Source organism: Stenotrophomonas sp. SMYL41 (assembly GCF_036319965.1).
Classification (GTDB): Bacteria; Pseudomonadota; Gammaproteobacteria; order Xanthomonadales; family Xanthomonadaceae; genus Stenotrophomonas; species Stenotrophomonas maltophilia_R.
Map to the genome: position 1 here is coordinate 1 of NZ_JAWIRX010000021.1, position 57,671 is coordinate 57,671.

A 57,671-nucleotide genomic window follows, 5' to 3' on the forward strand; every position below is an offset into this window, starting at 1 on the left:
AGAAGGGGCGCAGCAGCAAATGCCGTCTGCACGCAAGCGCCTGCATTTCGGCCAATCAGAGCCTCCCAGGGGATCTGGACGACCCGCTCAACCGGGTGCGGGCGGCGGGGGGGGGGGGGGGGGCCCCCCCCCCCCCCCCCCGGGGGCGGGGGGGCCCCCCCCTCTGGTGGTAACCCGCCGGGGGGGGGCCCCCCCGGGGGGGGGGGGGGGGCCCCGGGGGGGCGCCCCCCCCCGGCCCCCCCCCACCGGTGGCATGGGGTCGGCACCCACCGGTAGTGCCGGCCGCTGGCCGGCAATCCCCATTACAGGGTCACCGTCTCCACCACTTCCAGGCCGTACCCGGCCAGGCCGATCTGGCGGCGCGGGGTGCCCAGCACGCGCAGCTTGCCCAGGCCCAGGTCGGACAGGATCTGAGCGCCGGCACCGTTGCGGCGCCACTGGCCCACGTCCTTGTCCTTGCCCGGCACCACCGGCGCCGGCTGCTGGCGCAGGCGGGCCAGCAGGGCTTCGCCATCGCGCGGGGCCGACAGCACCACCATCACGCCCGCGCCCTCGGCATCGATCGCGCGCAGGGCATCGGTGGCGGCCACGCCGAAATCATCGCGGCGCCAGTGCAGCAGGTCGGCCAGCGGGTTTTCCACCTGCACGCGCACCAGGGTCGGCGTTTCGGCACCCGGGTTGCCACGGACCAGCGCGAAGTGCAGGTCGTGGGCGATGCGGTCGCGGTAGGTCACCAGCTTGAACGGGCCGAACTCGGTCTCGATCTCGCGCTCGTCCACGCGCTCGACGGTCTTTTCGGTGGCCAGGCGGTAGGCGATCAGGTCGGCGATGGAGCCCATCTTCAGGCCGTGCTCGCGGGCGAACACTTCCAGCTCCGGGCGGCGCGCCATGCTGCCATCCGGGTTCAGGATCTCCACCAGCACGCCGGCCGGTTCCAGCCCGGCCAGCATGGCCAGGTCCACGCCGGCTTCGGTATGGCCGGCACGGGTCAGCACGCCGCCCGGCTGGGCGATCAGCGGGAAGATGTGGCCCGGCTGGTGCAGGTCCGACGGCTTGGCGTTGGGCTTCACTGCAGTGCGGATGGTGTGGGCGCGGTCATGCGCCGAGATGCCGGTGGTGACACCCTCGGCGGCCTCGATGCTGACCGTGAAGTTGGTCTGGAACTGCGCGGTATTGGCCTGCACCATCGGCGCCAGGCCGAGGTCGGCAGCGCGGGTGCGGGTCAGCGGCAGGCACACCAGGCCACGGCCGTGGGTGACCATGAAGTTGATGTCCGACGGCTTGACCAGTTCGGCGGCCATGATCAGGTCGCCTTCGTTCTCGCGGTCTTCGTCATCGACGATGACCACCATGCGGCCCAGGCGGATGTCTTCCAGGATTTCCGGAATCGGGGCGAAATTCATGCTGCATCTCCATGCGGGTGCTGACCGTTGGTCGGCACACCCATCAATCGCTCGACGTAACGGGCGACCAGATCGATTTCAAGATTGACCGCGCTGCCCACGCCTGCGGCGGAGAAGGCGGTGTTGGCCACGGTGTGCGGGATCAGGGCGACTTCAAAGCCTTCGTCGTCCACTTCGTTGACGGTGAGGCTGACGCCGTCCACGCAGATCGAGCCCTTCTTGGCGATGTAGCGGCGCAGCGAGGCCGGCGCGGCGAAGCGCCAGCGCTGGGCACGCGCGTCTTCGTGGATGGACAGCACCTGGCCGAGGCCGTCGACGTGGCCGCTGACCAGATGGCCGCCGAGGCGGTCGGTCGGGCGCATGGCGCGCTCCAGGTTGATGACCGCCCCCTCGCCCAGCTGGCCCAGCGTGGTCAGGCCCAGGGTCTCGGTGGAGGCATCGGCCTGGAAGCTGCTGGCGTCGAATGCGATGACGGTGAGGCAGACGCCGTTGATGGCAATGCTCTCGCCCATCTGCACGTTGTCGAACGGCAGATTCCCGACATTGAAGGTGAAGCGGACATCGCCGCCGATGGATTCGCGTGCGGCCAGACGGCCGACGCCTTCGATGATTCCAGTAAACAAGTAACGTTCTCCGCGGAATGTGAGCGAAAAACGCCGCAAGGCAAACAGGCGCACGCAGGGCATGAGCCCTGTGGCACCGTCTTCTTTCATCCGGACTATGACCGTCGGCTCCGGCATTGGACCGGATCTGCTGACCCCCGGCCGTGGGCCGGGGCGCTCGCGGGCTTGTGCTTGCGCACCTACCGCCGGTGGGGAATTGCACCCCGCCCTGAAGACGTTTGTGTACCGGCGAACCGGCGCGGCTAGTGTACCAGCCCGTGCTGAACGGGGTCGGATCCCTTTCCGCAGGAAAGGGCTCTGACCCCATGGCTCGGTGGCACAGCAGTACTGGGGTCAGAGCCGTTTCCCGATGGGAAACGGATCCGACCCCCAACCCGGCCCCCAGCCTGTGACGGCCGTCTCTCGCATTTTGTAAAACTTTCATTAAAATCCGCAGCGGACGACATGAGGTCGCCACGGGCAGCCGCGACGGCAGGCCCGCCAATGGACTGAAATTCACAGGAATTCCCATGCGCAAGATCCTGATCGTGGCTGCCCTGCTGGCCGCCGCCCCGTTCTCGGCTTCGGCCGACGCCCTGAGCTACACCTACGTGGAAGGCGGCTGGACGCAGGTCCAGGTTGACGACAACGCACTGGACGACCCGAAGGTCGACGGTGGCTACCTGCGTGGCTCGGTCGCGCTGGCCGAGCAGGTCTACGTGTTCGGTGGCTGGTCGCGCACCAGCAAGACCCGCCACTACGGCGAAGACTCGCTGAAGCTGGAACTGAACCAGCCGGAGCTGGGTATCGGCTACCACATGCCGTGGACCGACCGCCTGGACTTCACCGCCGATGCCGCCTGGGTCCGCCAGAACGCCGAATCGACCCTGCGCTATGACGGCGTGCGTTACCACGGCAAGGACCACACCAACCTGGGCCGCGTCACCATGGGTATCCGCGGCAAGCCGTCGCGCATGACCGAAGCCTGGGCCAAGGCCGGTTACATGGATGGCGGCAACAACTACAAGGGCACCTGGGTCGGCACCGTCGGCGGCCAGATCAACTTCACCAAGACCTGGGGCGTGGTGGGCGAAATCGCCGGCTACCGCGACGTCACCCAGTACTCGGTCGGCGTCCGCGCCAGCTTCTGATTGCCCGATCCTCGTCGTGCGATCGAACGGGCCCTGCAAGGGGCCCGTTTTTTTTGGCCCGCGCGCACTGCCACGTGACCCCATCGCGCCATCGAAAATCCACGCAGATGCGCTAGGCTTGCGCGCCTCTGGAACAGGAAACACCGTCATGAAGACCCCCTTGCGTACCTTGCTGGCCAGCGCCCTGCTGGCTGCCCCGCTGCTGGCTGGCGCCGCGCCGGCCACGCTGACGCCCGAACAGGCCTTCGATCTGTACGCACGCGCGCTGCTGGAAGATGATGCGGCTGCGACCCGCACGCTCAACGATGCGCTGAAGCCGGCGTTCGAAGGCCAGGATGCCGTGACCCCGAACCCGGGTGCGTTGGCCAAGGCGCTGGCCGAACCGTGGCAGACCGTGCTGGCCAGTACCGGCACCAAGGTCGATGCCGCCGCCACCGAAGCGCTGTATGCCAAGGCGCTGCGTGATTCGAAGTGCCGCGCCAGCAAGAGCGTGATTGAAGACAACGAGTACGTGGAAGACCAGAAGCTGGCGCGCATCACCTTCAGCTGCCAGGTGCCCGACCTGGGCAAGGTGCGCCCGCTGTTCGCCGCCAGCCTTGCAGCCGACGCCAGCCCGGCCTCGCGCAAGCAGTTCACCGACGCCTACACCCAGGCGCTGCAGAGCGGTGCGCGCGTGCCGGTCAGCGGCACCTTCACCCTGTACCCGGCCAAGGACAACGGCTACTGGTACAGCGGCAACTTCGACGACCTGGTGGGCACCGTGACCGGCGCGCTGGCTCCGTTCGAGGACTGGATGCAGGACGCGCAGGCGGCCAGCGCACCGAAGGTGACCGGCGTCCCGGGCTGTGACCTGCTGCTGCAGCAGCATCGCGCCTGCGTGGCGAAGATCGCGCCGGACCAGCTCAGCGGCGTGGATGCGATGGCCGAGGAACTGAAGGCCAAGGCCCAGGTGCAGTCTGCCGATGAGATGACGCAGGAATGCAAGGCGCTGCGCCCGATGGCCGAGATGATGTGGACCGACGAGTGCGCGTGAGGCACGTGTAGAGCCGAGCCCACGCTCGGCTCGTGGTCGCGGATGACGACTGCATCCGCACTTTCAGAACCGTTGCATGGCCCTGCGCGGCCTGCATGGTCAATGCTGTTGCCCTCTTCCACCGGGGCAGCCGCATGAAACATCGTACGACGTCGACCACGGTCATGCTGATGGCGCTGCTGGCGCTGACGGCGTGCGGGCAAGCCAAAGTACCCAAGTCCAGGATCACGACCTTCTCGGTCATCCCATCGGTTGCCTTCGAATCAACCCTGCTGAGCGACAGGCAGCTGGATGCGTGGATGAGCGAAGACGACGACTGCCACGCGTTCCTGATGTATCACGATCAGTGCGCCGTGCTGGTATTGCCCCATGAGTACGACGACGGTTTTACCCGTCACCAGTTGCGATTGAAGGCGAAGAAACTGCCGGGCGAGGCACTGGGCGCGTACTGCCGCAACCTGCATGCGCTGTGGAAGCAGCAGTGGAAGGGCCAATGCCCGGTCGGCGAAGAAGACGACGAGGATGCCTGACCACAAGGGCATCGCCCCTGTTCCGCGTCATTCCCTCACGGGCGCAGCAGCAGCCTGATGTCCTCGCCCACCTGGCGCTGGTCAACCACGCGCAGGCGGCGCTGCTGGTCCATCGCATCGATGCCGAGGCCGGCCAGCAGTGGCCGGCCGTTGTCGCCCAGCAGCGTGGGCGCCTGGTAGAGCAGCAGTTCGTCCACCCAGCCCGCACGCAGCAGCACGCCGGCGAGGGTCGCGCCGGCTTCGGTATGCACCTCGTTGATGCCGCGCTCGGCCAGCAGCGCCAGTACGGCGCCCAGGTCCAGCCGCCCATCAACGCAGGGCACGCTGGCGAATTCGGCGTCGGCCGCATCCGGTGCGCTCACGGCTGCATCGTGCAGGTACAGCGTCGGTGCCCCACCCTCGCGCACGCGACTGCATTCGAGCGAGCGCAGGCGCGAATCGAGCACCACGCGCAGCGGCGGCATCACTTCGGTGTCGGCCAGGCGCACGGTCAGCATCGGATCGTCGGCCAGCACGGTCTCGGCGCCGGTCAGGATCGCGCCGGCGCGTGCCCGCCAGTGCTGCACGTCTTCGCGTGCGGCCGGCCCGGTGATCCACTTGGAGCTGCCATCGGCCATCGCGGTACGGCCATCGAGGCTGGCGGCCAGCTTCACCCGCAACCACGGCCGGTTGCGCTCCACGCGCGACAGGAAGCCCTTGTTGAGCTCACGCGCCTGCGCCGCCATCAGCCCTTCGGCGACCTCGATGCCGGCATTCCGCAGCAGATCGAAGCCACCGCCATCGACCTTCGGGAACGGATCGCGCATCGCCGCGACCACGCGCGACACACCTGCTTCGATCAAGGCCAGCGCGCACGGCGGCGTGCGCCCATAGTGCGCACAGGGTTCCAGGGTGACGTAGGCGGTGGCACCGCGTGCTTCGCTGCCGGCCTCGCGCAGCGCGAACACTTCGGCGTGCGGACCGCCAGCGCGCTGGTGCCAACCCTGCCCGACCACACGTTCGCCGTGGGCGATGACGCAGCCCACCATCGGGTTGGGGCGGGTGGTGTAGGCGGCGCGCTCGGCCAGGCGCAGTGCGTTGGCCATGTGCAGGTGGTCGAGGACGGAGAACGGGGGGCTCATGCGGCCATGGTAGCGCCGTTGGTGTTGATCCATGCCATCGGTGCCAACCAACGGTTGGCACCCACCAGTGGATGCGGCGGCATCGGTGCCAACCAAGGCTGGGGCGGTCAGCCCTTCTTCTTCTTGGTCAGGGCGATGACATCGCCCAGCAACTGCAGCTGCTCGGTACTGGACGGCAGGTCGCGCTCGAGCTTCTCGATCTCCTCGCGGAAATCGGCGACGTCCTCGAAGCTGCGGTAGACCGACGCGAAGCGCACATAGCCAACATGATCGAGCTTGCGCAGTTCGTTCATGACGAACTCGCCGACCTTGATCGAGGGCACTTCGCGCTCACCGCTGATGCGCAGCTGGTGAACCACTGCACGCACCGCTGCTTCGATCTTGTCTTCGGCCACCGCACGCTTCTGCAGCGCGCGGTCGAAGCCGGCGCGGACCTTGCGCTGGTCGAATGCCTCGCGGGTGCCATCGCTCTTGATGATCGCCGGCAGCTTCAGTTCCACCGTTTCCAGGGTACTGAAGCGCTCGCCGCAGGCTTCGCACTCACGCCGACGGCGGATCGTCGCGCCGTCTTCGGAGACGCGCGAGTCGATGACCCGGGTATCGGCATGTTGGCAGAAGGGGCAATGCATGGAACGCCTGGCTCAGGGAAGTACCTATTGCCACGGTCATGGCAGCGTCGCAAAGGTACCTGAGAAGGGGCGCAGCAGCAAATGCCGTCTGCACGCAAGCGCCTGCATTTCGGCCAATCAGAGCCTCCCAGGGGATCTGGACGACCCGCTCAACCGGGTGCGGGCGGCGGCGTGGCCGCGCGTGCCCAGCGCAGCCACGCCAGGTGCCCGGCCATCACCAGCAGAGGCGGACCAAATCCGAGGAAGCCCAATGTCGAGATCTCCCCGTGCTTGAAGGTCAGGTACAACGTGGCGGCGACCACGGCCAACGCGGCCAGCACCCCCAGCGCCAGGCCGACCCAGGCAACAACCGGCGATTGGCGCAGGCCGGCAAGGCCGCGCCACAGGAACAGGCCGCTCAGCCACAGCCAGGACAGCAGGCCGATGAGTCCGGCCGACGACCACAGCAGCAACAGCGTGTGCTCGTCGCCCGCCAGATACTTGCCATCCCATGCGACCATCAGCCCCAGCACGGCCCCCGTGCCTCCGGCGGCCACGGTGGGCAGGCCCGCCAGCAGGCCGGCAATGGCCATCCAGCGTTTGTGATGACGCTCATCCATGCGTTCGATGTCCTTCCACGGGCCACGTCATGCGCGGCGTTTGATCCACACCAGCATCGCAGCCGGTACCAGCATCGACGGGCCCAGCAGCAACAGGGTAATGCCCTCGGCGTGGACCGTGGCCCCCCACCACAACGCCAGGCCCAACGGAGGCAATGCAGCAAGCGCTCCGGCCAGCAGCATCCACCACCAGACCGGGCGCACTTGCAGCCCGGCGCGCCCCTGCATCAGGAAACCCGCGCTCAGCCACAACCAGGCCAGGCAGCCGGCAATGCCGGCCAGGCCCCACAGCGGCATCACCGTCACCGAGGCCAACGTGCCATGGCCGAACTGGCCCAACCCCATCAGCAGCAGCATCGTCGCCGCCGCACCGCCCATCACCAGGCTGGGCAGGCCAAACAGCACCGCCAGGGCGGCATACAGGTACCGGGCGCGGCGCTCATCCATGCGGCGTTACTCCGACGCCCGTGCCGGCGCGGATGGCGGGTCCACGGCTTCAACACGCAGCCACAGGAGGATCAGCATGCCGGCAGGCACCAACAGGGACGGCCCGGCGAACAGTCCGCTGAGCACGGAAGGGCCAAGCTCGGAGAAGTAGTACAGCGCCATCGCCAGCATGGGCAGGCCCGCCAGCACGCCCATGCCCAGCAGCCACCACCAGCGGCGTGATGCCATGCGCAGGCCGCGTGCCCCATCGCGCAGCCAGAAGATGCTGAGTGCAACCCAGGCCACCAGACCCGCGATCGCGCAGGAGCCCCACGCAAACATGCCGGCGGCAAACCACAGTTTGTCCGCGTCCAGGGAGACCAGCCCGATCACGCCCATGACCAGGGCGATGCAGGCGCCCGCGCCGCCGAAGAACAGGCTGGGCAGGCCGAACAACACCGCCAACGCCGCGTACAGGTACTTGAGGTGGCGCTCATCCATGCGCGGTTGCTCCGATACCGGGGTCAGAGCCCTTCCCTGCGGGAAGGGATCTGACCCCTGCTTCGATCCGGGCTTCGGGGTCGGATCCCTTCCCGCAGGGAAGGGCTCTGACCCCTGCTCCGATCAGCCGTAGACCGGGTACTTGCGGCACTGCGCGCTGACCGCGTCGCGCACGCGGGCGATGACGGCGTCATCGTTCGGTGCGTCGAGCACGTCCGCGATCCAGTTGGCCAGATCCACGCAGTCCTGTTCGACGTAACCGCGGGTGGTCACGGCCGGGGTGCCCAGGCGCAGGCCCGAGGTCACGAACGGCGAACGCGGGTCGTTGGGCACCGAGTTCTTGTTGACGGTGATGTGGGCCTTGCCCAGCGCGGCTTCCGCGTCCTTGCCGGACACGTCCTTGCCGATCATGTCGACCAGCATCAGGTGGTTCTGGGTGCCACCGGAGACGATCTTGTAGCCGCGCGCGATCAGCGTATTGGCCATCGCCTGGGCGTTCTTCACCACCTGCTGCTGGTAGGCCTTGAAGCCCGGTTCCAGCGCTTCCTTGAAGGCCACGGCCTTGCCGGCGATGACGTGCATCAGCGGACCGCCCTGGATGCCCGGGAACACGATCGACTGCAGCTTCTTGACCAGGTCTTCGTCGGCGCCCTTGGCGACGATGATGCCGCCGCGCGGGCCGCGCAGGGTCTTGTGGGTGGTCGAGGTGACCACGTGGGCGTGCTCCAGCGGGCTTGGGTAGACGCCAGCGGCGACCAGGCCGGCGACGTGGGCCATGTCCACGAACAGGTAGGCACCGACCTTGTCGGCGATGGCGCGGAAGCGCGCCCAGTCGATCACCTGCGAATAAGCCGAGAAGCCAGCCACGACCATCTTCGGCTTGTGCTCCAGGGCCAGGCGCTCGACTTCGTCGTAATCGATCAGGCCCTGGTCGTTCACGCCGTACTGCACGGCGTTGAACAGCTTGCCCGAGGCATTGACCTTGGCACCGTGGGTGAGATGGCCGCCGTGCGCCAGGCTCATGCCGAGGATGGTGTCACCCGGCTGCAGCAGGGCGAAGTACACGGCCTGGTTGGCCTGCGAACCGCTGTGCGGTTGCACGTTGGCGTAGTCCGCGCCGAACAGCTGCTTGAGGCGGTCGATCGCCAGCTGCTCGGCGATGTCCACGTATTCGCAGCCACCGTAGTAGCGCTTGCCCGGGTAGCCTTCGGCGTACTTGTTGGTCAGCTGGCTGCCCTGGGCCTCCATCACCGCCGGGCTGGTGTAGTTCTCGCTGGCGATCAGCTCGACGTGGTCTTCCTGGCGCTGGGTCTCAGCGGCGATGGCCTTGGCCAGTTCGGGATCGTAGGATTCGATGCGGACGTCACGCGGGAACATCGGGTACTCCAGCAGGCAGGGAAAAGGGGTACGGCTCAGCTCCCGATTGTAGCCCCGCACCGGGCTGCCGGGGCCGAAAAGGACGGGGCCGGCATCCCCGAAGGAATCCGGCCCCGTATGGTTTCGATTGATGGTGTGGGGTCAGAGCCCTTTCCGTTGGAAAGGGATCCGACCCCGGCCGCGATCCTCAGCGGCTGCTGAGCACGTACTGGGCGATCACACCGGTGGCGATGGCGACCAGCAGCATGTTGCCGCGGTCGTCGCGGATCCAGTGATGGCCATGCGGCGGACGACGCAGGTGGTAGCGCGGGTAGTCGTTCACCACATAGATCGGGCCGCGGTAGTAGTCGCGATAGCGGTGGCCGACCTTCCAGCCATAGCCGGGCCCATAGGCCGGGCGATAGACCACGCGCGGCGGTGCCGGGCGGTAGTAGCGGTCATGGTCGCGGTGCCATTCACGGCGGTCATGGCGGTAGTCGCGCCGGGCTTCACGGCGATCCCGCTCCCAGTCACGGCGGTCATGGCGCCACTCGCGGCGATCCTCGCGCCACTCGCGGCGGTCATGGCCACGGCGGTGGTCGTCGTCGGCGAAGGCCGGGGCCACGGCGCCGAGCGCCAGTACAGAGGCCACGGCGCTGGCCATTACTCGATTGATGCGCATGTCAGACCTCTGCATGGGTGGGTGGTGAGCCCATATTGCGCACCCGATCTGAACCGTTTCCGGCTGGAAACGCTTCCTGCTGCAGGACTGTGACGCGGTATTCAGGCCGCGGCCAGCCCGGCGCCCCCTCCCGGGCGCGGCCCGGAACCGGTTCCGGCTATAATTGGCGGTATTCCATTTCAGTCTGTGCCCGCTGCCGCAACGGGAGGTTCCCGTGACGGGTCGGGTGCAGGACCGCGCCTACGGAGACCGCATGTCCTCGCAATACATCTACACCATGAACCGCGTGTCCAAGGTGGTCCCGCCCAAGCGGCAGATCATCAAGGACATCTCGCTGTCCTTCTTCCCGGGCGCGAAGATCGGCCTGCTGGGCCTGAACGGCGCCGGCAAGTCCACCGTGCTGAAGATCATGGCCGGCGTGGACACCGATTTCGAGGGCGAAGCCCGCCCGCAGCCGGGCATCAAGGTCGGCTACCTGGCGCAGGAACCGGAACTGGACCCGACCAAGACCGTGCGTGAAGCGGTCGAGGAAGGCGTGGGCGAAGTGCTGCAGGCCCAGGCCGCGCTGGAAGCGGTGTACGCCGCCTACGCCGAGGAAGGCGCCGACTTCGACGCGCTGGCCAAGGAACAGGAGCGCCTGGAAGCGATCCTGGCCGCTGGCGACGCCCATACCCTGGAAAACCAGCTGGACGTGGCCGCCGATGCGCTGCGCCTGCCGCCGTGGGATGCCATCGTCGGCAAGCTGTCCGGTGGTGAGAAGCGCCGCGTGGCGCTGTGCCGCCTGCTGCTGCAGAAGCCGGACATGCTGCTGCTCGACGAACCGACCAACCACCTCGACGCCGAGTCGGTGGAATGGCTGGAACAGTTCCTGGCGCGCTACACCGGCACCGTGGTGGCGGTCACCCACGATCGCTACTTCCTGGACAACGCCGCCGAGTGGATCCTGGAACTGGACCGCGGCCGCGGTATTCCGTGGAAGGGCAACTACACCGACTGGCTGACCCAGAAGGATGAGCGCCTGAAGCAGGAAGACAACCAGGAAAAGGCTCGCCAGAAGGCGATCCAGAAGGAACTGGAGTGGTCGCGCCAGAACGCCAAGGGCGGCCGCACCAAGGGCAAGGCCCGTCTGGCCCGCCTGGAAGAGCTGCAGTCGGTCGATTACCAGAAGCGCAACGAGACCAATGAAATCTTCATCCCGCCGGGCGAGCGCCTGGGCAATGCGGTGATGGAGTTCAAGAACGTCTCGAAGAAGTTCGGCGATCGCCTGCTGTTCGACAACCTGAGCTTCCTGGTGCCGGCCGGCGCCATCGTCGGCATCATCGGCCCGAACGGTGCCGGTAAGTCGACCCTGTTCAAGATGATCACCGGCCAGGAAAAGCCGGACACCGGCGAGATCGTGGTCGGCCCGACGGTGAAGCTGTCCTACGTGGACCAGAGCCGCGACGCGCTGGAAGGCAACCACAACGTCTTCCAGGAAATCGCCGGCGGCCTGGACATCCTCAACATCAACGGCATCGAGATCCAGTCGCGCGCCTACATCGGCCGCTTCAACTTCAAGGGCCAGGACCAGCAGAAGATGGTCGGTTCGCTGTCCGGTGGTGAGCGTGGCCGCCTGCACATGGCCAAGACCCTGCTGCAGGGTGGCAACGTGCTGCTGCTCGACGAACCGTCCAACGACCTGGACATCGAAACCCTGCGTGCGCTGGAAGATGCGCTGCTGGAGTTCCCGGGCAACACCTTCGTCATTTCGCATGACCGTTGGTTCCTGGATCGCATCGCGACCCACATCCTGGCGTTCGAAGGCGACTCGCACGTGGAGTTCTTCCAGGGCAACTACCGCGAGTACGAAGAAGACAAGCGCCGCCGCATGGGCGACGACGCTGCGCCGAAGCGCCTGCGCTTCAAGGCGCTGAAGTAAGGCAACAGGAAAGGCCGCGCTCGCGCGGCCTTTCTCCTTCTGTGGGTCGCCTGCTTGCTGGCGACACCTTTGCGAGAAGCCCCATGTCCCTGTTCGAGCGCCTGTTCCAGCTGCAGCAGCACGGCACCACCGTGCGCACCGAGCTGCTGGCCGGTGTCACCACCTTCCTGACGATGTCCTACATCGTCTTCGTGAACCCCGAGATCCTCGGCACCACCGGCATGGATGCGGGTGCGGTGTTCGTGGCCACCTGCCTGGCCGCCGCGCTGGGTTCGGCGGTGATGGCGCTGGCCGCCAACTTCCCGGTCGGCATGGCACCGGGGATGGGCCTGAACGCGTTCTTCGCATTCACCGTGGTCGGTGCCGCCGGCCTGCCGTGGCAGCAGGCATTGGCGGCGGTGTTCATCTCCGGCCTGGTGTTCCTTGTTCTGTCGCTGACCGGTGTGCGCGCATGGCTGGTGTCGGGCATTCCTTCGTCGCTGCGCTCGGCGATCGTGGCCGGCATCGGCCTGTTCCTGGCGATCATCGCGCTGCAGAAATCCGGCGTGATCGTCGGCAATGAAGACACGCTGGTGGCGCTGGGCCCGTTGAACACGGCGCCGCCGCTGCTGGCGCTGGCGGGTTTCCTGTTGATCGCGGTGCTGGAAGCACGCCGGATCCGCGGCGCGATCCTGATCGGCATCCTGGCGGTGACCGGCGCCGGCTGGGCGCTGGGCGACGTGCAGTACCAGGGCCTGGTCTCGCTGCCGCCGAGCCTGGCGCCGACCTTCCTGCAGCTGGACCTGCCGGGCCTGCTGCACCATGACGGCGGTGCGCCGATCGCGGTACTGCTGCAGGTGGTGCTGGTGTTCGTGCTGGTGGAAGTGTTCGATGCCACCGGCACCCTGTACGGCGTGGTCGGCCGCGCCGGCCTGCTGAAGCTGCCGGGCGCGCAGAAGCGCTTCGGCCGCGCGCTGCTGGCCGACAGCACCGCCATCGTGGCCGGTTCGATGCTCGGCACCAGCAGCACCACGGCCTTTGCCGAAAGCGCCTCGGGCGTGCAGGTGGGCGGCCGCACCGGCCTGACCGCGCTGGTGGTATCGGCATTGTTCCTGGCCGCGCTGCTGTTCTCGCCATTGGCGGCGATGGTGCCCAGCTACGCCACCGCGCCTGCCCTGCTGTTCGTGGCCGGGCTGATGCTGCGCGAACTGGTGGAAGTGGACTGGAGCGACCTGACCGAATCGGTGCCGGCCGCATTGTGTGCGCTGGCGATGCCGTTCACCTACTCCATCGCCAACGGCCTGGCGTTCGGCTTCATCGCGTATGCGGCGCTGAAGGCCGGCACCGGCCGCTGGCGCGAAGTGCATCCAGCGGTGTGGCTGGTGGCCGTGCTGTTCACCCTGCGCTACGCGCTGGAATAAGCGCTGGGCGGTGCCGGCCGGCGGCCGGTACTACGCGCTCGGGTTCACCTGCCACGCACGGTGCTCTGGGATGATGCAGGCATGGTTCCGCCTGTCCTTCCCGCAGATCCGTCTTCGCCGTTGCGCCGGCGGCTGCTGCGCGCGGCAGTGCTGGCTCCGGTCGCCAGTGCGCTCGCCAGCCTGCCCGGCTGTTCGCTGCCGGTGCAGGTGGATGGCACCTTCCTGCAGCCCTGGCGTAGCCACCTGCAGTGGGGCCAGGCCGACTGGCAGCGCTCGTTGAAGCTGGCCCATACGCTGGGCTGCCGGCAGCTGGTGCTGCAATGGACGGGCATCCTCGGTGGCAGCGACGGCGACTGGTCACTGCCGGACAGCAGCCTGCAGCAACTGTTCACCGCCGCCAGCGAGAACGACATCCGCATCCGCGTCGGCCTGCCCTTCCAGCAACGCTGGTGGCAGGCTATCGGCGCAGACGACGCCACGCTGCAGGCCTTCCTGGCCGAAAGCCTGGCGCACGCACGCCAGTGGTTGGCACAGGCGCTCTGGGCGCAGCAGCCGGCCTTCGGGGGCTGGTACCTGCCCTACGAACTGGAGCAGTACCACTGGGCCGATCCGGCCCGCCAGCAATGGCTGGCGCAGTGGCTGCACGGCCTGGTGCAGGCCGCCAGCGCACGCGGCGGCAACTGCGCGATTTCCTGCTACTTCAGCCGCCTGCAGACCGACGGCAACCTGGTCACGCTGTGGCAGGCGGTGTTGGCACAGACCGCGCTGCGGCCAATGGTGCAGGACGGCGTAGGGGTGGCCGGCGCCGGCAACGTGCAGCAGCTGCAACCGCTGCTCGATCATTTCCACGCGCAAGGCATCGGCTTCGATGCGATCGTCGAGCTGTTCCGCGAACTGCCCGGCGGCCCGGCCGATGGCAGCGGATTCAAGGGCGAAACCGCCGATGCCGCACGCATCCAGCGGCAGTTGGCATGGGCACGCGGCAGCGGCGCCCAGCACGTGCTGGTCTATGCGCTGGAGCCGTGGCTGACCCAGGACACGCCGCAGGCGGCGGCGCTTCGGCGACGCTGGGGCGTGCCTCAGTAGTAGAGGATGGCGGTGGCGAACAACCCCTTGGCGCGCTGCGTATCACCACCGCCGATCGCGAAGCGGTACTGCACGGTCAAGTCCAGGTAGGAGCGCGGCGTGTTGTAGTGGTCCTCGCGGAACCAGTAGCGCACGCCCACGCCAGGGCCGGCGCCAAGTGACCAGCTGCGCTGCGTATCGTTGAGCGCGAACGACTGCGCCGGGAACAGCGGGTAGCGGATGTCGCGCACGCGCGAGCGCTGGTCCAGCCAGTCCGCTCCCACCACCACATACGGCGTGACCACCCAGTGGGTCTGCCCGGCGCCGAAACGGAAGCTGCGGCCCGCGCGCAGTTCACCGGCAGCGAACCACTGCTCGCGATGCAGCCGCCCGTTGGCATCGCCGATCCGCCGTACCGGCGTGCCATTGGCATCGAGCGCATCGAGGGTGAAGTGGGCGCCGTTGTCGTCCCAGGTGTAGCCGCCCTGCGCGTAGCCGCTGACCATCCACCACTGGTTCACATCGGTACGCAGATCGGTGCCGTGGTAATAGCCGTAGGTCAGGTAGGACATCCACCCGCCGGAACCGCTGGCCAGGCGGTAGCGGGCCAGCGTGCTGGCTTCCAGTGGTGGATGCCGGGCCAGCTGCAGGCGGCACTGCACGGCCGCCGATGCGGGATAGACATCGCCCGTGCGGGTGGCGCTGCCCAGGAACTGGCGACGCTCGATGCCGGCGCTCAAACCGGTCTGGCCAAACGCGTAGCGCAGGCCGAACGAGGCGATGGTGGACGGCCAGCCGGTGGTCGAGCGCGAGTGACTGAGGCGCTCGGCGCGTGCACGCGCATCCGGCGTTGATTCGCCGGTGCACGGATCCACCGCACGGATCGATTCGTAGGTGCCGCCTTCGTCGTACAGCGTATTGAGCAGGCGTGCGTAGAGCTCCAGCGTGCCATGCTGGTCATTGAAGGCTGGTGGCCGCCAGAAGGCCTCCAGCGTGCTGAACACCGAATCACCCGGCGTGCTGATCGCCGCCCCGCCGACATTGGTCGCCGCCTGGCGTGCTCCACGGAAGCCGGCCGAGGCGATCACGCCCCACTCGCGCGAATAGTTGGCGATGGCATTGCGCACGCTGAAGCGCTGGTGCCCATCCAGCGGCAGCTCACCAGCGTCTGCGCGGTCGATGGCGCTACGCAGCAGTGACACCGCCTGTGGGTGATCACCGTTGGCTGCACTCGCATATGCCTGGTCCAGCACCACGCTCTTCGGTGCCCTGCCGGTGGCCTCGGCGGCGCGGAAGTCAGCCAGTGCCTGCGCCGGCTGGTGCGCCTTCTGGTTGAGGTAGCCGCGCTGCATCAGCGCCTCCGCATCGTCAGGGCGCTGTGCCAGCGCCGCATCCAGGCGCTGCCGTGCTTCGTCCTGCTGGGCGCGGTTGCCCGACGCCAGCGTGGTGGTCAGCAGGCCTTGCAGTTTCGCGTCGTCCGGTGCGAGCTGCACGGCCTGCCGCGCCTCACTGATGGCCTCGGCGTAGTCCTGGCGCGCGTAGGCCGCGTAGGCACGCTGCGCGGCACCGCCATCGCCCTGCAGGTCGGCCGGCATCAGCTCGCAGCGGTTGCCGCTGTCAACAGGCTGGCAGTGCTGGACCGGTGCCGGGTAGGTCTGCGCGCTGATGGGGGGCAGCGCGCGACTTGAGCGGATCGCCCGGGCGCGCTGCTCGATGCCCTGCAGCAGCAGCTGCTTCGCGCGTGCATCGCCCGAGTCGCTTGGCAATGCCGACTGCAGTGGTGCCAGCAGCGCCGCGGCGCGCGTGCGGTCGGCGCTGGCCAGCGCCGCATCCACCGCCAGCAGGCGCACGTTGCGCTGCTGCGTTGTTGACCCCGGCGCAGCGAGTGCGGTGTCGAAGTCCTCATTGGCCAGCACGGTATTGCCCTGGCGCTGGCGCAGGTAGCCGCGCATCACCCGTGCATCGAGATCCTGGCCGTCGGCCTGCAGCGCCTGGTCGGCACTGCGCTCGGCGTCGGCCAGCTGCCCCTGTTGCAGCTGCGCGGTAATCAGCAGCAACCGGTACGTGGCCACCTCCGGCGCCAGCTCGACAGCGGCACGTGCCTGCGCAACGGCCGCGGCATCATCCTGCGTGGACAGCGACCGATACGCCTGCTGGGCCTGCAGCAGCGCACGCTGTCGATCCAGCGCCACACGCCGGGCACGCAGCGCCTCGGCATTCGGCGCGCCCAGCTGCAGCGCGGTGGCAATGGCGGCGTCGGCCTGTTCGGGCTGCTGCTGTGCCTCCAGCGCGGCCACCCACAGCAGTGCCCAGGCACCCTGCGTCGGCTGCTGCCGGAAGGCCTGTTCGGCCTTGCCGGCCGCTTCTCCCATCCGCCCGGCGTCATAGGCCATGTATGCCTCGGTGGCCAGCGCGTAGGCCTGCTGCCGGCTACGGTCCGCGGCGCTGCCGGCCGGGCGCGATGGCGATGCAGCACGCGCGCCGGTACGGTCCGTGGAGGTGCTACGTGCAGCGGTGGCGGCCGCCAGCGCCGGCAACGCCGGATCCTTCAACCCCGCATCCAGCGCGCGCCGCGCCTGCTGCTGCGCTTCTGCGCTACGGCCGAGCTTCTGCAGCGCATAGATCTGCAGCAGGCGCAGCCGCACCACGTCCGGGCGCAACCGGATCGCTTCGCTGGACTGCTGGTAAGCCGCGCGGTAGTCACCGCGCTCATAGGCGGCGAACGCCTGCTCTGCGATGCGGTAGGCCGCACCGGACAGCGGCAGTGCGGCATCGGCTTGTGCCAGCACCGGCGCGGCAGCGCTGGCCAGTGCCACGGCAATGACGGTGGACAGCAGCGTGGTCTTCATGCCGGCACGGCTCCGGGAGGCGGCGACTGCAGCGTGGCCGCGCGCCGGCGCTGCTCCTGCATGGCCTGAGCCACGGCGTCTTCGGTGGCAATGCCCTGCTTGACCAGGTAATCGCCGATGCGTCCATCGCGCTGCGGCTTGTAGTCGTCCAGTGCAATCTCGAAGCGCGCGTGGTCGATCAGGCGCATCTCCACCAGCAGGTCGCCCAGCAACGGCACGTTGTCCAGCTGCCAGTGCCGGTCACCGCCGATCAGGCGCAGGCCGGCGTTGATCTCGCTTTCGCGGGCGATGCTCTGTTCAATGTGGGCGCTGCGGGTTTCCTGCTTCAGCAGTGCCAACGCCTCTTCGGGCAATGGGCTGGCCACGGCCAGCCGCAGGGTGCCTTGCTGGCGCGGTGGCAGCGGCAGCATGCGCCATTGCACGCAGGCATCGGCGCTGACCGGGAACTGGCCGGCGCGCAGGTAGTCCACATCGATCACCGCGCGCTGCAGGTCGCCCTGGAAGGCGATGGCCTCGGCCAGCGTTTCATCATCCAGCCAGCCCTGGGTGAGCAGGATGCGGCCCAGCGGCTGCTGACGGCCGGCATGCTGCTGGTCCAGCGCCTGCTGCAGCCGCTCCGGTTCCACCGCCTGCCAGGTGGCCAACAGCTCGCCCAGCTGCTTGCGGGTCTGCACCAGCTGCGCGGCGTCCGGGAAGTCGTGCATGGTCTTGTCCCAGACCATGCGCTTGCCGAACAGCAGGTAGGCCAGGAACACCTTCCACGCGCGTGCGGTGGCCATGAAATTGATCATGTTGCCGACCACCATGCGCGGGATCGACATCAACGCATGCTCCCAGCCGTACAGCCGGTTGACGAAGTAGAAGCGCTGCACGACCCGGGTCGCCAGTGCCGCGGTGGTCAGCAGCGCCACGTTCATCTGCCAGGTACCGGCCTGGAACACGCTGGGGAACTGCATCGTCCACACCCCGGTCATCTTCAGCAGCCAGAACAGCAGCAGCTGCAGGAAGATGAGATAGGCGATGATGCTGACGAACGAGGTGATGATGCCCTTGCGGTCGCGCGCCAGCAGGTACTTGGTCGCCAGCGAACCACGCCAGCCCAGCGACTCCCAGCTCTGCAGGCCGATGCCCAGTACCCAGCGTGCCTTCTGCCGGTACGAGGCACGGAAATTGTCGGGGAAATATTCGCGCACGCACAGCGCCATCTGCTGGGTGCGCTCGCGTACCGGCCCCCAGCCGAACCACGACGGGCGGCGCACGCGGAACTGCACCGGGAAGCGCGCGAAGATCGACTGCATGCCCATCGCCGCCAACCGTGCACCCACGTCGTAATCCTCGGTGAGGCTGTCGGTGTTGAAGGGTTGGTTGTCGGTCTGCGCGCTCAGTGCCAGCAATGCCCGCCGCGAGAAACAGGTACCCACGCCCGCCGACGGCACCATGCCGGAGACGCTTTCGCGTACGACCAGATCCTTGGCGTGCCATTCGGCGAATTCGTCCATGTAGACACCGGCCACCAGCTCGTACCACTCGCGGTCCAGCGAGGTGACCGGCAGCTGGATCATGTCCTTGCGCGGCAGCAGGTAGTTGTAGAAGCGCAGTTCCATCGGGTGCAGCACGTCCTCGCTGTCGTGCAGGATCACCCCGGCGAATTCGATGTCGTGCCGCTTCTCGTAGTCGAAGATGGCCAGGATCAGCCAGTTCAGGCAGTCGGCCTTGCTGGTCGGCCCGTCGTGGGGCACTTCCACGCGGCGCAGGCGCTTGTAGCGGCGGCGCATGCGCTCGACTTCGTCGATGGTCTGCGGGTCGTTGGGATAGGTGCCGACGAACACGACGTACTCCCGGTAGTCGAGCACGTTGATCATGTTCTCCACCATCTGCGCGATGACGTCGTACTCCATCCACGCCGGCACCATGATCGCCAGCGGCTGTTGTGGCCGCTGCAGCAGGTCTTCCTGGGTCAGCGGCCGGTACGCATCGCGGCGCTTGATGGTGAGCGCGCGCCAGCTCTCGCGCACCCAGTACCAGGCATCGATGAACAGGTCATCGAGGCTGGAGATGAGGATCAGCACGGCCACCGCCGCTGCCGTGGTTTCCAGGGCGGCGTAGTAGTTGGCCAGCTGGATGTTCCAGAACAGACCGTCCACGGTGGATCAGTGCCCTGTGTTGGCGGACTTGCGGCGGCGCACCTGGGTAACGCGGGCGGCCAGCAGCGCGAACACGATCACGCCGACCAGCAGCAGCAACCAGACCATGTGCCGTTCCCACTTCGATTGCGGATTGCCGTCCTGCGCGATACGCGTGCCATACGGATCCTGGCGGTCGAATTCGCGCACGGCATCACCGCCGTCGAGCACGGCGAGATCACCGCGTAGCAGCCGGAACGGCGCACCGAACGACGGTGCCTGCGCACCGAGGTCGCTGTAGAGCACGCCCAGCTGGCCGCCGGACGACCCCACCTGCACCACGGCAGCACGATCCAGCCCGCTGACATCCAGCAGCGGCTGCGGCGTGCCGCCGATCAGCAGGCGGCCATCCTTCAGGCCGGCCACATCAACACCGGAGGGCGCCACGCCGAACGCCAGCCATGGCGCGCCCGGGCTGACCGCGGCACCGGCATCGACCACCTTCAGTTCCGACGCCTCCGGTGACGCGCCCACGGCACTGGCCACGGCGATGACCTTACGCAGCGAGGCCGGCGCATCCTGCAGCCAGGTGCCGGGCACGAACACCTGGTTGCCGCGCGACAGCTGGCTGCTGGCACCAACGAAGTCACTGCCCAGCGAACGCTTGGCCAGGGTCAGGTGGCTGCTGGGCAGGATCGAGACCGGATAGCCGGTGGCCGGGTCGTGACAATAGGGCCGCGCCGGCTGGCGCAGGAAGCTGACGCGGATCTCGTTGCGCGCCGAGAGCGCGTAGGCCGGCACCTTGGCCACCAGCCGTTGCGGCTGGCCATTGGCCGTCAGCACCTTGCCACCCAGCAGGTAATCATTGAAGTAGAGGGTCGCCACCGCGCCCTGCCCGGCTGCGTTGGGCGCCGCCGAGACATCGATCACCACTTCCTCGGGCAGGCGCCCATCGGCCGACAGCGCGCCGAGGTCGAAGCTGGCGCTGCGATCGGCGCGGGTCACCACGTCCATCGTGCCGGCGATGTTGCCGAGCCGGCTCAACAGCACCTGGTCGCCGTCCAGTTTCGGCGTGCCCGCTTGGCTGACCTGCAGGCTGCGGCCCAGCGCGTAGCTGCGCCACTGTTCGGCGAACAGCCCGGCGACCTTGCCTGCCGCTGCCGGGTCGACCACCAGCGTCGGACGGCCGGCAACGGCGACCACGCTGACCGAGGCGTTGGCAGCGGGCTTTTCCAGCCCAGCCATGTCGGTACCGCGCCACGCAGCGAAGGCAGTGCCCGCATCGGCACCAGCAGCGCCGACCTGTACGGCCAGCGCGTCCAGTGCCGCGCTTACGCCGGCCCGCAGCGCATCGCTGCCGATCATCACATCGGCCGCCAGCGGCCCACTGTCACGCAGCGACAGCAGTGCGCCAACTTCGGCCAGGTCCTTGATCGCATGCGCGCGCTCGCCCGTGGCCAGCGCGGCGTAGGCCGGCACGCCCTGCAGGCTGGCCGGGATGCTGATGCCGGCCAGGTCGACGCTGTCACCGACCTTGGGCAGCGCCACCACCTGCACCTGCTTTCCGCCGGCCTGCAACGCGGTACCGATGCGCCAGGCGGCATCATAGGTTGGCGCCTGCAGCGCTTTGCCATCCACCAGCAGCCGCACCTGCGGTGGCAGCGCACCCCACGCCTTGGCCACGGTATCCACGGCACGGCCGTCGAAGCGATAGCTGAAACGCGAGTCCGGCGACAGCCGCAACACGTTGGCCGGTGCACTCTGGTCGGCACACTGGTAGTCGGACACGATCGACCACCAGCCGACGCCCACCCGCACGAAGCCGTTCTGGCGGGGTTCGCCATCGATGGCCAGCAGCTGGCTGGCATCGCCCTGCGCGTCGGTGATCGAGCGCGCCGCGATCGGATCGCCATCGACCGACCACAGGCCCGAGGTCCGCCCGGCGTGGCCACGCACATAGCGCCCATCCAGCTGCAGCTGCGCATCGCGGGTGGCGACGCCGGCCGGCACCGGCAGGTAGACCTCGCGCTGGCTCTCCTGCCCGCTCAGCACGAGTGGTTGGCGGAAACCGAGTTCGCGCAGGGTCATCTGCCGGTTCACCGTGCTGTCGCCGCTCCATTCGGCGAACTGGCCGGCGACGCTGTCGGCGGCATGGGCACTGCCGACCACGCCCGACAGGACGAACGCAGCAGCGGAAGCAAACAGGGGAGAGCAGCCGGGCTGGGTCATGGCGTCACTTCACGGGGATGAGGGAGGGCGGCACCGCCGCGACGGAGACCGGGCGAGAATTCGGGAAGCGGCGCGCCGCGCAGGGCGGCAACGATGCGTGCGCTGGCACGGCCGTCGCCGTAGGGGCTGGCATCGGGGTCGAAGCGGGCCGGCTGCGGGGGTTGTGCCAATACCGCGTTGACCGCATCGACGATGCGGGAGGGCGTGGTACCGACCAGTGTCACCACACCGGCTTCGACCGCCTCCGGCCGCTCGGTGACATCGCGCATCACCAGCACCGGTTTGGCCAGTGCGGGCGCTTCTTCCTGCACGCCACCGGAGTCGGTGAGGATGACGTCGGCGCGCTGCATCAGGCGCACGAAGCGCAGGTAATCCTGCGGTGGCACCAGGTGCACGTTGTCCAGGTTGCCAAGGTGGGCGTTGACCGGTCCCTGCACGTTCGGGTTGAGGTGCACCGGGTACAGCACCTGCAGGTCCGGCCGCCGGGCCAGCTCGACCAGCGCACGGCAGATGTCCTCGAAGCCCTGGCCGAAGCTTTCGCGGCGGTGGCCGGTGACCACCAGCAGGCGGCGTGCGGGGTCGAGCATGTGGAAGGGTTGGTCGGCCTGCGCGCGCAGTGCCGGATCGGCATCCAGGCGTTCTACGGTCTGCTGCAGGGCATCGATGACGGTGTTGCCGGTGACCAGGATCTGCCCGCCCAGGTGCTCACCGGCCAGGTTGGCGCGCGAGCTGGGCGTAGGTGCGTACAGCTGGTGGCCAATCACATCGATCACCCGCCGGTTCATTTCCTCCGGCCACGGCCGGTGGATGTCGCCGGTGCGCAGGCCAGCCTCGACGTGACCGATCGGAATGCGGTGATGGAATGCGGCCAGCGCGGCAGTCATCGCCGTGGTGGTGTCGCCATGCACCAGTACCCGGTCCGGACGGACCTGCGTGTAGAGCGCGTCAAGCCGTTCGAACAGCTTGGAACACAGGCCATTGAGGGTCTGGTTGGGCACCATGACATCGAGGTCGTGGTCGGCAGTGATCCCGAACAGCGACATCACCTGGTCGAGCATCGCCCGGTGCTGGCCGGTGATGCAGACCACCGATTCAATGTCCGCAGCCCCCGCCAGGGCCCGCACCAGCGGTCCCATCTTGATGGCTTCCGGCCGCGTGCCGAACACCGACAGGACCTTCACCGCAGCGCTCCCGAAGGATGGTGCGGGGGGATGCAGGTAGCTGTAGCCACGTCTGGATCCTTTCGGCATTCCCGTCCAATGCCCGCAGGCAGGAGACGGTCACCTCATGAGGAAACTCCAAATTCGCGACATACATCACATCCATGTGAGTGTACGTGCGTCGTGGCACTGATCTTCATCGTTGGAAGATCAAGACGCAGTCAACGCCACCTGCGGAACAGGTGACGTTGCGGTGGAACGCAGCGGTGGCGCCGGCCTGTGGCCGGCTTACTCGTACTGGATGGTGAAGGTGGCTTGGCCGTTCGCGACACCCGCACCGACCGTGCCGGCCTGGGTCTGCACGTAACGGGCACGCAATGGCAGGGTCATGGTGCTGGTACCCGGCGTGGTGGTACCGACGTTGACGGTCTGGCCGAAGCGCACTTCGCGCTCGGTGCTGCCATCGCGCTGGACCATCTGGATGCCGATGCGGGTGGCGCTGTTGGTGGCCGCGCTGAGCTTCAGCACGCCGGGCATGTTCGAGCTGTCCTGATCGGCGTCGAGGCGGATGCCGATCTTGCTCTGATACTGCGCGACATTGCTTCCCTGGCAGTTCAGGCGGATCTCGAAATCACGATCGACGGCCTTGGAACCGACACCGGTGAAGGTGGTGTTGGGCACGCTGCCGAAATCAACCGCGATGTTGCGGCTGCCGGCCTGCACTTCGCAGGTCGGGCTGACCACGGTGGTGCCCGAGCCCCTGAACGTGGAAGTCAGCACCGGGCGGCTGGGGCCATCACCATCAAAGTAATACGTGGTGAAGCGACCGTTCGGCGCGATCACGCCCGAACCGGTCTGCGCGGCGGTCTTGATCAGCTGGATGCGGAACTGGCCGCCGATCAGCGAGATGGTGGAGTTGGCCGCGAAATTGATGGAATGCGGGTAGTACGTCTGGATCGCGCCGGAGTCGCGGAACAGGCGGATGCCCACGCCGGCCACGCCGGTCTCATAGACGTTGGCAAAGCCGGCCACCGGTCGCTTCTGCGGCGCGTTGACATACTCGCCGGTCGAGCTGCCACCGTACCAGTAGTCACAGCGGGCAACGCTGTTCTGCTGGTTGATCGGCACGCTGATTTCCTTGATCACGCCGCCAACGGGCGTGCTGGGCAGGATCACGATCTGACCCATGTCCATCTGCACGTCCTGCGCAACGAAACCGTTGATCTGGATGCGGCAGGCCGCACTGGCCTGCTGCGCCAGCAGCACGCCACCCAGCAGGGCCAACGCGGCCAGTGCCTTGCGGCCACGGGAAGAAATCATCGGCATGCTGCCTCCAGCGGGATGAAGCCGGTCTTGGACGCATCGGCGCCCGCCGGTACCTGGTAATCAATGGTGCAGCGCTGGTCGGCACCTGCGCCCCACTCGACCTGCAACTGGCCCTGGTTCTTCTCACTGCGCACGTACAGGCGGCCACCCTGGCTGACCATGCCCACCGGCTGGCCCTGCTCGTCCTTGACCTGCGCACCGAACGGCATCGTGCGGCCATCGGTGTTGCGCACCTGGATCAGCAGCGCGTTGCCCTTGCGGGTATCGAAGCGCAGGTAGCTGATGGCACCGGCGAACGGCGCGATCGACTGGCTGGTGCTTTCCAGCTCGACGTCATGGGCCATGCCCTGCGGGTCGAGGGTGACGGTGTTGAGGCGGTACGGCGACACGTACGGGACGACCGCGTAGCCGCGGCCATCGACGCGCAGGCCCGGGGCATTGCTGACGATCGCATCGCGCGCGCCCGGCGCTTCCACCAGCACCATGGTGTCGCCACGCTGCGGGGTGAAGGTGAAGCCGCCCGGATGCACGACCACACTGCCGTTGGCACCGACCGACGCCTGGCGGAAGTCGCGCGAGTGGCTGTAGGTCGCGTTCAACGCGCTGTAGCGGCTGCGGTATTCCGCGCTGCCCACTGCGGTGGTGCCACCTTCGCGGGAGTCGGACAGCGCCACGCCGTAGCTGAAGTTGTTGTCGATGCCGGCCGAACCGGTGACGCCGACGCGGCTGTTGTCGTAGCCACCGCGCTCGCGCACGCCGAGATCGGCGCTGAACGACACCGGGTGGGTGCCACGGCCCAGCGGCACGCTCATCGACAGCAGGTACTGGGTGTCGGAACGGCCGAGCACGCCTTCTTCGGTGCGCAGCGCGGAAAAGCCGTAGTTCACCGAGCGCCAGGCGTTGTTGTAGCCCACCTGGTACTGCTTGGAGGTGCCGGAGCGGTCGTAGAAGTCGCGCACCGAACCGGTCACGTACAGCGCGCCGCCACGACGGCCCAGCGGCTGGTTCAGGGTTACCTGGAACTGGCTGCGCTGGCGGCCACGGGTGGTCGGGTCGATGCCGCGCTTGTCCGAATCGCGCCCATACAGGGCGTCCTGCAGGCTGTAGAAGCCTTCGGTCGAGTAGCGGTAGGCGGCCAGGGTCAGGTTGGTCCCGGTCTCGCCGATCATGTTGCTGTAGCTCAAGCGCACGCTGGCACCGGTGTGGTTGCCGTAGTGGTCGAACGTGGTGCGTGCGTGGGTGACGTCGGCGGCGAACGCGCCGACCGGCGTGGACAGGCCGACGCCGTACAGCAGCGACAGGTAGCCGTCGCTCAGGGCGCTGCCACCGTACAGGGTCAGCTGGTTGCCGATACCGCGCTGGTAGGTGCCCTGCACCAGCCACGGCTCATCGGCCAGCAGCTTGTTGCGCACCTGGCCGGCGGTCAGCGAGTAACGCGACACGCCTTCGCGCAGCATCTGCGGCACCGAACCGAACGGCACCTTGAATTCGCGGCGGCGGCCATCGGCCTCGATCACGCTCACTTCCAGGTCGCCGCCGTAGCCGGTCGGGTACAGGTCGTCGATGACGAAGCTGCCCGGCGACACGGTGGAGGAGTAGATCAGCTGCTCGTTCTGGCGCACTTCGATGCGTGCGTTGGTCTCGGCGATGCCGCGCACGACCGGCGCGTAACCGCGCAGAGAATCGGGCAGCATGCGGTCGTCGCTGGCCAGGCTGGCACCGCGGTAACCGATCGAGTCGAACAGTTCACCGGTGGTGTAGGCCTCACCGATGGTGAGCATGCCGCGCACCTGCGGGATGCCGCGCTGCGCATAGGTGGCGATGCTCTGCCAATGGCGGCCATCACCCTCGGACCAGGTCAGGTTCGAATCGTGGCGGAACTGCCAGCCACCCAGGTTCATGCCGGCGTTGAGGCCGAGGTAGGCGCTGCGGTTGCGCTGGCCACCTTCGACACGGCTGTCACTGTCGATGGCATTGAAGCTGTAGCCGACGAAGCCGGCATTGATGCCACGGTCCCACAGCGCCGGATTGACGTAACCACGTGCCTCACGGCGCAGGAATACCTGCGGGATGCTGAGGTCGTAGCGCAGGTTGCCGCTGTCATAGACACCGTAGGCATTGGCCATGCGCTGCTGGACCGGCACGCAGCTGGTCTTGTCGGTGGGCACCGACGGGTCCTGCTGCAGCAGCACGGCCTCGCTGTCCACGCCCATTTCTTCCAGCATCGGCAGCGGCAGGCAGGCATCGACGCGGCCCTGCGCATCGGCCTTGAACTGCAGGTCGCGGCGGCCCTGCCAGGCCCCGTTGACGTAGACGTCGACGCGGTAGGTGCCGGCCACCATCGGGTTGCCGTTGCTGAAGGCTGCCAGGTCGACCTGCTTGGCCTGGCCGGACAGGAAGCTGGAGTTGAACTGGGCCGATTCCGGTGCACGCGCGTTGGCCGCACCACTCTGCGCCATCAGCGCCTGTTCGCCGAGATTGGCCGGGGCAGCCAGCGCCCATCCTGGGCAGGCTACGCCAGCAACCAACAGGCAAAGCGCCTGATGGATCGACAATGTCAATCTGTTTCCGATCACACTGACATTCCTTCAATTCGCCGCACGGCGGCGGTGGCGGGATGCGCAGGCCCGTGGCCGGCGCGGCGCGTTCAGCCCCCGGTACTGCCGAGGCGGACCTTGTGCTCCACCCGACCGCCGTAATCGTTGATGGTGATGAAGCGCACCTGGTCGGAGCCCGCCGGTGCGGTGAACTCCAGGCTCTGCTTCGGCGCGACCATGGCGCCCTTGTCCTCGACGGTCTTTTCACTGCTGCCGGCCACGGCATGCACTTCGGCCAGCGTGACGTGGAAGGGGCTCGGGTTTTCCACCCGCAGGCGGTCGCCGGTGCGGGTCCAGCGCAGCGCTGCCGGTGCGTCGTTGGCGACGCCCTTCAGGCCCTGCGGCCGGTAGAAAAGCTTCAGGCGCGAACGAAACGCGACCTGCAGGTAATTCTGTTCGCCGCTGTCGGCGTTGTCCGGCGACGGCGGAACGTCCAGCACGTTGAGCCAGAACACCGACTCACGGTCGGTCGGCAGCTGCGCGCCGGAGAAGATCAGACGCAGCGCCTGGCTGCGGCCCGGCTCGACACGCGCGATCGGCGGCGTCAGCACGAACGGGGCATCGCTGGTATCGGCGGTCTGGTTGGCGTCGCCGCTGTCGATCCAGGCTTGGACCAGCGCCGGCGAATCGCCCACGTTGTCGACCTGCACGGTGACTTCGCGCGCCTGCGCCGGGTAGATCACTCGCGTGCCATTGACCACCACGCCAGCCAGAGCGTTCTGGCAGAAGGGCAGCGTGAACGCTGCCAGCAGCAGCGCCCGGGGAAAGAATGCTTTCATCGGAAGTACTACGCTCGAGGTATGTGGCCAGGGGCCGCGATGCACTGGCCGGCGCGTACGCCGGCCAGTGCGGGTACGACTGCGATCAGTTGTAGATGATCGTGTACTTCACGCTGCTGGTGACGTCGCCCGGGGTGGCGGCGGCAGTGGCGTAGTACTCAGCGTAGTAGTTCAGATCGGCCGAGCCGTCGGTGCCGACGGTGACCCACTGCGAGTTGGTCTGGGCCTGGCCAGCGCCGGCAGCCTTGATCGGCAGGACCTGGTTGTTCGAACCCAGCAGCTGCAGCTGCACGTTGGTGGCAGCGTTGGCCGAGGCCTGGTTCAGCAGGCGGCCGGTGTTGAAGTCAACGGTCGAACCCGGCTCGAAGTAGGTGGCGACGTTGCCGGCGCTGCACTTGGTCAGGTTGATGGCGAACGGGGTACGGCCCGCAACGTTACCGGCGGCGGCCAGGGTGTTCTTGGACACGGTCGGCAGGTTGACGGCGAAGTCCTTGCCGCCCGGGGTCGAGATGGTGCAGGTCTTGTCGGTCACCTTGCCGTTGAAGGTGATGGTGCCGTCGGCGGCGTTGGCGGCCAGCGGAGCGGCGGCCAGCATCAGAGCGGCGATGATATTGATCTTGTGCATTCGCTTTTACCTAACCCTACTGAAGAGATGAGAAGTAGAGGAGGAAGCAAGGAGCACTGCCGGGCTATCAAGACCCATCCTTGCGTCTCACCTGTGGCCGGACTCGGACATACCTACCCCTGAATCCGTGACGCAAGTATAGGCATAACTGTGATGAAAGTCTCATTATTTTTCTGAACGCCAATTCATTGACGCCTTAAATGTGACGTGGTAGGCGGAATGGGCGCCAGAAGCGCGTGGAGGATTTGACGGTCGGACGGCCGGGTCACAGACGACCGTGGATGACACGTTGAGCGGCGTGTTCGACAGGCTCGGAAACCGGCTTTTTTCAGGTGGAAATCACCTTATTTGATGCGCATCACTCTTTCTTGGTGATGGCCCTAGCAGATTCGGATTTGTCCTATTAAAGGCGGATCGAACCTGTCGCTAACTAGGACACACCGAACCAGAGAACGTGTCATGAGGAATTCCATTCTGCTGTGCGTGGCCCTGATGTCCGTCAGCGCGCTGGCCCAGGCCAGCAGCGGCAACATTCGTTTCAGCGGCCGCATCGCCGAGCCGGGCTGCACGACGAACCTGTCCCAGGGTGAGCTGAGCCTGGCGGCCTGCCCGCCGTCGGCCAAGGGTTCGACGGTGGCCGTGACGGCGCTGGCCGATGGCCAGGCCGCGACGCTGCGCGATGGCAAGCGCCAGGGCCAGAAGCTGTCGGTGTCGGCCAGCGCGATGCGCGCCGGCGATATCGCCTTCTCCGAGCGCTACAGCGTGCAGGCTTCGAAGCAGCAGCCGCTGCAGGGCGCTTACCTGGTGGTCGTCGACTACCTGTAAGCCGGCGCTTTACGCCGGCGGCAGCTCGAAGACCTGGCGCAGGTAGGCCAGGTAACCCGGGTCGTCGCACATGCTCTTGCCCGGCGAATCGCTGAGCTTGGCCACCGGCTGGCCATTGCAGCGGACCATCTTGATGACGATGTTGAGCGGCGTCGGGCCCAGATCATTGGTCAGGTGGGTGCCGACGCCGAAGGCGACCTGGCAGCGACCGCGGAAGTAGTCGTACAGGCGCATCACTTTGGCGATGTCGAGCCCATCGCTGAACACCAGCACCTTGCTGCGCGGATCGACCCGGCGCTGCTGGAAATGCGCCAGCATGCGGTCACCCCAGTCGAACGGATCGCCGGAATCATGGCGCACGCCGTCGAACAGCTTGCAGAAGTACATGTCGAAGTCGCGCAGGAATGCATCCAGGCCGACCACGTCGGACAGCGCGATGCCCAGATCGCCGCGATATTCCCGCGCCCACGATTCCAGTGCCGCCACCTGCGAATCGCGCAGGCGCGGGCCGAGGGCCTGGAAGGCCTGCAGGTACTCATGGGCCATGGTGCCGTGCGGGGTCATGCCGTACAGGCGGGCGAAGTGCACATTGCTGGTACCGACCAACTGCGGGCCGAGCGCATCGCGCAGCAGCGGCAGCAGCCGCGCATGCCAGTCCCGCGAGTAGCGGCGGCGGCTGCCGTAGTCGGCAATGCGGCACTGCTCGAAGCCGGGGGTATCGCGCAGCAGCGCGGCCTTGGCCTGCAGGCGGCGTTCGCCTTCGGCGAAGTCGGCCGTGGTGGTGTTGCGGAACCAGACTTCATTGATGATCGCCAGCAACGGCACTTCGAACAGGATGGTGTGCAGCCACGGGCCGGTGATGTCCAGTTCGATCTCGCCGGGCACGGCCTTCGATGCGCGCAGCTGGATGTACTTGCGGTCGAGGTGGAACAGGCCGAGGAAATCGGCGAAATCCGGCTTCACGAAGCGCAGGCCACGCATGTAGTCCAGCTCCGCGTCGCTGAAACGCAGGCTGCACAGGTGGTCGATTTCTTCATCGATCTGGTCGATGCAGCTTGCCAGGTCGATACCGGGCGTGCGGCACTTGAAACGGTACTGCACCTGGGCGCCGGGGTGCTGGTGGAGCACCGCCTGCATCATGGTGAACTTGTACAGGTCGGTGTCGAGCAGGGACTGGATGATAGGCATGGGGCGGATTATGCGCCCGGCAGGGTGAACCGGGGTGCCTGCGAGCCACGCTCGGCTCACGGGGAACGACATGGGTAGATCCACGCCCTGCGTGGATGCTCCTGCGGCGCTACAACGACCTGCGCAGCAGGCGCGGCACCAGCAGCAGTGCATGTGCCCAGATCGCGCCCCATACCGCCACGCGCACCGGCAGCGGACGCTGCCCGGCCTCGAACTTCTGGAAGTAGCGCCACAGCCCCCTGTGCTTGTGCCATTCCACGAAGAACGGCCGTGAGCGGCTGGAGACACCGCGCACATGGGTAACCTGCAGGTCGTTGGCGATCGCCACCACCGCGCCGGCCTCGCGTGCGCGACGGCACAGGTCCAGGTCCTCGGCGTGCAGGCGATAGCCCGCGTCCCAGCCACCGATGCGGTCGAACAGCGCGCGCGGCATCATCAGCAATGCGCCAGACAACGCAGGTACCCGCTGCAGCGCCTGGTGCGGCTCACGCGGAACCGCCAGCCTGGAGCCCTTGCCGGGCGAACGCAGCATCATCAGGAAATCCGGGTCGCGGCGGCGCACCGCCTCGTCGGCGTGGCCATGCTCGTCCACCTGTTCGACGCCCAGCAGGCAATCGCCCAGTGCTTCGGCGCGCGAACGCAGTTCGGCCAGCGTATCCGGCTCGACCATCAGGTCCGGGTTGATGAAGGCCAGCCACGGGCTGCGCGAGTCGGCCACGCCCTGGTTGTTGGCGGCGGCGAAGCCGGGGTTGTCCGGGTTGCCGACGAAGCGCACGCGCGGATCGTGGCTGGCATGCCGCTGCACGATGTCCAGGGTGCCATCCAGCGAACCATTGTCGATCACCCGGATCTCGGCCACATCCTGCGCCTGGCGCAGGCGCGAAAGGCAGGCATCAATGGTGCTGCCACTCTGGTAGGTGACGACGATGGCGGCAATGGCAACATTCAAACGGGTGGCTCCGGCGCGGACGGGACGAACAGGTCACCCTGTTCCCGCGGCATTATCGCCTGCCGCATGCGCTGCTGCAGATCAGCCCGCAACCCGTGCAGTGGATCGCGCATCAGGAAGTCGGCCAGCCGCGGTACCCAGGCCGGCCAGCGCGCCGCCAGGGCCTCCAGGTCGCCATCGCGGCTGACGGCCTCCCCTGCCCGGCTGACAAAGGCGGTTTCGCACAACACGTTGCGCCACCCCAGGCCGGCCATGCGCAGGCTGAGGTCGACCAGTGCCGCGTTCCAGCCCGCGTAACTCTCCACGTCCAGGCCACCGGCACGACGGCGCGCGTTGCCACGCACCAGTACCGCGTGAGTGACCGCCGATGGCAGTTCCGGGTGCAGCGTCGGCAGCGTGGCGCAGGTCTGCGCCAGCAGGGCCGGGTCATTGGGTTCGGGATTTATCTCGCCCAGCCGTGGCCACGCTGCGGTTTCTCCGGCGTTGCACCATGGGGTTGCGGTGGCGATGGCGGCATCGCGTGCGAAGGCGTCCTGCAACTGCTGCAACCAGCCGGGTGAGGGCACGCTGTCGGGCGCGAGCACCGCCACGTCCAGGCCATCGCAGGCGCGCAGCATCTCGTCCAGGTGGGCAACTTCGCCCAAGGGCCGCGCGCGCCGGGTGTACTCGGCCTGCAGCTGCGTATGCGCCAACCAGTGTTCCACCACTGCCTGCGCGCGCGGCCCGGTCTGCGCATCATCGGCCAACCAGACCGCGGTCCCTGGCGCCGTGCCGGCATCCAGTGCGGCCAGGCAGCGGTCGAGCGCGGCATCGTCCACGCACAGCGGCAACAACACGATCGCCCCCATCCCGCCTCCGTGGTTGTCGGTGGCCACAGCGTAGCACCGGGAGGGTATCGGCCGGGTTGCACCCGGCGCCTGCTTCAGGCCAAGGCAACAGCAACAGCCGAAGCAAAGGCGGGTTCCTTGGGGATGGCGGGGTGGGTCCGGTTGCGGGGGACGCCGTAAATACGTCCCTGTAGGCTCGGTCGAGCCTTCGACAGATTTCTGCGATCCGCCGGCAAAGGCTGGGGTCAGATCCGTTTTCCAGAGGAAAACGGATCTGACCCCATTTTTGTATATCGGTATCTGACAGATGTGTCGACCAAGGTCGACACCTACCCACAGCCGCAGGAATCTGTCAGAGGCGGGGCGGTGTGGGGTGGCAGGACCGTTGGCGCCATGGATGGCGCCATCGAGCCCCCATGGGTGAGGGCGCTTTGCTTGCGAAGCACTGCTTCGCAAGCGCCCGAACGCACAGCCGCCAGCGGCTGGGCCGGACCCCGGAGGGGGGTTTACGGCGTGTCCTGCCAACCCACACCGCCCCGCCATCCCACGGAATGCCCGCTGTTGCTGTTGCTGTTTCTATTGCTTCGGCCGTTGCTTCGGCGGGTGCCGGGCGCAGCCCGGCCGTAACCGCCTACTTCTTCGCGCGCGGCTGGTTCAGCGGCTCCATCGCGCGGAAGCGCTTGCTGTACTCGTCGGTCAGGTTGCGCGATTCCTGGCTGTTGCGGACGATCGTCGGGGTCAGCAGCACGATCACTTCCGAACGACGGCTGGTGCGGGTCTTCTGCCCGAACAACGCACCGACCACCGGGATCCTGCTCAGGCCGGGGATGCCGCTGCTGCCGTCGGTGGCCGAGTCGGTGATCAGGCCCGCCAGCATGATGGTGTCGCCGCTCTGCACCGCCGCTTCGGTGGACAGCTTCTTGGTCGAGATGCGCGGGTTGCAGTTGCGCTCGGTCGGGTTGCAGGCGTCCGGCACGTCCGAGGCGCTGCTGACTTCCTGCACGATATCCAGGAATACGGTGCCGTCACGGGTCACGCGCGGGCGCACCTTGAGGATCACGCCGGTGTCGATGTACTGCACCGAGCTGTAGGTGCTGGTGCCCACGCCGGTGTTCACCGTGGTGGTGTTGATCGGCACCTTGTCGCCGACGTTGAGCGTGGCCTCGGCGTTGTTGCGCACGAACACCGATGGCGTCTGCAGCAGGCGCAGGTCGGTCACCTTGTCCAGCGCGCTGACCACGGCAGCGGCATTGTGGCCGGTGAATGCCCAGCCCACACCATCATTGCCGGTCACGCCACCCGCAAAGGTATTCCACGCACCCGCAGCAGCCGGCGGCAGGGTCAGGCCGCTGAGCGCGCCGGTCAATGCGCGGCCGGCCACGGCATTGTCGAAGAACCAGTTCACGCCGTACTTCAGGTCACCGGTCAGCGCCACTTCGGCCACCTGTGCCTCGATATGCACCTGCAGCGGCATCACATCCAGCTTCTCGATCACCTCGCGGATCGAGCGCCAGGCCTGCGGGGTCGAACGCACCAGCAGGGTGTTGGTTTCCTCCACCGCCGACACGCCGACGCGGTCGCCCTCCACTTCCAGGCTGACACTGACGTTGCCGGGCTGGCGCTGCGGCAGGTTCAGGCTGCCATTGCTGCCGCCACTGCCACCGCTTCCGCCCAGCGTCGAGCCCAGGTTGCTGCTGGTGTTGTCCATGCCACGGTCGCCGTCACCGCCCAGCTGCGACGGGATGGCGCCCGGTGCCAGCGATGCAGGGCTGGAGCCGCCGCGGTTGCCACTGCTGGCGAAGGCCTCGCTGAGGCGCTCGGCCAGGTCGCGTGCCTTGATGTAGCGCAGCTCGTAGGAGAACAGGCGGGCGCTGCCGCCGGCGGTGTCGATGCGATCCAGCCACTGCTGGATCTGGTCCAGGTAGCGCACCTGCGGCGTGATCACCAACACGGCGTTGGCATTCTCCAGCGGCAGGAAACGGAACATGCCGGCACTGGGCGTCTTGCTCTCTTCGCCGAACACCTTTTCCAGGTCGGCCGCCACCTGCTCGGCCTTGCCCGACTGGATCGGGAACACGCCCACCGACATGCCCGACAACCAGTCGACGTCGAAGATCTCGACGGTGCGCAGGTAGTTCTCCAGCTCGGCGCGGGTACCACCAAGGGTGATCACGTTGCGGCCGCTGTCCACGTTGACGATGGCGTTGGGGCGCGCGTACGGCTCCAGTACCTTCTTCATCTCGGTGGCGGAGATGAACTGCAGCGGCACCACGCGGACTTCGAAACCGCGTGCACTGGCCGCCGGTGCCGTGCTCGGTGCGACCGTGCCGGCCAGCGCCTGGTCGGCGGCGACGATGTTGTAGCGCCCACCGCTGTAGACCATGCGCGCGTTGTTCCAGCCCAGCACCATCTCCAGCAGGTTCAGTGCCTGCGCCGGCGATACCGGCTTGGGCGTGGCCAGGGTGACCGTGCCCTGCACGCCCGGTGCGATCACGTAGTTCTGGCCGAGCATGTCGCCGAGGATGGCCTTGACCACCGCATGCAGCGATTCGCCTTCGAAGTTGAAGGTCGCCTCGCCGGTGCTGGCGCCGTGCAGCGCCGGTGCCGGCGCGCGCGCGGCCTGGCGGTTGATCATCGTGCCGGTGCCACGGCGGATCACCGCCTGCGGTGCCCCTTGGCTTTCACGGGCGGCATCGGCAGCGACGTCGGCCGCCTGGCCGGCGTCGGCGCTGGGCGACAGGTTGCCGTTGCGCTGCACGTGCGGCGCGGACACCGTACTGCAGCCGACCAGCAGCGCGAGGGCAAAGGACCAGGGAAGAAAACGCAGGCTCATGCATTCACTCTATCGGTTGGTGCCATCGCCCGGGGGCGGCGACGGTTGTTGCTGCTGTTGCTGCAGCTGGCGGCGGCGGGCCTGGATGCGTTCGCGGATGGCCTGCATCTGCGCTTCGCTGGGACCGTTGTTGGCCGGTGGTGTTTTTGCAGCTGTCGCCGCGGGCGCTGGTGCATTGCCAGCGGGCGACGGCGATGGGGGTGCCGCGGCCGGTGGCGGCGCTGGCGGAGCGCCCGCCGAGGGCGGCACAACGATCGCACCTGCAGGCGGCGCACCATTGGCACCACGCAGCACCGTTGGCGGCTCACCGCCCTGGCCGTTGAACACCGCCAGTTCGAGAACCTGGTTGCCACCGGGCCCGATCACCGTGGCTTGGCGCGGCTGCAGCGCCACCAGCTGCCAGCCATCCACGGCTTCGCCGTTGAGGCGCAGGCGCAGCGAGCGGTTCTGTTCAGTGGTGAACGTGGCCATGCCGAAATCGCCGGTCAGCAGCACGCCGGTCAGGCGCAGCGCGGCGCTGGCCGCCGGTTCGCTGCCACCCAGCAGGTAGGGCCGCGGCCTGCGATCCTCGGCGAACAGCGGGCGCTCACTGATCGCGCTGTAGCTGTCGGCGCTGGCCATGCGTTCGGCGGCCAACGGCGGCAGCACCGGCAGCGAAGGCACCGCATCGGCGTCGCCATCCGCACCTGGCAGCTGGCTGCCCAGCCCGAAGCCGGTCGCCAGCCAGACGGCGGCCGCCCAACCGGCCAACGCCAGCAGGAAGCCGGTGCGCAGGCTGATCTGTTCAAGCTTCATCGGCCACCTCCTGTCCGTCGGACGGGGGCGCCGGGTTGGGCGCGGGTGCGGCCTCGTCCGGCGAAGCGGGTGGTGCCGGTACCGGTGCCGCAGCGGGTGCCGCAACCGTGCCGTCGGCGGCAGCTGGCAGCAGATAGCCGGCCAGCTCGAAGGACACGTCCAGGCCCAGCCCCGATTCGTTCGGCGATTGCTGGAAGCGCTGCGCGATCAGGTTGAGGTTGTCGACGAACAGGCGTGGGCTGCCGGTTTCCAGGCTGTGCAGCACGGTGGCCAGTTCGGCTACGCCGCAGCGCAGGCGCACCTGCATGGCGACGCGCACGAACTCGGCATCGCGCCGGTTGTCGGTCAGCGGCGTGCGGTTGCTGATGGTGCAGCTGCGGTTGCCCGGGCTGGCCATCGCCACTGCATCTTGCAGGCGGGCGCCCAATGCAGCGGCGGCAGCTTCGGCAGTGGCTTCGCGCAGGAAGCCCGGCCGCTGCTGCAGTGCCTCGCGGGTAGCGCGAAGGCGCTGTTCGATCTGCGGCTGCTGCTGCAGCTGCGCCTGCACGCGCGACTCGCGTTCGCGCAGGGCGGCGACATCGGCATCGATCGCACGCAACGGCTGGGTGAACCAGGGGTGCACCAGCAGCAGATAGGCCAGGCCCAGCACTGCCAGCAGCAGTGCCAGCGCCAGCCAGCGGTCACGGCGTGCGCTTGGCATCGGCATCGGCCGCCTCCGGGGTCGGTGCGGCAGCCGGCAACGGCTGCAGTTCGGCGGTCATGGTGAAGCGGTCGCGGCCACTGGCGGCGCCATCGGCCTGCAGCACCCCGGTCAGGTTGACCTTGCGCCACTGCGGTGCGTCCTGCAGCAGCTGCACCAGCTGCGATGCCTCGCGGCTCAGGCCGATCAGCTGCAGGTTGTTGTTCTCGATCGCCAGCTTTTCCAGGTAGGTACCTTCCGGCAGGCGCCGGGTCAGTTCGTTCCAGATCTCAACGGTACCGGCGCGCTGGCTGCGCTGCTTCTCCAGAAACGCGGCGCCATCGATCAGCGCCTGCAACTGCGCGCGTTCGCTGGCCACGCCACGCGCACTGCGCGCGCTGCGCTCGACCTGGTCACGCAGCTCATCGGCGGCGGCCTGGCGGTTGTCGAGCAGCTGCACCGCGGCCAGTACCAGCATCACCACGGCAGCCACGGCCAGCAGCAGGTTCCAGCGCCGCATCGGGTCTGGCCGCAGTTGGCGCTGCGCGGGCGGCAGCAGGTTCACCTGCAGCACGTTGCCCTGCGCATCGATGGCATCGACGCCTGCCAGCGCGTCGGCCCATGGGCCCACACCGGTGCGCCATGCGTCCAGCTGCCGCAATGGCCACGCCACCAGTTCGACCTGAAGCTGGCCCTCGCCGGCCGCGCCGAGCTCGCGCACGTCATAGCTGACCTGGCTGGATTCGAACGGCGTCTGGCGGTCGATCTCGAAGCCGACCACCGCACGCAGGCGGTCGGCGGCGGCGGCCGGCAGCCGCAGATCGCGACGCAGCACGGCGTTGGCGGGCAGCAGCCACACCCGCGGCAGGCCGCGCAGGCGAGGCTCCAGCACGCGGTCCAGTTCCACCGGCGACAGCGGCCACGGCAGGCGCGCCACCGCTTCGCGGCGTTCACCGGCTTCACGCCAGACCTGCAGCTGGTCACCCTCATGCTGCAGCAGCAGCCGTGCCTGGCCCCAGCCCAATGCCCATTGCCAGCGCACTGGCACCCAGGCCAGCAGCGACTGCCGCCACCAGCGCAGGAAGCGGCCAGCGCCCGGGCCGATCCGGCCCTGCACCTGCCGCAGAGTGTCCTGCCACGCCGTCATCTTGCTGTCATTCCCTGCTCCCAGCGAAGCACTGTGTAGGTCCGCCCGGGAACCCCGCCCGAGCCACTGCGTACCACGGCCTGCAGCACCGACCTGCGTCCACTGCGGTCGATGGCACCGGACTCGATACTATAGGTGCCGCTGCTGCTGGCAAGCGTTGGCGTACCACCAGCGGAATCTGCATCACGCTCCTGCTGTGCGCGCTGCGCCAGCACCCTGTCCGCATCCAGGCCCAGCGCAGCCAGCACCGGCGCGCTGGCGAACTGCGGATCCGGCCGTGCCTGGCGGCTGTACAGGGTCAGGTGCGGCAGCATCGCCCGGTACAGCGGTCCGCGCATGCCCAGGACCCGCTGCAGCTCGCCCAGGGTCTCGAACCGCCTGTTGCGCGGGCCGTAGGGCAGCCCGGCCGCGGCGTAGTCCTGCGCTTCGGCACCACCGCCCGGCTGCAGCAGGCTGTCCTCGTCGCGCCAGTCGATGATGGCCCCGGCCAACTGCCGGGCCTGTGCATCGTCTTCGCCAAGCGCCTTGAGGAAGGCCGTCAGCAGCGCCGCATCGGCCAGGTTCAGGTTGATCTTGCCGTTCTCATCCAGCACCTTGATCTCGATGCTGGCGTCATCGAATTGCCAGCGGTACGTACGGCCATCGGCACGCCAGGGCGCTCGCTGCGGATCGGCTGACAGACGCAGCAGTGCATACTCGAGGCCGGCGCGCGCACGTTCCTGCCCGCGCGCATCGTCATCCAGCACGCGCTGCTGCAGGTGTTCGACCCGCGCACTCAGCGCGAACGCGCCGACCAGCGCCGTCATCAACGCGATCAGCCACAGCACCAGCACCAATGCCGCCCCGCCCTGACGGTTCATCGCGCGCCTCCACTGCCACCGGCACGCGGCGCCACCACCAGCGGCGGCCACGGCGCGCCCCGGACCGGCACGATCTGGATCTCCACCAGCATCGGCAGGCGACGCGTGTCATCCCAGCGCGGCAGCCAGTCGGTCACTTGCCCGGTGCTGGCATCGATGCCGCGATAGCGCAGCTGCACCGACTTCAGGTTCTCCACCAGTACCTCCGGCGGGCGTGGCGGATTCTCGGCGATGCGCTCGCCTTCCTGCAGCAGCACCAGGTCCAGCAGCAGGCGCTGCTGGCCATTGCGCCCGTCCACCTGCAGCGCGTGCAGGTAGGGGCCGCCACGGCCGAGGTATCCGGGCAGGTCGGCAGCGAACAGCATGCGCTGCTCTTCGCCCTGGAAGAAGAGCGGTTCGCGGGTGGGGTCCGGGGCCTCCAGAGGGGTGCGCAATGCGCCCGCCAACTGCCTGCGCAGCAAAGACTCCACTGCGCGCATGCGTTCGCTTTCGGCGGCAATCTGCTCACCGCGCTGGCTGACCGCCATCGCCGAACGCACGCTGGCAAAGGCCAGTGCCAGGCCGCCGGCCAGCAGTACGGTCGCGAGCATGACTTCGACCAGGGTGAAACCTGCGGTGCGGCGCCTCACCGTGCATTCTCCAGGTCGGGCGGCAGCAGGCGCAGGCTGCGCCAGCGCAGCTGCTCGCGCTCGCTGTCGCCCCAGCGCACCTGCAGCTGCAGCTCCGCCAGCCATGGGGTGCCCGGCGACGTTGCCTGCACGACGCTGCCGGCGCGCGGCTCCACCCACGGCTGAACCTGCAGTTCCCAGTGATAGCGTCCCTGTTCCCAGTCACCCTGCTGGCTGCCCACCTGCAGCGGTGCGCCGACGCCGGCCTCGGCCAGCAACGACTGTGCATGCAGCACCGCGCGCGTGCGCAGCTCGGCATCCCGTACCTGCCTGGCGCCGCCGGACAGGCTGCCCAGCAGGAGGGTCAACGCCAGGCCCAGCAGGGCGAAGGCGATGATCACTTCCAGCAGGGTGAAGCCACGCGCGCGCCGCTTCATTGCACCCGCCAGGGGCCGGAGCGGACCTCGCCGGTCAGCCAGCCGACGTCGATGCGCCATTCGGCACCGTCGCGCTGCAACCGGATGCGACCACCGCTGGAGCCGCCATCAGGATGGAATTCGATCACCCCCTGCCCCGGCGCGGTGGCCAGCTGTGCGGCGCCTTCGAACTGCACCTGCAGCTGTGCCGGGACCTCACCGTGGCGCTGGCTGGCACCCTCCCAGCGGCGCCGTGCCGGTTCGATCACGAAGCGCTGCGGTTCGCCGCGGGCGATTGCCTGCGCGCGCACCATGCGCAGCTGGCTGGCGATGTCCTTGCCGGCGCTGCGCAGCTGCATGCCCGCAAAACCGCGCGACAGGCCAGCGGCCGTGATCAGGCCGATCGCCGCGATCAGGGCGATCACCAGCAGCATTTCCAGCAGCGACAGTCCGGCCGCGCGCCTGCCGTGCAGGCGCGGGTGGGGCAACCGGCGCGGCAGGAAATACGTCATGCGCGGTTACGGCTGGTAGCGGATGTCAGCGTCGACGCTGCTGCCGCCGGCCTTGCCATCCTTGCCCAGGCTGACCAGCTCATAGGGCTGGCTTTCGCCCGGCGCGCGGTATTCCAGCGCATGGCCCCACGGGTCGTTCAGGTCGGCCGGCTTGGCGTACGGGCCCAGCCACCCGCCGACCCCGGCCGGTGCCGTCACCAGGTCGTTGAGCGTGCCCGGCAGCTTGCCGGTGTCGATCTGGTAGTTGTCGATCTTGGACGCGACGGTCTGCACCTGCGCCTTGGCGATGTTGGCCTTGCCACGGTCGGCGCCGCCCAGCACGCGGCTGGCGACCAGGGTCAGTACCGCGCCGATCAGCACGATGACGATGATGATTTCCAGCAGGCTCATGCCCGACTGGTTGCGCGCGGCGGTGAAGGAAAGGCGGATCGGTCGGCGACGGGCAATCATGGACGGTCCTTTCAGTTGCGGAGTGTCGGGGTTGCAGGGAGTGCCATCGTCAACCGATGGCATTGGTCAGGTCGTACAGCGGCACCAGCACGGCCACGATCACCGCGCCGACCACCGAGGCCAGCACTAGGGTGATCGCCGGCACCATCGCCGCCAGCATGCGGTCGATGCGCCGGGCGCTGTCCTGTTCGAACGTGTCGGCGGCTTTCAGCAGCATGGTATCGAGTGCGCCGGATTCCTCGCCGACCTGGATCATCTGCAGGGCCAGGCGCGGGAACCGCTTGCCGCGCGACAGTGCCAGCGACAGCCCGGCGCCGTTCTTGACTTCATCGGCAGCCGTTTCCACGTCGGCGGCCAGCGCGCGGTTGCCCAGCACGTTGCGGGCGATGCCCAGCGCGCCCAGCAGCGGCACGCCGTTGCGCAGCAGCGTCCCCAGCGTACGCGCCAGCCGCGCGGTTTCCAGCTCGCCGACGAGGCGGCCGATGCCACGCCGCTGCAGCAGCCAGCCATCCAGCGCCAGCCGGAACGCGGGTTGCCGCGCCTTGCGCTCGAAGAACAAGACCACCAGTGCCGGCACCACCAGCAGCAGCACCCACCAGTCGCGCACGAACAGGCCCAGCTGCAGCACTGCATTGGTGAACCACGGCAATGCCACGTCCAGGCTCTCGTACATCTGCGCGAACTGCGGCACCACATAGCCAAGCAGGAACAACAGTGCACCACCGACCACCACCAGCAGGATCGCCGGGTAGACCAGCGCGTTGATCACCTTGCCCTGCAGCGCGCGGCTGCGCTCGAGGTAGTCGGCCAGGCGCTGCAGGGTTTCATGCAGGCTGCCACCTGCCTCGCCGGCACGCACCATGTTCACGTACAGGCGCGAAAACAGCCCATGCTGGCGTTCCAGCGCGGTGGACAGCGGCGCACCGCCGCGCACCACATCGCGGATGTCGGTGATCGCGCGGCGCGATCGTTCGTCCTCGGGCAGGCCCAGCAGGATCGACAGCGCGCGGTCCAACGGCTGCCCGGCACCGAGCAGGGTCGCCAGCTGCTGGGTGAACTGCAGCAATGCGGCGCCCTGCAGCGGGCGCTGCTGCAGCAGGTTGCGCCAGCTGCTGCCGCCGATCGCGCCGGCATCGGCCAGCTGCGTCTCCATCGGCAGGTGGCCCTGGTCCTGCAGGCGCGCGATCAGCTCGGCCTCGCTGGCCGCTTCCATCTGCCCGTCGAAGACCTCGCCATGCGGATTGAGCGCCTTGTAGCGATAGTTCGGCATGTCAGCCCCGGCGTCCTGCGCGCATCAGCTTTCCTCGGTCACGCGCAGTACTTCCTCGATGGTGGTCTGCCCGCTCAACGCCTTGGACAGGCCATCTTCGTACATGGTGCGCATGCCGGCTTCGCGGGCGATGCGCTCGATCTCGCCCATGCCATCGCGACGCATCACCGCACGCCGCAGCGCATCGTTCATCACCAGGAATTCCATGATAGTGGTACGCCCCAGGTAGCCGGTCGGCGCCAGCGCCGATGCCTTCGGGCGGTACAGGTGGATCGGCCCTTCCGGCTGCAGGCGGCGCAGCTCGAACCGCTCGATCTCCTCCGGCGAAGCGGCATAGCGCTCGGCGTGGGTCGGCTCCAGCCGGCGTACCAGGCGCTGGGCCAGGATACCGTTGATGGTGGAGGTGAGCAGGTAGTCTTCCACGCCCATGTCGAGCAGTCGGGTGATGCCACCGGCGGCATTGTTGGTGTGCAGGGTGGACAGCACCAGGTGGCCGGTCAGCGCCGACTGGATGGCGATGCGCGCGGTTTCCAGGTCGCGCATTTCACCGATCATGATGATGTCCGGATCCTGGCGGACGATGCTGCGCAGCGCATTGGCGAAGTCCAGGCCGATCTGCGGCTTGGCCTGGATCTGGTTGATGCCCTCGATCTGGTATTCGACCGGGTCCTCCACCGTGATGATCTTGACGTCAGCGGTGTTGAGCTGGCTCAGCGCGGTGTACAGCGTGGTGGTCTTGCCCGAGCCGGTCGGGCCGGTCACCAGCAGGATGCCGTGCGGCTGTTCCAGCACTTTGCGGAACTGCGGCAGGAAGGCGTCCGTGAAGCCAAGGCGGTGGAAATCGAATACCACCGTTTCGCGGTCCAGCAGGCGCATCACCACGCTTTCGCCATGCGCGGTAGGCACGGTGCTTACGCGCAGGTCCAGCTCCTTGCCCTGCACGCGCAGCATGATGCGGCCGTCCTGCGGCAAGCGGCGCTCGGCGATGTTGAGCCGGGCCATGATCTTGATGCGGCTGATCACTGCGGCAGTGAGGTTGGCCGGCGGGCTTTCGCCCTCCACCAGCACGCCGTCGACGCGGTAACGAACCTTCAGCCTGCTCTCGAACGGTTCGACATGGATATCCGACGCGCGCAGCTCCACCGCGCGCTGGATCACCAGGTTGACCAGACGGATCACCGGCGCTTCCGAAGCCAGGTCGCGCAGGTGCTCGATATCGTCGACGGCACCGCCCTCGCCGTCCGCGGTTTCCACGATCGCTCCCATCGCGCTGCGGCCCTGCCCGAACCAGCGTTCGACCAGATCATCGATTTCAGCGCGCATGCCCAGCACGGGTGTCACCGGAACCCCCAGCGCCAGCTGCACGGCCTGCTGTGGATAGGCGTCATGGGCATCGGCCAGCCACAGCCGCACCCCGTGTTCATCCAATTCCAGCGGGCACACGTGGAACTGCTTCAGGAAGCGCAGCGACAGCGGCAATCCCTCGGCCAGCCCCTGCGGCGGGGCCTCCGGCACCTGCTTGCCTTCCAGCAGCGGCAGGCCCAGCACCTCGGCACTGGCCTGTGCCTGGTCGCGTTCAGACACCAGGCCCAGGCGCACCAGCAGGCCCAGCAGGCTGCCACCGGCCTCGGCATGCAGCGGCCGCGCGCGTGCCAGGTCTCCTTCCTTGAGCCGGCCGCGCGCCAGCAGCGCATCCAGGATGCGGCCTTCGGCGTCGTCGGTAACGGTTGCAGCGAGCGCGTTCACGTGACTCTCCTGTCAATCGGCCCGACTTTAGCAGTTAAGCCGTGATTTCCGCCGCCCTGCGGCCACCTTTCGTAAAAAGACGAAGCCCGTCACACAGGATGACGGGCTTCGGCCATTCAACTACGACACGAGGTGCTTACTGCGTGGCGAGAATGCTCACACCGTTGTAGGCGGCTTCGCCCACCACCTTGATGTAGTACGTGCCTGCTACCGGCTTGGTCACCCGCACCGTTTCGGACGTGCCAGGACGGGTCGACTTGGCATCGTTGTCGCTGGCGCTCGGCTCGCGTCCCTGGGCGATGTAGACCGACACGTTGCCGGTGCCACCGTAGGTGATAACGCTGAGCTGCTTGCCGGCGACAGCTTCGAAGCTGTACAGGCGGCTGCTGGCGGCAGCGCCGCTGAGGCCACCGACCGCAGCCTTGTTGGTCAGCGGCGTCGCCACCGGCCCACAGTTCTCGGTGCACGGTTCTTCCAGTGCCTTGGCCAGCGCGGCCTTGGCGTCGAGAATACCGGTACCGATCGGGGTGGCCGCCGGAATGGCGACCGGGAACGGACGTGCGGTTTCCTTCAGCAGGGTGCGCATCGCCGCCGGGGCCAGCGGATCCTTGCCCTTGGCGATCAGCGCGCTCTGCACCAGTGCGGCGACGGCTGCCACGTGCGGCGAAGCCATCGAGGTACCGCCCATGCCCATGTAGCTGTAGCTGCCTGACTCCGGGGTGGTGGCCGCATCGGACCCGGACTGCCACACATAGCCTCCCGGGTTGCCATCGACACTGCCACCACCGCCTGGTCCGGACAGGTCAACGCGGGTGCCGTAGTTGGAGTAGTAGGTGATGCCGCCGGTGATACGGGTGGCACCCACGGTCACCACGCCCTCGCAGCTCGCCGGGCGGTACTTGGAGGCGTTGTCGGTTTCGTTGCCCGCCGCCACGACCACCGTGGTGCCACGCGAGATCGCGCCGTTGATCGCGTCCTGGTAGGTACCATCGCAGCTGCCGCTGCCGCCCAAGCTCATGTTGATGATCTCGGCCGGATTGGCGTTGGCGGGGACGCCCGTCACCGTACCGCCGGAGGCCCAGGTGATGGCATCGGCGATATCGGACAGGTAGCCACCGCACTTGCCGAGCACGCGGACCGGCAACACCTTGGCCTTGTGCGCCACGCCGGCCATGCCAACACCATTGTTGGTCTGCTCGGCAACGGTGCCGGCCACATGGGTACCGTGCCACGAACTGTCTTCGGCCAGCGAGCCGTTGTAGCACTCGTTGTCGTTCTCGACCCAGTCGCCATAATCCTGCGCGCCCGGCACGCGGTCGTCGGTGGCACGGCGCGAGGTCTCGGCATCGCTGATGAAGTCGTAGCCTTCCAGCAGGTTGCCGACCAGGTCCGGATGCTGGGGCAGGATGCCGGTGTCGAGCACCGCCACCACTACGCCCTCGCCCTGCGACACATCCCAGGCTGCAGGTGCGTTGATGCCGCCGGTAGCGTTGTGCAGGTGCCACTGATACTGCTGGTAGTACGGGTCGTTCGGCGCCAGCGCCGGCTGCACGTCGCCCGCGCGCAGTTCACTGCGGCGCAGCTTCACGTCGGCCTCGGCGTACTGCACGGCAGGATCGGCCTTCAGCTCCTTCAGTACGCGCTGCAGTTCAGCCGGGGCCAGGCGGCCCTGCAGGCGGATCACATCGGCGCCGATGCCGAGCTTGCGCACGACCTGCGGCCCGAGCGTGCTGGCACGTGCCGTGCCCCCCGACAGGCTGGCGCGGGTCAACGCCGATTGCACAGTGGACAGCTTGGCCGAGCGATCACTGGCCGCAGCGGTACCGGCGCGGTACTTGACGATGATGCGCTCGGCCCCCGGTTGGGCGGTGCTGGCCTGGCGCACCGGTTCACGGGTCGGCAGGCCGGCGGCGTGGACGGCACCGACGGCCGTCATCGACAGCACGGCGGCGGCAAGCACATTGATGCGAAGGTTCTGCTTCTTGATCACGTCGAATTCCTCTTCTGGGTCATGGATCGAACCAACACTGCGGCCATCATTCCTTGACGACTCCCGGCCGGCCCAGCCGGGATTGCCGTGACCTCCCCCCAGGCCCTGATTGCAGGTACGGCGCCGGCGTGGGTGGCCGCCGGCGCAATGGAGTGGCTTACCAGCCGAAGCCGGCACCGACGCCGACCGAACTGTCGTCACTGCTGAAGGCGCCGCCGAAGGTGACCGTGGCGCGATCGCTGATCGCACGCTGGTAACCCAGCGACAGCGCCGATTCGCCGCCCTGGAAACCGATGCCGACACCCACACGGTTCTGGGTGCGGATGCCGGCGGCACTGGTGGCCATGTTGAGCATCGCGGCACTCATCGCGCCCTGGCGGTCGATGCGGCGGTCCATGTGGCGCAGGCGTCCATCGATCTCGCCCTTGAACACATCGAAGCTGTCGGCAACGGCCTGCACGCGGCTGTCGGTGTAGCTGTTGGCCGTGGCCATGCCACGATCAAGCTGGCCCTTGTTGACGGCGTCGGTAGCGGTGGTGCCAGCGGCGACGTTTGTGACCTGGCGTTCGTTGCCTTCGCTGCCCACCGAGACCGTGTTGGCACGATCGGCAACCGAACCCTGGCCCAGTGCCACGGCGTTTGCCGCAGTGGCGCTGGCGCCCTGGCCGATGGCCGTGGACGAAGCACCGCTGGCGACGGCGCCCTCGCCCATCGCAACGGCATTGACCCCTGTCGCCGGGGTACCGACCGGAATGCCGGCCCCCGCCGCAGCAACCGTCGGCGTGCCCTGCACGCGCGCGGTACCGGCCGGTGCGGCATCGGCCGTTGCCGGTGCGTCGGCCACGCTGGCCAGCGGGCTTTCATCCAGCGACGCACTCATTGCGCGCAGGCTGGAAGCACCTGCGCGCGTGCCACCCGCGGTACGACGGTCAATCTCGCTGACCTTGCGGTCCAGCGCACCGAGCGCATCGCCGACGTTGCTGTAGGTGGCGCCCTGGATCACGTAGTTGGGCGCCACGAACACACCCTGCATGCCGACGCTGGCGCCACCGCCGAGGAAGCTGGCGGCATCACTGAGCGACTGGAACAGCTGCCCGCCATTGATCGCCTGGCGGCTGCCTGCGGCGATGCTGCCGGCACCGACGTTGTCGATGGTGGTGCCCTGGAAACCGGACAGGGTCAGCCGGTCACGGCTGGCATCGTCATAGCCAACCGCACTGGCCGCGGTGGTCTCGACCGTGGCGATGCGCGAATCGAAATCACCCACGCGGGTTTCCACCGCGCCCACCCGCTGGTTGGTGACGTTGAGCTGGGAACCGGTGATGGCATCGGTACTGCCAGCGGCGATGCGGCCGTCGGCCACGTTGACGATGCGCCGCGTGGCCGGGCCGGCCGTGCCGTTGCCGCCGCCGACCGAGACCACATTGGCCTCAAGCGCGCGCGAACCGGCACCCAGTGCCACCGAGTTGTTGCCGCTGGCGCCACTGTTTGCGCCCAGTGCCAACGCTGCATTGCCGAGGGCCGTGGCACCACTGCCCAGCGCATTGCTGCGGCTGCCACTGGCGTTGGCATTGCCGCCGATGGCCACGGCGTCGGTGCCGGTGGCACTGGCGGTACCCGAACCATTGGCCTTGAAGCGCTGGCCGACCGCATCGGCGGTAGCGGCCACTGCATCGAGCTGGCCCTTGTTCACCGCGTCGGTGGCCTGCGTACCGGCCGCGACATTGGTGAGCTGGCGGTTGATCGCGCTGTGGGTGACTCCGGCGGCATCGACCCAATCCTGTGCGGCGCCGACCGAAACCGTGTTGGCGCGGTCGGCCAGCGAGCCTGCCCCCAGCGCGACGCTGTTGCCGGCGTCCTTGGTGGTCCAGGTGTTGCTGCCGAGCACCGTCGCGTTGGTGGCCTGGGCATAGCTGTTGTAACCGACCACGGTGGCGCCGTCCTCGGTCGCCCATGCCTCACTGCCGATGGCGGTGGTGTACTGGCCGCCGCTGACGCTGCCTGCATCCTGTCCCGCCAGTGCGTTGAAGCCGACCGCCACGCCGTTCAATCCGGTGGCGGCGTTGTTGCCGAGTGCGGTGCCGTACTCACCGGCCCTGGCCTGTACACCGAAGCCGGCGCCTGCGATCTGCGCGATGGTGCCCTGGCCCACCGCCGTAGAGACATCGGCGGCCTGCGCGGCACTGCCCACGGCGGTGCCGAAGAAGCCGGCGCTGGCACCTGCACCGAACGCCGTGGCGCGCCAGCCACTGGCTTGGGCGAAGTTGCCGACCGCTGTGGTTTCGCGGCCATCGGCGATCGCGCCATAGCCCACTGCAGTGGCAGCCAGACCGGAGGCCTCGGCGAGGCTACCGACGGCGGTCGCCCCGATGCCCTGCGACTGCGACTGCGCGCCGATCGCAATGCTGGCGGCGCCCCCGCTGCTGCTCTGTGCGCCCAGTGCGACTGCCCCGCTTGCGGTGCTGCTGGCACCGCTGCCGATGGCCACGCCCTGCTCGGCCGTAGCCAATGCGTCGACGCCTACCGCAGTGGCGTTGGCCGCCACCACCGTGGCACCGCTGCCCAGTGCGGTGGCGCCGTTGCCGAGGGCATTGGCCGCGTTGCCGGCGGCCAGTGCGTTGTCGCCGTCCACCAGTGCGCCGGCCTCGCCATCGGCATTGCCGCTCGCCTGGAACTGGCGGCTGGTCTTGTCGGCAACGCTGGCGACCGCATCCAGCTGGCCCTTGTTCACTGCATCGGTGGCCTCGGTACCCGCCGCCACGTGAGTCACCTGGCGCTCACCGCCCGTCGTGCCCACGGCCACGGAATTGTCGCGCTCAGCCTTGGAACCGGCACCGAGCGCCACGCTGTTCAATCCACTGGCGGTGGCGCTGGCACCCAACGCGGTGGCATCCGCCGCATCCGCCCACGAATTCCAGCCGATGGCCGTGGCGTAGTCTTCGGTGGCCCACGCACCCGCGCCGAATGCGGCCGCCCCTGTGCCACTGGCACGCGACGGGATCAGGCCGAAGAAGGTGCTGCCGCCGATCGCCACGCTTTCTTCGCCACTGGCTTCGCTGGACTGGCCGACAGCCACTGCGCCGGTACCGGCGGCGGCGGCACCGAAGCCAACCGCCGTGGTGTTGGCGCCACTGGCCGCAGAACCGTAGCCCAGCGCAGTGCCGAGGCGGCCGGTGGCTTCGGCATAGCCGCCGACGGCGGTGGTGCCATCGGCGGAGGCCGTGCTGCGGAAGCCGCTGGCCAGTGCCTGCGTGCCGCTGGCGTTGGACTCGGTGCCGTTTGCAGTGCTGTAGGCACCGCTCGCCTGTGCACGCGCACCGACTGCGCTGGCGCCGAGCTCGCTGGCGCTGGCGCCGGTGCCGAGCGCCAGGCTGTCGTCGCCGGTGGCCTGTGCGGTGCTGCCCAGCGCCGCCGCGTTGTTGCCGGTGGCCAATGCATCAATGCCCACGGCCGTGGCATTGGCAGCCAGCGCGTTGGCACCGCTGCCAAGCGCGGTGGCGCCGTTGCCGATGGCGTTGGCCGCATCACCGGCCGCCAGCGCGTTGTCCCCCTCGACCAGCGCCCCCGTTTCGCCATCGGCGCTGCCGCTGGCCTGGAACTGCTTGCTGGTCTTTTCCGCTGCCGCGGCTACGGCATCGAGCTGGTTCTTGTTGACCGCATCATTGCCCTGCGTGCCATCGGCCACGTTGGTGATCTGGCGGGTATTGCCACCACCACCGACCGACACCGTGTTGTCACGGTCGGCGATCGAATCGGCACCCAGCGCCACGCTGTTGGCAGCGCGCGATTCGGCCGCATTGCCCAGCGCGGTGCTGTTGATGCCGCCGGACCAGGCGCCGCCACCGACGGCGGTGGAGTAGTTGCCCGATGCTTCGGTGGCCAGCACGCCGAACAGCGATCCGCCGACTGCGACGCTGTTGGTGCCGGTGGCCAGGCTGCCCTGGCCGGTGGCCGTACTGTAGGCACCGGACGCTTCCGCGTCGCCGCCCAGCGCCACGCTGTTGGATCCGGAGGCATTGGCGAAGTTGCCGAACGCGGTGGCGTTGAAGGCCGACGCCTGGGCATAGCCACCGATGGCGGTGCTGTAGCCGCCGGTTGCTTCGGCACCGATGCCGAACGCTGCCGACGCGGTGCCACTGGCGACGCTCTCGCTGCCGACCGCGGTGGAGGCGCTGCCACTGGCGTTGCTGAAGTAGCCCACCGCCACGGCCTCCTCGCCGGAGGCTTCGGACAGCACGCCGGTAGCGGTGCTGCCTGCGCCGCTGGCGATGCTGGCCGCGCCGAACGCCGCGCTCTGCTCCCCGCTGGCCTCGCTTTCCGCACCGTGCGCGGTGGCGTACTCGCCCGTGGCCTGCGCATTGGCACCGACGGCACTGGCGTTGGCCGCAGTGGCCAATGCATTGAAGCCCAGCGCCTGGGCATTGTTGGCCAGCGCGTTGGCGCCGCTGCCCAGTGCGGTGGCGCCATTACCGATGGCGTTGGCCGCATCGCCTGCGGCCAATGCGTTGTCGCCTTCCACCAGCGCACCGGCCACATCGTCGCCGTTGCCGCTGGCCTGGAAGAAGCGGCTGGTAGTGGCTGCTGCACCTGCCACGGCATCCAGCTGCGCCTTGTTCACCGCATCGGTCGCCTGGGTACCGGCAGCGACGTTGGTGACCTGACGCTCGTTGCCGTCGCTGCCGACCGAAACGCTGCGGGCGCGGTTGGCGACCGAGCCGGCGCCCAGTGCAACGGCATTGCTGGCGCTGGCGTTGCTGCCGGCACCGAGTGCGATCGCGCTTTCGCCACCGGCCACCGTGTTGGTGCCGATGGCGATGCTGTTGAGGCTGTTGCCCAGCGCCTGGAAGCCCAGCGCCACGCTGTTGTCGCCATAACCGAAGGCACCGCGACCGACGGCGGTGGAGCTGGCGCCGTTGGCCCAGCTGTTGTAACCGATGGAGGTCGCGCCGCTGCCGCTGGCCCACGCCGCATTGCCGAACGCCGACGCGTTGGTGGCCGTCGCCCATGCGCCGGAACCGAAGGCGCTGGCGCCACTGGCGGTGGCCCAGCTGTAGCCGCCAACGGCGGTGCTGTCATCACTGCTGGCGAAGGCGCTGTCGCCGACCGCGACCGCGTAGCTGCCGGTCGCACGCGACTTGCCGCCGGCCGCGAAGCTGTTGTCGCCGCTGGCCTTGGCGGCGTTGCCGAACGCACTGCTGGCGGCACCGGTCGCCTGCGCACCGCTGCCAACCGCCGTTGCGTCCGCAACCGCAGTGGTGCCGACCTGCTGCGCCGTGCCGTCGGCATCGATGATCGGCTGGTTGTACTCATCGTAGGCCTGGCCGAGGCCACCGATGGCAACACCGCCATTGCCGGTGGCGTTGCTGTTGCGACCCACCGCCACGGCGTCGTCACCGATGGCCGAGGCCGCTGCGCCATGCGCAACTGCACCGGCGCCGATCGCATTGCTCGACGAACCTGCCGCAACCGCACCTTCGCCCTCGGCCATTGCACCGGCATCGCTGCCTGCTTCCGGCTGGGCCTGGAAGAAGCGCGCAGTGGTATCGGCGGTGCTGGCCACGGCGTCGAGCTGCGCCTTGTTCACCGCGTCGGTGGCTTCATTGCCGGCGGCGACGCTGGTGATCTGCCGCTCGTTGCCGGCACTGCCGACCGCCACGCTGTTGGCACGCACCGCTTCGGAGTTGGCACCGAGCGCAACGCTGTTGGCCCCGCGTGCGGTGGCGTAGTAGCCCACGGCGGTGCTCTGCGCGCCGCTGGCCCAGGTCTGTGCGCCCAGTGCACTGGCGTTCTCGCCAGGCGCATAGGCAAAGTAGCCGACTGCGGTTGCTTCGGCGCCGGAGGCTTCGCTCAGGCTGCCGTTGGCCACGGCGCGGTCACCACTGGCGATGGCGCCGGCACCGACGGCCGTCGCCGCTTCGCCGCTGGCCTGGGTCTGTACGAAGAAGCCCAGGCCCGGAATCAGGTCGGCCGGGCCACCGATGGCCACGCTGCTGGTGCCGGTCGCGTTGCTCTGCGTACCCAGCGCGGTGGAGTAATCACCGATGGCATTGGCGACGGCACCGAACGCCGACGCCTGCGCACCGGCTGCATAGGCGCCGACACCGTACGACGACGCTGCAAATCCACTGGCTTCGGCACTGGCGCCGACCGCAGTGCCACCGACACCTGCACTGGTGGCGCCGGTTTCCACCGGCACGCCACCACTGGTGATCAGCGGGTTGCCATCGGCATCCACCGCAGCGCCACCCACGGCAACGCTGCCCGGGCCATTGGCCTGCGCGTTGTTACCGAACGCTGCACTGTTCTGGCCCGAGGCCAGTGCGTTGTTGCCAACGGCGGTGGCGTTCTGCGCGACGGCCGCAGCACCGGCACCCACGGCCGTCGCGCCCTTGCCGATCGCATTGGCGGCCTCACCGGCCGCAAGCGCCTCGTCGCCCTCGGCCAGCGCGCCGGCATCACTGTCGCTGCTGCCGTTGGCCTGGAAACGCTTGGCGGTGGCATCGGCCACGGCGGCAACGTCCTTCAACTGGCCGACGTTGACCGCATCGGTGTCTTCGGTACCGGCGGCCACGCTGGTGATCTGGCGGGTCAGGCCATATTCGGCAGCGCCCACGGAAACAGTATCGACGCGGTCGGCCAGCGAGCCGGCGCCCAGCGCCACGCTGCCGGTGGCAACCGCAGCGGAGTTCGAACCCAGCGCGGTGCTGTATTCACCGACGGCGGTGCTGAACGCACCCACCGCGATCGATGCTTCGTTGGCTGCAGTGGCGCCGCGGCCCAGTGCGGTGCTGCCCGGGCCCATCGCCACGGCACCACCACCCACGGCAGTGGCGCCATCGGCGGTGGCTTCGGACAGGGCGCCGAGTGCGGTGGCCGCACCGTTTTCGCTGGCTGCGGTAGCGCTTGCGCCGACTGCGGTGTCGCCAAGACCGAATGCCGCAGCGCTCTGCCCGACCACCACGCTGGCATCGCCGATTGCCAAGGAACCCTGGCCGAACGCGCTTGCGCCCAGGCCAGCGGCAATGGCCTGGGTGCCGATGGCGGTGGTGGCGTTGGCCAGCGACTGTGCACCGGCGCCGGCCGCAACTGCGCCCTGCCCCTCGATCTTCGCCGCGTCGCTGTCATCGCCTGCGCCGTCGGCCTTGAAATAACGGTTTCCATCTGCGGCCACGTCCGCCAGTGCGGCCTGCGTGGCGCGCGCTTGCGCATCCAGCTGCGCCTTGTTCACCGCATCGGTGCCCTGGGTACCGGCGGCCACGTTGGTGATCTGCCGCTCCTTGCCGGTATCGCCGACGGACACCGTGTTGGCGCGCGTAGCCTTGGAGCCGGCGCCCAGCGCCACGCTGTTGGCCGCGCTTGCGCTGCTGTTGCCGCCGATCGCCACCGCGTTGCTGCCCTTGGCACTGGCCGAGCCTTCGATCAGGCACTTTTCCAGCAGCTTGCCGCTGAATGCGACGCAGGTGGCGCTGCCACCGATCTGCACCGACTGTGCGGCGGCCGAACCGCTCATGCCCAATCCCACTACCAGGCCCAGTGCCACCGCCAGCAGGGCGGGCGTGGCCTGAGTCGCATTGCGGCGCTGGTCGACCACCCCGCCGCTGCCGCTGTCGGAGGAAGCCAGTTCCGAGGCCACCACCAACTGACCCAATGCTTTGTTCCAGACCTTGCGATAAATCCGATTCATCGGTACGGCTCCTGATTGGACTGGTTTTGGGCAAAGCAACGCCACCGCCGGACCTTCTGGTCCAACGTCCCCTGGGGGCGTTTATTCGCGTGATTTACTGCGGGTATTGCCGAACGGCGCGCAGCGACAGAAAACCGAGCGCGTGCGCCAAGCGGTTACTGCGGAATGAATGGTTCTGAAACGGGGTTCAAGTGTTAACGGCAACTTTGCAGATCGTCAAGACTTTGACACGACAAATCCTATTGCCGTGAAGCAGTTCACCATTTCACGTGTTTATAAAAGCATTTTGTTAGGTATGCGTGACGAACTGTTGGCGCATGAAAACGGATGTAACTAGCGGGCAGATCAGGAATTTCACGCGCGCAAAGAAAAACCCGCCGACAAAGCAGCGGGTTTCTCCATACGCGGTGGCATTGCGGCCTGCGCGGAACGATGCGATCAGCCGCACCACACCCGTGCATTGCGGAACATCCGCATCCACGGCGAATCACCCTGCCATTCCGCCGGTGCCCAGCTCAGGTTGAGCGCACGCGGGGTGCGCTCCGGGTGCGGCATCATGATGGTGACGCGACCATCGGTGCTGGTCAGGCCGGTGATGCCGTCCGGCGAACCGTTCGGGTTCAGCGGGTACTGGCTGGCAACGTTGCCGTGGCCATCGATGTAGCGCAGCGAGACACGTGCGGCAGCCTGGTCGACGGCATTGTCGAACACGGCCTGGCCTTCGCCATGTGCCACCGCCACCTGCAGGCGCGAGCCGGCCATGCCACGCAGCAGGACCGACGGCGACTCCACCACTTCCAGAAGCGCGGTGCGGGCTTCGAACTGCTCGCTGGCATTGCGGCGGAACTGCGGCCAGTGCTCTGCACCCGGGATGATGTTCTTCAGCTGGCTCATCATCTGGCAGCCGTTGCACACGCCCAGCGCGAAGCTGTCTTCGCGCGCGAAGAACGCGGCGAAGGCATCACGCAGTGCGCTGCGCTCCAGGATCGAGGTGGCCCAGCCCCGGCCGGCACCGAGCACGTCGCCGTAGCTGAAGCCGCCGCAGGCGACCAGGCCGGTGAAGTCCTGCAGTGCCACGCGGCCTTCGATCAGGTCGCTCATGTGCACGTCGAAGGCGCGGAAGCCGGCACGTTCGAAGGCGTTGGCCATTTCGATCTGGCCATTGACGCCCTGCTCGCGCAGCACGGCCACGCGCGGACGCGCGCCGGTACTGATGAAGGGTGCAGCCACGTCTTCGTTGAGGTCGAAGCTGAGCTTCGGCTTCAGTCCCGGCGCGGTGAAGGCACGGGCAACTTCGCGCTCGGCATCGGCGTTGGCCGGGTTGTCGCGGCGCTTCTGCATCGCGTGGGTGACCGACCACCATGCGTCGAACAGCGCGTCCCAACGCCACTCGGCCAGGTTCTCGCCACCCAGCGACACGCGCACCACCGGCGCGGTGGTCGGCTTGGCGATGCGCTGTGCGCATTCGGTCAGTGCGTGGCGTTCGACCAGGTCGGCGAACGCAGCGCGGTCCTCGCGCGCGATCTGCACCACCGCACCCAGTTCTTCGTTGAACAGGCTGCGGAACGGATCATCGCCCCAGGCATCGAGGGTGATGTCCAGGCCCAGCCGCGAGGTGAACGCCATTTCGCACAGCGCGGCGAAGGCACCACCATCGCTGCGGTCATGGTAGGCCAGCAGCAGGCCAGACTGGCGCGCATCGCGGATCAGCTCGAAGAAGCCACGCAGGCGCTGCGGATCGTCGAGGTCCGGCGCGGCCCCGGCAAAGGCCGGCAGGTCGCCGTGGTCGGCATGCACCTGGGCCAGGATCGAACCGCCCAGGCGCTGCTTGCCGGCACCCAGGCCGATCAGCCACAGCTCGCTGTCCACGTCGCGGTCGAGCAGCGGGGTCAGCTGCTGGCGCACGTCGGCCACCGGCGCGAAGGCCGAGATCACCAGCGACACCGGCGACACGCTCTTGTGCGCTTCGCCCTGGTCGTGCCACTGCGCCTGCATCGACAGCGAGTCCTTGCCCACCGGGATGCTGATGTCCAGCTGCGGGCACAGTTCCATGCCCACCGCCCTCACCGCGTCGTACAGCAGCGCGTCTTCGCCCGGGTGGCCGGCCGCGGCCATCCAGTTCGCCGACAGCTTGATTTCATCCAGCGCATCGACCGGGGCCGCACACAGGTTGGTCAGCGCTTCGCCCACCGCCATGCGTGCCGACGCAGCGGCGTCGAGCAGGGCCAGCGGCGTGCGCTCTCCGATCGACATCGCTTCGCCGGCCACGCCGTCGAAGTCGGCCAGGGTGATCGCCACGTCGGCCACCGGCAGCTGCCACGGGCCGACCATCTGTTCGCGCGCGGTCAGGCCGCCGACGCTGCGGTCACCAATGGTGACCAGGAAATTCTTCGAAGCCACCGTCGGGTGCGCGAGCACGCGCAGGCCGGCTTCCTGCAGGTCCAGGCCGCCGGTCTTCAGCGCCGGCCAGCGCGGGGCCGGCGGGTGCGCGGTGTCGCGGTGCATCTTCGGCGGCTTGCCGAACAGCACGTCCATCGGCAGGTCGATCGATGCATCGGCCGGGGTGTGGCCCGGCACGGCACCGTAGGCCACCACCAGGTGTTCCTCGGCGGTGGCCACGCCAACCGCAGCGAACGGGCAGCGCTCGCGGGCACACAGCGCAGCGAACTCGGCCAAGCGCTCCTGGGCCACGCCCAGCACGTAGCGCTCCTGCGATTCGTTGCACCACAGCTGCATCGGCGACAGCGACGGATCGTCGGTGGGCACCTTGCCCAGGTCGATGACACCACCAACCTTGGAGTCGTGCAGCAGCTCGGGGATGGCATTGGACAGGCCACCGGCACCGACGTCGTGGAAGAACTTGATCGGGTTGTTGGCCCCCATCGCCACGCAGCGGTCGATGACCTCCTGGCAGCGACGCTCCATTTCCGGGTTGTCGCGCTGCACGCTGGCAAAGTCCAGGTCCTCGGCGCTCTCGCCTGAGGCCACCGAGCTGGCGGCGCCGCCGCCCAGGCCGATCAGCATTGCCGGACCGCCCAGCACGATCACCGCATCACCGGCCTGCAGCTGGATCTTGTCGACCTGCACGCGGTCGATGGCGCCGAGGCCACCGGCCAGCATGATCGGCTTGTCGTACGCGCGCACCAGATCGGCGCCCTCCGGCAGCTCGAAGCTGCGGAAGTAGCCGAGCAGGTTCGGGCGGCCGAACTCATTGTTGAACGCTGCGCCGCCGAGCGGGCCGTCGGTCATGATTTCCAGCGCCGGTGCCATGCGCGGGTTCAGCGCGCGCGGCGCTTCCCACGGCTGCGGCAGCTCGGGAATGCGCAGGTGCGAGACCGAGAACCCGGACAGGCCAGCCTTCGGCTTGCCGCCGCGGCCGGTCGCGCCTTCGTCGCGGATCTCGCCGCCGTTGCCGGTCGATGCGCCCGGGAACGGCGCGATCGCGGTCGGATGGTTATGCGTCTCCACCTTGATCTGGAACGCGCTGGGCACCTGCGGCTCGCGGCGGTATTCGCCACTGGCCGGATCGGGGCGGTAGCGCGAGGCCGGATGGCCTTCGATCACCGCGGCATTGTCGCTGTAAGCGCTGAGCGTGTGCTGCGGGGTCTGCTGGTGGGTGTTCTTGATCATCCGGAACAGCGAACGGTCCTGTTCCTGGCCGTCGATGGTCCAGCTGGCGTTGAAGATCTTGTGGCGGCAGTGCTCGGAATTGGCCTGCGCGAACATCATCAGTTCGACGTCGGACGGCGCGCGGCCGAGCGCGGTGAAGCGTTCGCGCAGGTAGTCGATCTCGTCCTGGGCCATGGCCAGGCCGAGGCGCTGGTTGGCGGCCTCCAGCTGGTCCACCGGCACGCGCTCCAGTTCACCCCGGGCCGGCGCCGAGAACAGCGCCTGGCCCTGTTCCACGGTCTCCAGCACCGACTGCGTCATCGGGTCGTGCAGCGCCTTGACCAGCGCCTGCTGGGCGGCGGCATCGGCCGGCCAGCCCTGCACGTCGATGCGCAGGCCACGCTCGACCCGGCTGACCGGCTGGCCGGCACCGCGGACCAGTTCGGTGGCCTTGCTCGACCACGGCGACAGCGTACCCAGGCGCGGCACCACGATGCGGCTGACCGCGCCGTCGGCCACGGCTTCGGCCTGCGGCGCCGCTTCGAGGATGCGGCACAGGGTGGTCAGGTCAGGGGCGGCGCTGCCTTTGGGCTGCACGAAGTAGACGTGCCAGGCACCGCTGATGCGCAGGGAGGGAGCGATGGACTGCAGGCGGGATTCAAGACGTTCGCGGCGGAACGGCGACAGGGCGGGCGCGCCCTCGAGGACCATCATGTCCGGGGAACCGTAGTTGGGAAACGGGCCCGACATTGTACCGGAAGCGGGGGGTGGGCTTTGGCCGGGCGGCGCCCGGCACCCGCCGAAGCCAAGGCAACGGCAACGGCAACGGCCAAAGCAAAAGCTGGGTTCCCGTGGGATGGCGGGGGGGGGCCGGTGGCGGGGGACGCCGTAAACCCGTCCCTGGGGGCTTGGCCGCGGCATCCATGCCGCGGACACCCCCGCCACCGGACCCACCCCGCCTCCGACAGTTTCCCGCGATCTGCGGTAGATCCACGCCATGCGTGGATGCTCTGCGGTAGTGCCGGCCGCTGGCCGGCAACCAGGGAACAACACAAATCAGTCATTTGAAGAGCGAGCTGCGCAGGGGCGTAAGCGCCATGGATGGCGCGCCCGAGCCTACAGGGACGTATTCACGGCGTCCCCTGCGCAGCCCACCCGCCCGGCCAACCCCCAGAAATC

General features: G+C 68.2%; 41 protein-coding genes and 1 riboswitch. Of the genes, 7 read left to right on the forward strand and 34 right to left on the reverse strand.

What is annotated here, in order from left to right:
* Window positions 1-302: 302 nt before the first annotated feature.
* Both ribB and V3B30_RS19425 read right to left on the reverse strand, forming a co-directional pair.
* Window positions 303-1,403 (reverse strand): 3,4-dihydroxy-2-butanone-4-phosphate synthase, encoded by a 1,101-nt coding sequence (ribB, locus tag V3B30_RS19420; RefSeq protein WP_100471268.1) that lies wholly within the window; start codon window positions 1,401-1,403, stop codon window positions 303-305.
* Window positions 1,400-2,026, reverse strand: a complete 627-nt coding sequence (locus V3B30_RS19425) for a riboflavin synthase (RefSeq protein WP_262083104.1) — start codon at window positions 2,024-2,026, stop codon at window positions 1,400-1,402. The genes ribB and V3B30_RS19425 overlap by 4 nt, the downstream gene beginning before the upstream one ends.
* A 74-nt stretch (window positions 2,027-2,100) precedes the next feature.
* A riboswitch (FMN riboswitch) is annotated at window positions 2,101-2,246 on the reverse strand.
* Window positions 2,247-2,535: 289 nt separating this feature from the next.
* Between V3B30_RS19425 and V3B30_RS19430 the strand changes: the two genes are divergently transcribed.
* The 3 genes from V3B30_RS19430 (at window position 2,536) to V3B30_RS19440 (ending at window position 4,719) form a co-directional block, all read left to right on the forward strand.
* Window positions 2,536-3,156 carry a hypothetical protein gene (locus V3B30_RS19430; protein ID WP_014035962.1) on the forward strand — a complete coding sequence of 207 codons (621 nt, stop codon included), beginning with the start codon at window positions 2,536-2,538 and terminating at the stop codon, window positions 3,154-3,156.
* Between the two features lie 148 nt (window positions 3,157-3,304).
* Window positions 3,305-4,189 (forward strand): hypothetical protein, encoded by an 885-nt coding sequence (locus V3B30_RS19435; protein WP_262083103.1) that lies wholly within the window; start codon window positions 3,305-3,307, stop codon window positions 4,187-4,189.
* A 95-nt stretch (window positions 4,190-4,284) separates the two neighbouring features.
* Window positions 4,285-4,719, forward strand: coding sequence for a hypothetical protein (locus V3B30_RS19440; RefSeq protein WP_238381524.1), 435 nt, complete (start codon window positions 4,285-4,287; stop codon window positions 4,717-4,719).
* A gap of 35 nt (window positions 4,720-4,754) precedes the next feature.
* On the opposite strand, the gene ribD is transcribed toward V3B30_RS19440, so the two are convergent.
* The 7 genes from ribD to V3B30_RS19475 all read right to left on the reverse strand — a co-directional run bounded on the left by ribD (window position 4,755) and on the right by V3B30_RS19475 (window position 10,033).
* Window positions 4,755-5,840 (reverse strand): bifunctional diaminohydroxyphosphoribosylaminopyrimidine deaminase/5-amino-6-(5-phosphoribosylamino)uracil reductase RibD, encoded by a 1,086-nt coding sequence (gene ribD / locus V3B30_RS19445; RefSeq protein WP_262083102.1) that lies wholly within the window; start codon window positions 5,838-5,840, stop codon window positions 4,755-4,757.
* A 107-nt stretch (window positions 5,841-5,947) separates the two neighbouring features.
* Complete coding sequence (gene nrdR, locus V3B30_RS19450) at window positions 5,948-6,469, reverse strand: transcriptional regulator NrdR (RefSeq protein WP_087921508.1); 522 nt, start codon at window positions 6,467-6,469, stop codon at window positions 5,948-5,950.
* Window positions 6,470-6,618: 149 nt separating this feature from the next.
* Entirely contained in the window at window positions 6,619-7,068 is a 450-nt protein-coding gene (locus V3B30_RS19455) for a hypothetical protein (protein ID WP_262083101.1), read from the reverse strand.
* Window positions 7,069-7,095: 27 nt separating this feature from the next.
* The gene (locus V3B30_RS19460; protein WP_262083100.1) at window positions 7,096-7,515 is read right to left on the reverse strand and encodes a hypothetical protein; all 420 of its coding nucleotides are present in this window, start codon (window positions 7,513-7,515) and stop codon (window positions 7,096-7,098) included.
* Window positions 7,516-7,521: 6 nt separating this feature from the next.
* A complete protein-coding gene (locus V3B30_RS19465) occupies window positions 7,522-7,995 on the reverse strand; it encodes a hypothetical protein (protein WP_262083099.1) in 474 nt (157 codons plus the stop codon).
* A 123-nt stretch (window positions 7,996-8,118) separates the two neighbouring features.
* A complete protein-coding gene (gene glyA, locus V3B30_RS19470; protein WP_010481990.1) occupies window positions 8,119-9,372 on the reverse strand; it encodes a serine hydroxymethyltransferase in 1,254 nt (417 codons plus the stop codon).
* Window positions 9,373-9,559: 187 nt separating this feature from the next.
* Window positions 9,560-10,033 carry an RcnB family protein gene (locus tag V3B30_RS19475; RefSeq protein WP_100471260.1) on the reverse strand — a complete coding sequence of 158 codons (474 nt, stop codon included), beginning with the start codon at window positions 10,031-10,033 and terminating at the stop codon, window positions 9,560-9,562.
* A gap of 253 nt (window positions 10,034-10,286) precedes the next feature.
* Here V3B30_RS19475 and ettA point away from each other — a divergent pair, with 253 nt between their 5' ends.
* The 3 genes from ettA (at window position 10,287) to V3B30_RS19490 (ending at window position 14,437) form a co-directional block, all read left to right on the forward strand.
* Window positions 10,287-11,951, forward strand: coding sequence for an energy-dependent translational throttle protein EttA (gene ettA / locus V3B30_RS19480; RefSeq protein ID WP_005408049.1), 1,665 nt, complete (start codon window positions 10,287-10,289; stop codon window positions 11,949-11,951).
* Window positions 11,952-12,034: 83 nt separating this feature from the next.
* Entirely contained in the window at window positions 12,035-13,351 is a 1,317-nt protein-coding gene (locus V3B30_RS19485; protein ID WP_262083098.1) for an NCS2 family permease, read from the forward strand.
* Window positions 13,352-13,432: 81 nt separating this feature from the next.
* Entirely contained in the window at window positions 13,433-14,437 is a 1,005-nt protein-coding gene (locus V3B30_RS19490; protein WP_262083097.1) for a DUF4434 domain-containing protein, read from the forward strand.
* On the opposite strand, the gene V3B30_RS19495 is transcribed toward V3B30_RS19490, so the two are convergent.
* The 8 genes from V3B30_RS19495 to V3B30_RS19530 all read right to left on the reverse strand — a co-directional run bounded on the left by V3B30_RS19495 (window position 14,431) and on the right by V3B30_RS19530 (window position 28,104).
* Window positions 14,431-17,265: a hypothetical protein gene (locus tag V3B30_RS19495; RefSeq protein WP_262083096.1), complete on the reverse strand. Its 2,835-nt coding sequence runs from the start codon at window positions 17,263-17,265 to the stop codon at window positions 14,431-14,433. The genes V3B30_RS19490 and V3B30_RS19495 overlap by 7 nt on opposite strands.
* Window positions 17,262-19,409 carry a glycosyl transferase family protein gene (locus tag V3B30_RS19500; protein WP_262083095.1) on the reverse strand — a complete coding sequence of 716 codons (2,148 nt, stop codon included), beginning with the start codon at window positions 19,407-19,409 and terminating at the stop codon, window positions 17,262-17,264. The genes V3B30_RS19495 and V3B30_RS19500 overlap by 4 nt, the downstream gene beginning before the upstream one ends.
* 6 nt (window positions 19,410-19,415) lie before the next feature.
* Complete coding sequence (locus V3B30_RS19505) at window positions 19,416-21,617, reverse strand: cellulose biosynthesis cyclic di-GMP-binding regulatory protein BcsB (protein WP_262083094.1); 2,202 nt, start codon at window positions 21,615-21,617, stop codon at window positions 19,416-19,418.
* Window positions 21,614-22,798, reverse strand: coding sequence for a UDP-N-acetylglucosamine 2-epimerase (non-hydrolyzing) (gene wecB, locus V3B30_RS19510; RefSeq protein ID WP_262083093.1), 1,185 nt, complete (start codon window positions 22,796-22,798; stop codon window positions 21,614-21,616). The genes V3B30_RS19505 and wecB overlap by 4 nt, the downstream gene beginning before the upstream one ends.
* Before the next feature lie 267 nt (window positions 22,799-23,065).
* A complete protein-coding gene (locus V3B30_RS19515; RefSeq protein WP_262083092.1) occupies window positions 23,066-24,103 on the reverse strand; it encodes a fimbrial protein in 1,038 nt (345 codons plus the stop codon).
* A complete protein-coding gene (locus V3B30_RS19520) occupies window positions 24,094-26,658 on the reverse strand; it encodes a fimbria/pilus outer membrane usher protein (protein ID WP_315973581.1) in 2,565 nt (854 codons plus the stop codon). The genes V3B30_RS19515 and V3B30_RS19520 overlap by 10 nt, the downstream gene beginning before the upstream one ends.
* Before the next feature lie 92 nt (window positions 26,659-26,750).
* Entirely contained in the window at window positions 26,751-27,479 is a 729-nt protein-coding gene (locus V3B30_RS19525; protein ID WP_100471251.1) for a molecular chaperone, read from the reverse strand.
* A gap of 85 nt (window positions 27,480-27,564) precedes the next feature.
* Window positions 27,565-28,104 (reverse strand): fimbrial protein, encoded by a 540-nt coding sequence (locus V3B30_RS19530; RefSeq protein WP_100471250.1) that lies wholly within the window; start codon window positions 28,102-28,104, stop codon window positions 27,565-27,567.
* Window positions 28,105-28,563: 459 nt separating this feature from the next.
* Between V3B30_RS19530 and V3B30_RS19535 the strand changes: the two genes are divergently transcribed.
* Complete coding sequence (locus tag V3B30_RS19535; RefSeq protein ID WP_087921496.1) at window positions 28,564-28,929, forward strand: hypothetical protein; 366 nt, start codon at window positions 28,564-28,566, stop codon at window positions 28,927-28,929.
* Window positions 28,930-28,938: 9 nt separating this feature from the next.
* On the opposite strand, the gene pncB is transcribed toward V3B30_RS19535, so the two are convergent.
* From pncB to purL, 17 genes are all read right to left on the reverse strand, one after another.
* A complete protein-coding gene (pncB, locus tag V3B30_RS19540) occupies window positions 28,939-30,117 on the reverse strand; it encodes a nicotinate phosphoribosyltransferase (RefSeq protein WP_100471249.1) in 1,179 nt (392 codons plus the stop codon).
* Window positions 30,118-30,226: 109 nt separating this feature from the next.
* Window positions 30,227-31,066 (reverse strand): glycosyltransferase family 2 protein, encoded by an 840-nt coding sequence (locus V3B30_RS19545; RefSeq protein ID WP_100471248.1) that lies wholly within the window; start codon window positions 31,064-31,066, stop codon window positions 30,227-30,229.
* Complete coding sequence (locus V3B30_RS19550) at window positions 31,063-31,914, reverse strand: glycosyltransferase (RefSeq protein WP_262083089.1); 852 nt, start codon at window positions 31,912-31,914, stop codon at window positions 31,063-31,065. The genes V3B30_RS19545 and V3B30_RS19550 overlap by 4 nt, the downstream gene beginning before the upstream one ends.
* Window positions 31,915-32,524: 610 nt before the next feature.
* Complete coding sequence (gene gspD / locus V3B30_RS19555) at window positions 32,525-34,726, reverse strand: type II secretion system secretin GspD (RefSeq protein WP_262083088.1); 2,202 nt, start codon at window positions 34,724-34,726, stop codon at window positions 32,525-32,527.
* 9 nt (window positions 34,727-34,735) lie between these two features.
* The gene (locus tag V3B30_RS19560) at window positions 34,736-35,521 is read right to left on the reverse strand and encodes a general secretion pathway protein GspN (protein ID WP_100471245.1); all 786 of its coding nucleotides are present in this window, start codon (window positions 35,519-35,521) and stop codon (window positions 34,736-34,738) included.
* Window positions 35,511-36,221, reverse strand: coding sequence for a type II secretion system protein GspM (gene gspM, locus V3B30_RS19565; protein WP_238381648.1), 711 nt, complete (start codon window positions 36,219-36,221; stop codon window positions 35,511-35,513). The genes V3B30_RS19560 and gspM overlap by 11 nt, the downstream gene beginning before the upstream one ends.
* The gene (locus tag V3B30_RS19570) at window positions 36,202-37,347 is read right to left on the reverse strand and encodes a PilN domain-containing protein (RefSeq protein WP_100471243.1); all 1,146 of its coding nucleotides are present in this window, start codon (window positions 37,345-37,347) and stop codon (window positions 36,202-36,204) included. The genes gspM and V3B30_RS19570 overlap by 20 nt, the downstream gene beginning before the upstream one ends.
* A complete protein-coding gene (locus V3B30_RS19575; RefSeq protein WP_100471242.1) occupies window positions 37,344-38,207 on the reverse strand; it encodes a general secretion pathway protein GspK in 864 nt (287 codons plus the stop codon). Before V3B30_RS19575 ends, V3B30_RS19570 begins: the two co-directional genes overlap by 4 nt.
* On the reverse strand, window positions 38,204-38,836 hold the full coding sequence (locus tag V3B30_RS19580; protein WP_262083087.1) for a type II secretion system protein J: 633 nt from the start codon (window positions 38,834-38,836) through the stop codon (window positions 38,204-38,206). The genes V3B30_RS19575 and V3B30_RS19580 overlap by 4 nt, the downstream gene beginning before the upstream one ends.
* Entirely contained in the window at window positions 38,833-39,252 is a 420-nt protein-coding gene (locus V3B30_RS19585) for a prepilin-type N-terminal cleavage/methylation domain-containing protein (RefSeq protein WP_262083086.1), read from the reverse strand. Before V3B30_RS19585 ends, V3B30_RS19580 begins: the two co-directional genes overlap by 4 nt.
* Window positions 39,249-39,743 (reverse strand): GspH/FimT family pseudopilin, encoded by a 495-nt coding sequence (locus V3B30_RS19590; RefSeq protein ID WP_262083085.1) that lies wholly within the window; start codon window positions 39,741-39,743, stop codon window positions 39,249-39,251. The genes V3B30_RS19585 and V3B30_RS19590 overlap by 4 nt, the downstream gene beginning before the upstream one ends.
* Window positions 39,744-39,749: 6 nt before the next feature.
* Complete coding sequence (gene gspG, locus V3B30_RS19595) at window positions 39,750-40,193, reverse strand: type II secretion system major pseudopilin GspG (RefSeq protein WP_087921484.1); 444 nt, start codon at window positions 40,191-40,193, stop codon at window positions 39,750-39,752.
* A 49-nt stretch (window positions 40,194-40,242) separates the two neighbouring features.
* Complete coding sequence (locus V3B30_RS19600) at window positions 40,243-41,463, reverse strand: type II secretion system F family protein (RefSeq protein ID WP_014035932.1); 1,221 nt, start codon at window positions 41,461-41,463, stop codon at window positions 40,243-40,245.
* A gap of 24 nt (window positions 41,464-41,487) precedes the next feature.
* A complete protein-coding gene (gene gspE / locus V3B30_RS19605; protein WP_100471238.1) occupies window positions 41,488-43,209 on the reverse strand; it encodes a type II secretion system ATPase GspE in 1,722 nt (573 codons plus the stop codon).
* 136 nt (window positions 43,210-43,345) lie between these two features.
* Window positions 43,346-45,199 carry a S8 family peptidase gene (locus tag V3B30_RS19610; protein WP_262083084.1) on the reverse strand — a complete coding sequence of 618 codons (1,854 nt, stop codon included), beginning with the start codon at window positions 45,197-45,199 and terminating at the stop codon, window positions 43,346-43,348.
* A gap of 157 nt (window positions 45,200-45,356) precedes the next feature.
* On the reverse strand, window positions 45,357-52,883 hold the full coding sequence (locus V3B30_RS19615) for an ESPR-type extended signal peptide-containing protein (protein ID WP_262083083.1): 7,527 nt from the start codon (window positions 52,881-52,883) through the stop codon (window positions 45,357-45,359).
* A 438-nt stretch (window positions 52,884-53,321) separates the two neighbouring features.
* Window positions 53,322-57,206 (reverse strand): phosphoribosylformylglycinamidine synthase, encoded by a 3,885-nt coding sequence (gene purL, locus V3B30_RS19620; RefSeq protein ID WP_262083082.1) that lies wholly within the window; start codon window positions 57,204-57,206, stop codon window positions 53,322-53,324.
* Between the last annotated feature and the right edge of the window lie 465 nt (window positions 57,207-57,671).

Bases quoted from the DNA above. Each gene is read 5' to 3' on its own strand.
- V3B30_RS19440 (WP_238381524.1), top strand. From the start codon at position 4,285: ATGGTCAATGCTGTTGCCCTCTTCCACCGGGGCAGCCGCATGAAACAT.
- V3B30_RS19560 (WP_100471245.1), bottom strand. From the start codon at position 35,521: ATGAAGCTTGAACAGATCAGCCTGCGCACCGGCTTCCTGCTGGCGTTG.
- pncB (WP_100471249.1), bottom strand. From the start codon at position 30,117: ATGCCTATCATCCAGTCCCTGCTCGACACCGACCTGTACAAGTTCACC.
- V3B30_RS19590 (WP_262083085.1), bottom strand. From the start codon at position 39,743: ATGACGTATTTCCTGCCGCGCCGGTTGCCCCACCCGCGCCTGCACGGC.
- V3B30_RS19535 (WP_087921496.1), top strand. From the start codon at position 28,564: ATGAGGAATTCCATTCTGCTGTGCGTGGCCCTGATGTCCGTCAGCGCG.
- V3B30_RS19570 (WP_100471243.1), bottom strand. From the start codon at position 37,347: ATGACGGCGTGGCAGGACACTCTGCGGCAGGTGCAGGGCCGGATCGGC.
- V3B30_RS19585 (WP_262083086.1), bottom strand. From the start codon at position 39,252: ATGAAGCGGCGCGCGCGTGGCTTCACCCTGCTGGAAGTGATCATCGCC.
- V3B30_RS19615 (WP_262083083.1), bottom strand. From the start codon at position 52,883: ATGAATCGGATTTATCGCAAGGTCTGGAACAAAGCATTGGGTCAGTTG.
- V3B30_RS19550 (WP_262083089.1), bottom strand. From the start codon at position 31,914: ATGGGGGCGATCGTGTTGTTGCCGCTGTGCGTGGACGATGCCGCGCTC.
- V3B30_RS19600 (WP_014035932.1), bottom strand. From the start codon at position 41,463: ATGCCGAACTATCGCTACAAGGCGCTCAATCCGCATGGCGAGGTCTTC.
- nrdR (WP_087921508.1), bottom strand. From the start codon at position 6,469: ATGCATTGCCCCTTCTGCCAACATGCCGATACCCGGGTCATCGACTCG.
- V3B30_RS19525 (WP_100471251.1), bottom strand. From the start codon at position 27,479: ATGAAAGCATTCTTTCCCCGGGCGCTGCTGCTGGCAGCGTTCACGCTG.
- V3B30_RS19435 (WP_262083103.1), top strand. From the start codon at position 3,305: ATGAAGACCCCCTTGCGTACCTTGCTGGCCAGCGCCCTGCTGGCTGCC.
- V3B30_RS19515 (WP_262083092.1), bottom strand. From the start codon at position 24,103: ATGCCGATGATTTCTTCCCGTGGCCGCAAGGCACTGGCCGCGTTGGCC.
- V3B30_RS19505 (WP_262083094.1), bottom strand. From the start codon at position 21,617: ATGACCCAGCCCGGCTGCTCTCCCCTGTTTGCTTCCGCTGCTGCGTTC.
- V3B30_RS19490 (WP_262083097.1), top strand. From the start codon at position 13,433: ATGGTTCCGCCTGTCCTTCCCGCAGATCCGTCTTCGCCGTTGCGCCGG.
- V3B30_RS19530 (WP_100471250.1), bottom strand. From the start codon at position 28,104: ATGCACAAGATCAATATCATCGCCGCTCTGATGCTGGCCGCCGCTCCG.
- V3B30_RS19495 (WP_262083096.1), bottom strand. From the start codon at position 17,265: ATGAAGACCACGCTGCTGTCCACCGTCATTGCCGTGGCACTGGCCAGC.
- ribD (WP_262083102.1), bottom strand. From the start codon at position 5,840: ATGAGCCCCCCGTTCTCCGTCCTCGACCACCTGCACATGGCCAACGCA.
- V3B30_RS19430 (WP_014035962.1), top strand. From the start codon at position 2,536: ATGCGCAAGATCCTGATCGTGGCTGCCCTGCTGGCCGCCGCCCCGTTC.
- V3B30_RS19485 (WP_262083098.1), top strand. From the start codon at position 12,035: ATGTCCCTGTTCGAGCGCCTGTTCCAGCTGCAGCAGCACGGCACCACC.
- gspM (WP_238381648.1), bottom strand. From the start codon at position 36,221: ATGCCAAGCGCACGCCGTGACCGCTGGCTGGCGCTGGCACTGCTGCTG.
- gspG (WP_087921484.1), bottom strand. From the start codon at position 40,193: ATGATTGCCCGTCGCCGACCGATCCGCCTTTCCTTCACCGCCGCGCGC.
- ribB (WP_100471268.1), bottom strand. From the start codon at position 1,403: ATGAATTTCGCCCCGATTCCGGAAATCCTGGAAGACATCCGCCTGGGC.
- V3B30_RS19465 (WP_262083099.1), bottom strand. From the start codon at position 7,995: ATGGATGAGCGCCACCTCAAGTACCTGTACGCGGCGTTGGCGGTGTTG.
- V3B30_RS19455 (WP_262083101.1), bottom strand. From the start codon at position 7,068: ATGGATGAGCGTCATCACAAACGCTGGATGGCCATTGCCGGCCTGCTG.
- V3B30_RS19575 (WP_100471242.1), bottom strand. From the start codon at position 38,207: ATGAACCGTCAGGGCGGGGCGGCATTGGTGCTGGTGCTGTGGCTGATC.
- V3B30_RS19475 (WP_100471260.1), bottom strand. From the start codon at position 10,033: ATGCGCATCAATCGAGTAATGGCCAGCGCCGTGGCCTCTGTACTGGCG.
- V3B30_RS19460 (WP_262083100.1), bottom strand. From the start codon at position 7,515: ATGGATGAGCGCCGCGCCCGGTACCTGTATGCCGCCCTGGCGGTGCTG.
- purL (WP_262083082.1), bottom strand. From the start codon at position 57,206: ATGATGGTCCTCGAGGGCGCGCCCGCCCTGTCGCCGTTCCGCCGCGAA.
- ettA (WP_005408049.1), top strand. From the start codon at position 10,287: ATGTCCTCGCAATACATCTACACCATGAACCGCGTGTCCAAGGTGGTC.
- gspD (WP_262083088.1), bottom strand. From the start codon at position 34,726: ATGAGCCTGCGTTTTCTTCCCTGGTCCTTTGCCCTCGCGCTGCTGGTC.
- glyA (WP_010481990.1), bottom strand. From the start codon at position 9,372: ATGTTCCCGCGTGACGTCCGCATCGAATCCTACGATCCCGAACTGGCC.